The organism is Streptomyces sp. NPDC052052 (assembly GCF_040680455.1).
Classification (GTDB): Bacteria; Actinomycetota; Actinomycetes; order Streptomycetales; family Streptomycetaceae; genus Streptomyces.
Map to the genome: position 1 here is coordinate 1 of NZ_JBFAWU010000030.1, position 56,122 is coordinate 56,122.

Annotated in this window: 52 protein-coding genes and 1 pseudogene (1 of these 53 cut by a window edge); 29 read left to right on the forward strand and 24 right to left on the reverse strand. The window is 70.1% G+C overall.

Annotated features, from left to right (window positions below):
* Window positions 1–148: 148 nt before the first annotated feature.
* From AB0L71_RS29035 to AB0L71_RS29065, 7 genes are all read left to right on the forward strand, one after another.
* Window positions 149–1,321 carry a MalY/PatB family protein gene (locus AB0L71_RS29035; protein ID WP_365248437.1) on the forward strand — a complete coding sequence of 391 codons (1,173 nt, stop codon included), beginning with the start codon at window positions 149–151 and terminating at the stop codon, window positions 1,319–1,321.
* 146 nt (window positions 1,322–1,467) lie between these two features.
* Window positions 1,468–3,033, forward strand: a complete 1,566-nt coding sequence (locus AB0L71_RS29040) for an MFS transporter (RefSeq protein WP_365248439.1) — start codon at window positions 1,468–1,470, stop codon at window positions 3,031–3,033.
* Between the two features lie 59 nt (window positions 3,034–3,092).
* Complete coding sequence (locus tag AB0L71_RS29045) at window positions 3,093–3,506, forward strand: DUF3151 domain-containing protein (protein ID WP_365248441.1); 414 nt, start codon at window positions 3,093–3,095, stop codon at window positions 3,504–3,506.
* Window positions 3,507–3,683: 177 nt separating this feature from the next.
* Window positions 3,684–4,532, forward strand: a complete 849-nt coding sequence (locus tag AB0L71_RS29050) for a tryptophan 2,3-dioxygenase family protein (RefSeq protein WP_365248443.1) — start codon at window positions 3,684–3,686, stop codon at window positions 4,530–4,532.
* Window positions 4,525–5,715: a kynureninase gene (gene kynU, locus AB0L71_RS29055; protein ID WP_365248445.1), complete on the forward strand. Its 1,191-nt coding sequence runs from the start codon at window positions 4,525–4,527 to the stop codon at window positions 5,713–5,715. The genes AB0L71_RS29050 and kynU overlap by 8 nt, the downstream gene beginning before the upstream one ends.
* A gap of 166 nt (window positions 5,716–5,881) precedes the next feature.
* Complete coding sequence (locus AB0L71_RS29060; protein WP_365248447.1) at window positions 5,882–6,757, forward strand: prolyl oligopeptidase family serine peptidase; 876 nt, start codon at window positions 5,882–5,884, stop codon at window positions 6,755–6,757.
* A gap of 66 nt (window positions 6,758–6,823) precedes the next feature.
* A complete protein-coding gene (locus AB0L71_RS29065; protein ID WP_365248449.1) occupies window positions 6,824–8,062 on the forward strand; it encodes a cytochrome P450 in 1,239 nt (412 codons plus the stop codon).
* Between the two features lie 27 nt (window positions 8,063–8,089).
* On the opposite strand, the gene AB0L71_RS29070 is transcribed toward AB0L71_RS29065, so the two are convergent.
* From AB0L71_RS29070 to AB0L71_RS29080, 3 genes are all read right to left on the reverse strand, one after another.
* Complete coding sequence (locus tag AB0L71_RS29070) at window positions 8,090–8,419, reverse strand: hypothetical protein (protein ID WP_365248451.1); 330 nt, start codon at window positions 8,417–8,419, stop codon at window positions 8,090–8,092.
* A 76-nt stretch (window positions 8,420–8,495) separates the two neighbouring features.
* Window positions 8,496–10,403, reverse strand: a complete 1,908-nt coding sequence (locus AB0L71_RS29075) for a hypothetical protein (protein WP_365248453.1) — start codon at window positions 10,401–10,403, stop codon at window positions 8,496–8,498.
* Between the two features lie 39 nt (window positions 10,404–10,442).
* Window positions 10,443–11,297: a diacylglycerol kinase gene (locus AB0L71_RS29080; RefSeq protein WP_365248455.1), complete on the reverse strand. Its 855-nt coding sequence runs from the start codon at window positions 11,295–11,297 to the stop codon at window positions 10,443–10,445.
* Window positions 11,298–11,482: 185 nt separating this feature from the next.
* Between AB0L71_RS29080 and AB0L71_RS29085 the strand changes: the two genes are divergently transcribed.
* Entirely contained in the window at window positions 11,483–12,766 is a 1,284-nt protein-coding gene (locus AB0L71_RS29085; protein WP_365248457.1) for an adenylosuccinate synthase, read from the forward strand.
* An 88-nt stretch (window positions 12,767–12,854) separates the two neighbouring features.
* On the opposite strand, the gene AB0L71_RS29090 is transcribed toward AB0L71_RS29085, so the two are convergent.
* Window positions 12,855–14,333: a helix-turn-helix domain-containing protein gene (locus AB0L71_RS29090; protein ID WP_365248568.1), complete on the reverse strand. Its 1,479-nt coding sequence runs from the start codon at window positions 14,331–14,333 to the stop codon at window positions 12,855–12,857.
* A 349-nt stretch (window positions 14,334–14,682) separates the two neighbouring features.
* Here AB0L71_RS29090 and dnaN point away from each other — a divergent pair, with 349 nt between their 5' ends.
* A complete protein-coding gene (gene dnaN / locus AB0L71_RS29095; protein ID WP_365248459.1) occupies window positions 14,683–15,813 on the forward strand; it encodes a DNA polymerase III subunit beta in 1,131 nt (376 codons plus the stop codon).
* Between the two features lie 36 nt (window positions 15,814–15,849).
* On the opposite strand, the gene AB0L71_RS29100 is transcribed toward dnaN, so the two are convergent.
* From AB0L71_RS29100 to AB0L71_RS29110, 3 genes are all read right to left on the reverse strand, one after another.
* Complete coding sequence (locus tag AB0L71_RS29100) at window positions 15,850–16,086, reverse strand: DUF397 domain-containing protein (RefSeq protein WP_365248461.1); 237 nt, start codon at window positions 16,084–16,086, stop codon at window positions 15,850–15,852.
* Between the two features lie 80 nt (window positions 16,087–16,166).
* The gene (locus AB0L71_RS29105; RefSeq protein WP_365248463.1) at window positions 16,167–16,403 is read right to left on the reverse strand and encodes a DUF397 domain-containing protein; all 237 of its coding nucleotides are present in this window, start codon (window positions 16,401–16,403) and stop codon (window positions 16,167–16,169) included.
* Window positions 16,400–17,236, reverse strand: coding sequence for a helix-turn-helix transcriptional regulator (locus AB0L71_RS29110; protein WP_365248465.1), 837 nt, complete (start codon window positions 17,234–17,236; stop codon window positions 16,400–16,402). Before AB0L71_RS29110 ends, AB0L71_RS29105 begins: the two co-directional genes overlap by 4 nt.
* Before the next feature lie 175 nt (window positions 17,237–17,411).
* Here AB0L71_RS29110 and AB0L71_RS29115 point away from each other — a divergent pair, with 175 nt between their 5' ends.
* The gene (locus AB0L71_RS29115; RefSeq protein ID WP_365248570.1) at window positions 17,412–17,798 is read left to right on the forward strand and encodes a hypothetical protein; all 387 of its coding nucleotides are present in this window, start codon (window positions 17,412–17,414) and stop codon (window positions 17,796–17,798) included.
* An 18-nt stretch (window positions 17,799–17,816) separates the two neighbouring features.
* On the opposite strand, the gene AB0L71_RS29120 is transcribed toward AB0L71_RS29115, so the two are convergent.
* Window positions 17,817–19,745, reverse strand: coding sequence for a serine/threonine-protein kinase (locus AB0L71_RS29120; protein ID WP_365248467.1), 1,929 nt, complete (start codon window positions 19,743–19,745; stop codon window positions 17,817–17,819).
* A 258-nt stretch (window positions 19,746–20,003) separates the two neighbouring features.
* Between AB0L71_RS29120 and AB0L71_RS29125 the strand changes: the two genes are divergently transcribed.
* From AB0L71_RS29125 to AB0L71_RS29135, 3 genes are all read left to right on the forward strand, one after another.
* The gene (locus AB0L71_RS29125; RefSeq protein ID WP_365248469.1) at window positions 20,004–21,368 is read left to right on the forward strand and encodes an aspartate aminotransferase family protein; all 1,365 of its coding nucleotides are present in this window, start codon (window positions 20,004–20,006) and stop codon (window positions 21,366–21,368) included.
* 127 nt (window positions 21,369–21,495) lie between these two features.
* The gene (locus AB0L71_RS29130) at window positions 21,496–22,248 is read left to right on the forward strand and encodes a GntR family transcriptional regulator (RefSeq protein ID WP_365248572.1); all 753 of its coding nucleotides are present in this window, start codon (window positions 21,496–21,498) and stop codon (window positions 22,246–22,248) included.
* Between the two features lie 172 nt (window positions 22,249–22,420).
* Window positions 22,421–23,071: a hypothetical protein gene (locus AB0L71_RS29135; protein WP_365248574.1), complete on the forward strand. Its 651-nt coding sequence runs from the start codon at window positions 22,421–22,423 to the stop codon at window positions 23,069–23,071.
* A gap of 31 nt (window positions 23,072–23,102) precedes the next feature.
* On the opposite strand, the gene AB0L71_RS29140 is transcribed toward AB0L71_RS29135, so the two are convergent.
* Window positions 23,103–23,897, reverse strand: a complete 795-nt coding sequence (locus AB0L71_RS29140) for an SLATT domain-containing protein (RefSeq protein WP_365248471.1) — start codon at window positions 23,895–23,897, stop codon at window positions 23,103–23,105.
* 357 nt (window positions 23,898–24,254) lie between these two features.
* Here AB0L71_RS29140 and AB0L71_RS29145 point away from each other — a divergent pair, with 357 nt between their 5' ends.
* From AB0L71_RS29145 to AB0L71_RS29175, 7 genes are all read left to right on the forward strand, one after another.
* A complete protein-coding gene (locus AB0L71_RS29145) occupies window positions 24,255–24,590 on the forward strand; it encodes a YbaB/EbfC family nucleoid-associated protein (protein WP_365248473.1) in 336 nt (111 codons plus the stop codon).
* 94 nt (window positions 24,591–24,684) lie between these two features.
* Window positions 24,685–25,284 (forward strand): recombination mediator RecR, encoded by a 600-nt coding sequence (recR, locus tag AB0L71_RS29150; RefSeq protein WP_365248475.1) that lies wholly within the window; start codon window positions 24,685–24,687, stop codon window positions 25,282–25,284.
* A gap of 143 nt (window positions 25,285–25,427) precedes the next feature.
* A complete protein-coding gene (locus AB0L71_RS29155; protein WP_365248477.1) occupies window positions 25,428–26,087 on the forward strand; it encodes a DUF5063 domain-containing protein in 660 nt (219 codons plus the stop codon).
* A 351-nt stretch (window positions 26,088–26,438) separates the two neighbouring features.
* On the forward strand, window positions 26,439–27,710 hold the full coding sequence (locus AB0L71_RS29160; protein WP_365248479.1) for an aspartate kinase: 1,272 nt from the start codon (window positions 26,439–26,441) through the stop codon (window positions 27,708–27,710).
* Entirely contained in the window at window positions 27,707–28,771 is a 1,065-nt protein-coding gene (locus tag AB0L71_RS29165; RefSeq protein WP_365248481.1) for an aspartate-semialdehyde dehydrogenase, read from the forward strand. The genes AB0L71_RS29160 and AB0L71_RS29165 overlap by 4 nt, the downstream gene beginning before the upstream one ends.
* Window positions 28,772–29,163: 392 nt before the next feature.
* On the forward strand, window positions 29,164–29,721 hold the full coding sequence (locus AB0L71_RS29170; RefSeq protein ID WP_365248483.1) for a SigE family RNA polymerase sigma factor: 558 nt from the start codon (window positions 29,164–29,166) through the stop codon (window positions 29,719–29,721).
* Complete coding sequence (locus tag AB0L71_RS29175; protein WP_365248485.1) at window positions 29,718–30,899, forward strand: hypothetical protein; 1,182 nt, start codon at window positions 29,718–29,720, stop codon at window positions 30,897–30,899. Before AB0L71_RS29170 ends, AB0L71_RS29175 begins: the two co-directional genes overlap by 4 nt.
* A gap of 143 nt (window positions 30,900–31,042) precedes the next feature.
* On the opposite strand, the gene AB0L71_RS29180 is transcribed toward AB0L71_RS29175, so the two are convergent.
* Window positions 31,043–31,978 carry an SURF1 family protein gene (locus AB0L71_RS29180; protein ID WP_365248487.1) on the reverse strand — a complete coding sequence of 312 codons (936 nt, stop codon included), beginning with the start codon at window positions 31,976–31,978 and terminating at the stop codon, window positions 31,043–31,045.
* Window positions 31,979–32,065: 87 nt separating this feature from the next.
* Window positions 32,066–33,922: a prolyl oligopeptidase family serine peptidase gene (locus AB0L71_RS29185; RefSeq protein ID WP_365248576.1), complete on the reverse strand. Its 1,857-nt coding sequence runs from the start codon at window positions 33,920–33,922 to the stop codon at window positions 32,066–32,068.
* 175 nt (window positions 33,923–34,097) lie between these two features.
* Between AB0L71_RS29185 and AB0L71_RS29190 the strand changes: the two genes are divergently transcribed.
* On the forward strand, window positions 34,098–34,934 hold the full coding sequence (locus AB0L71_RS29190; protein ID WP_365248489.1) for a methyltransferase domain-containing protein: 837 nt from the start codon (window positions 34,098–34,100) through the stop codon (window positions 34,932–34,934).
* Window positions 34,935–35,138: 204 nt separating this feature from the next.
* On the opposite strand, the gene AB0L71_RS29195 is transcribed toward AB0L71_RS29190, so the two are convergent.
* Both AB0L71_RS29195 and AB0L71_RS29200 read right to left on the reverse strand, forming a co-directional pair.
* Complete coding sequence (locus AB0L71_RS29195) at window positions 35,139–35,936, reverse strand: SGNH/GDSL hydrolase family protein (RefSeq protein WP_365248491.1); 798 nt, start codon at window positions 35,934–35,936, stop codon at window positions 35,139–35,141.
* Between the two features lie 615 nt (window positions 35,937–36,551).
* A complete protein-coding gene (locus AB0L71_RS29200) occupies window positions 36,552–36,722 on the reverse strand; it encodes a hypothetical protein (protein ID WP_365248493.1) in 171 nt (56 codons plus the stop codon).
* A 237-nt stretch (window positions 36,723–36,959) separates the two neighbouring features.
* Between AB0L71_RS29200 and AB0L71_RS29205 the strand changes: the two genes are divergently transcribed.
* Entirely contained in the window at window positions 36,960–37,463 is a 504-nt protein-coding gene (locus AB0L71_RS29205; RefSeq protein ID WP_365248495.1) for an FBP domain-containing protein, read from the forward strand.
* 318 nt (window positions 37,464–37,781) lie between these two features.
* On the opposite strand, the gene AB0L71_RS29210 is transcribed toward AB0L71_RS29205, so the two are convergent.
* On the reverse strand, window positions 37,782–39,143 hold the full coding sequence (locus tag AB0L71_RS29210; RefSeq protein WP_365248497.1) for an MFS transporter: 1,362 nt from the start codon (window positions 39,141–39,143) through the stop codon (window positions 37,782–37,784).
* A 175-nt stretch (window positions 39,144–39,318) separates the two neighbouring features.
* Between AB0L71_RS29210 and AB0L71_RS29215 the strand changes: the two genes are divergently transcribed.
* The 3 genes from AB0L71_RS29215 (at window position 39,319) to AB0L71_RS29225 (ending at window position 42,857) form a co-directional block, all read left to right on the forward strand.
* Window positions 39,319–39,678 carry a metalloregulator ArsR/SmtB family transcription factor gene (locus AB0L71_RS29215; RefSeq protein ID WP_365248499.1) on the forward strand — a complete coding sequence of 120 codons (360 nt, stop codon included), beginning with the start codon at window positions 39,319–39,321 and terminating at the stop codon, window positions 39,676–39,678.
* A gap of 271 nt (window positions 39,679–39,949) precedes the next feature.
* Window positions 39,950–40,858 (forward strand): right-handed parallel beta-helix repeat-containing protein, encoded by a 909-nt coding sequence (locus tag AB0L71_RS29220; RefSeq protein WP_365248501.1) that lies wholly within the window; start codon window positions 39,950–39,952, stop codon window positions 40,856–40,858.
* A gap of 133 nt (window positions 40,859–40,991) precedes the next feature.
* Window positions 40,992–42,857 carry a hypothetical protein gene (locus AB0L71_RS29225; protein ID WP_365248503.1) on the forward strand — a complete coding sequence of 622 codons (1,866 nt, stop codon included), beginning with the start codon at window positions 40,992–40,994 and terminating at the stop codon, window positions 42,855–42,857.
* Between the two features lie 664 nt (window positions 42,858–43,521).
* Here the strand turns inward: AB0L71_RS29225 and AB0L71_RS29230 are convergent.
* Genes AB0L71_RS29230 through AB0L71_RS29240 form a run of 3 tightly spaced genes read right to left on the reverse strand, consistent with a single transcriptional unit; the run spans window position 43,522 to window position 45,417 of the window.
* Window positions 43,522–43,935, reverse strand: coding sequence for an arsenate reductase ArsC (locus tag AB0L71_RS29230; protein WP_365248505.1), 414 nt, complete (start codon window positions 43,933–43,935; stop codon window positions 43,522–43,524).
* On the reverse strand, window positions 43,928–45,037 hold the full coding sequence (gene arsB / locus AB0L71_RS29235) for an ACR3 family arsenite efflux transporter (protein ID WP_365248507.1): 1,110 nt from the start codon (window positions 45,035–45,037) through the stop codon (window positions 43,928–43,930). The genes AB0L71_RS29230 and arsB overlap by 8 nt, the downstream gene beginning before the upstream one ends.
* Window positions 45,034–45,417, reverse strand: coding sequence for a metalloregulator ArsR/SmtB family transcription factor (locus AB0L71_RS29240; RefSeq protein WP_365248509.1), 384 nt, complete (start codon window positions 45,415–45,417; stop codon window positions 45,034–45,036). Before AB0L71_RS29240 ends, arsB begins: the two co-directional genes overlap by 4 nt.
* Window positions 45,418–45,515: 98 nt before the next feature.
* On the opposite strand from AB0L71_RS29240, the gene arsM reads away from it, so the two are divergent.
* Window positions 45,516–46,340: an arsenite methyltransferase gene (gene arsM / locus AB0L71_RS29245; protein ID WP_365248511.1), complete on the forward strand. Its 825-nt coding sequence runs from the start codon at window positions 45,516–45,518 to the stop codon at window positions 46,338–46,340.
* A gap of 241 nt (window positions 46,341–46,581) precedes the next feature.
* The gene (locus AB0L71_RS29250) at window positions 46,582–47,301 is read left to right on the forward strand and encodes an alpha/beta hydrolase (RefSeq protein ID WP_365248513.1); all 720 of its coding nucleotides are present in this window, start codon (window positions 46,582–46,584) and stop codon (window positions 47,299–47,301) included.
* Between the two features lie 204 nt (window positions 47,302–47,505).
* On the opposite strand, the gene AB0L71_RS29255 is transcribed toward AB0L71_RS29250, so the two are convergent.
* Entirely contained in the window at window positions 47,506–48,438 is a 933-nt protein-coding gene (locus tag AB0L71_RS29255; RefSeq protein ID WP_365248515.1) for a hypothetical protein, read from the reverse strand.
* 490 nt (window positions 48,439–48,928) lie between these two features.
* Between AB0L71_RS29255 and AB0L71_RS29260 the strand changes: the two are divergent.
* Window positions 48,929–49,311, forward strand: a pseudogene (locus AB0L71_RS29260) (LacI family transcriptional regulator); the annotation flags it as partial.
* Between the two features lie 79 nt (window positions 49,312–49,390).
* Here the strand turns inward: AB0L71_RS29260 and AB0L71_RS29265 are convergent.
* The 3 genes from AB0L71_RS29265 to AB0L71_RS29275 form a co-directional block, all read right to left on the reverse strand.
* Window positions 49,391–49,558 carry a hypothetical protein gene (locus AB0L71_RS29265; RefSeq protein WP_365248517.1) on the reverse strand — a complete coding sequence of 56 codons (168 nt, stop codon included), beginning with the start codon at window positions 49,556–49,558 and terminating at the stop codon, window positions 49,391–49,393.
* A 282-nt stretch (window positions 49,559–49,840) separates the two neighbouring features.
* Window positions 49,841–50,236, reverse strand: a complete 396-nt coding sequence (locus tag AB0L71_RS29270) for a hypothetical protein (protein ID WP_365248519.1) — start codon at window positions 50,234–50,236, stop codon at window positions 49,841–49,843.
* Window positions 50,233–52,215: a hypothetical protein gene (locus AB0L71_RS29275; protein ID WP_365248521.1), complete on the reverse strand. Its 1,983-nt coding sequence runs from the start codon at window positions 52,213–52,215 to the stop codon at window positions 50,233–50,235. The genes AB0L71_RS29270 and AB0L71_RS29275 overlap by 4 nt, the downstream gene beginning before the upstream one ends.
* Before the next feature lie 461 nt (window positions 52,216–52,676).
* Here AB0L71_RS29275 and AB0L71_RS29280 point away from each other — a divergent pair, with 461 nt between their 5' ends.
* On the forward strand, window positions 52,677–53,642 hold the full coding sequence (locus AB0L71_RS29280) for a hypothetical protein (RefSeq protein WP_365248523.1): 966 nt from the start codon (window positions 52,677–52,679) through the stop codon (window positions 53,640–53,642).
* A gap of 121 nt (window positions 53,643–53,763) precedes the next feature.
* Here AB0L71_RS29280 and AB0L71_RS29285 read toward each other — a convergent pair whose 3' ends face one another.
* The 3 genes in view from AB0L71_RS29285 to AB0L71_RS29295 are tightly spaced (at most 41 nt apart) and all read right to left on the reverse strand, a layout consistent with a single transcriptional unit that may run on beyond the window.
* Window positions 53,764–54,615, reverse strand: coding sequence for a hypothetical protein (locus AB0L71_RS29285; protein ID WP_365248525.1), 852 nt, complete (start codon window positions 54,613–54,615; stop codon window positions 53,764–53,766).
* Complete coding sequence (locus AB0L71_RS29290) at window positions 54,612–55,484, reverse strand: hypothetical protein (RefSeq protein WP_365248527.1); 873 nt, start codon at window positions 55,482–55,484, stop codon at window positions 54,612–54,614. The genes AB0L71_RS29285 and AB0L71_RS29290 overlap by 4 nt, the downstream gene beginning before the upstream one ends.
* A gap of 41 nt (window positions 55,485–55,525) precedes the next feature.
* Window positions 55,526–56,122, reverse strand: partial view of an aspartyl/asparaginyl beta-hydroxylase domain-containing protein gene (locus tag AB0L71_RS29295; RefSeq protein WP_365248529.1) — the 3' portion only. 234 nt of this gene lie beyond the right edge of the window; only the last 597 of its 831 coding nucleotides appear in the window; its start codon lies beyond the right edge, outside the window — the gene reads right to left on this strand; its stop codon occupies window positions 55,526–55,528.

Sequence of the window (56,122 nt, forward strand, 5' to 3'; positions counted from 1 at the left end):
AGTCCGCGCAGATCGCGCTGAGTTTCCTGCGGTCGCACGGCGCGGAGCTGGAGCTGCCGGTCGCGGATCTGAAGGACCGCGGCGTGCCCCGGTACCCCCTGGGGTGCCGGGCCCACGGCATGTCCGAGAGAAGGCGAGAGGGATCGTTGTGAGTTCCAGTGCACGCTATGACTTCGACACCGTCGTCGACCGCCGGGGCACCTGGTGCGTCCAGTGGGACGGGGTCGCGGACCGGTTCGGGGTGGACGGGCTGCTGCCGTTCACCATTTCCGACATGGACTTCGAGACCGCGCCGGAGGTGCTGAGCGCCCTGCGGGCCCGGCTGGACCACGGGGTGCTGGGCTACACGACCTGGCAGCAGGACGACTTCCGCTCCGCGATAGCCCACTGGTACGAGACCCGGTACGGGACCCGGATCGACACCACGCAGCTGGTGTACGGACCGTCCGTACTCAACCAGCTCTCGCAGCTGCTCCAGATGTGGACGGCCGAGGGGGAGGGCGTGGTCGTCCACACCCCGACGTACGACGGTTTCCGCAAGGCGATCACGGGGCTCGGCCGCGAGCTGCGGGGTGTGCCGATGGGGGACATGGCGGCGCTGGAGAGCGCGCTCGCCCGCCCCGACAGCAAGATTCTGCTCGTCTGCTCGCCGCACAATCCGACCGGCCGGGTGTGGACGGAGGCCGAACTGGCCGAGATGGCGGAACTCGCCGCGCGGCACGGGGCCGCGGTGATCAGCGACGAGATCCACGCGGACTTCACGCACCAGGGGCACCACGTGCCGTGGACGCGGGTCGGCGGCGAGCGGCGCTGGGCGGTGATCACCTCGGGGTCGAAGTCGTTCAACTTCCCGGCGCTGACCGGTTCGTACGGGCTGATCGGGGACCCGGCCGACCGGGCGGAGTTCCAGCGCAGGATGGAGACGGCGGAGGGGCTCGCCTCCCCGGCGGTGCTGTCCCTGACCGCGCACATCGCCGCGTACCGGGAGGGCGCGGCGTGGCTGGACCAGGTCCGCGGGTATGTCGTGGAAAACCTGGAGCTGGTCGCCAGGCGGCTGGGCGAGGAGCTCCCGGAACTGGGGTGGGAGCCGCCGCAGGCCGGTTATCTGGCCTGGATCGATCTGCGCCCGGCGGGCGTCGACGACGACGAGGCCCTGCAGCGGGTGCTGATCGAGCGCGAGAAGGTCGCGGTGATGCCGGGGACGTTCTACGGGGCGGACGGCTTCGTCCGGCTGAACGTCGGCTGCCCGCGGTCCAAGGCCGAGGCGGGCGTGGAGGCACTGATCCGGGGGGTCCGGGCAGTGACGCGGGACAGGGCGTAGAGCCGGGGCGCAGGGGCGGGGCCCTGCGCCGGGGGACCACGGGTGGGTGCTGCGGCGGGCGCCGTGGGCCGAGGCGCCCGCCCGACCGGACGGCACGACAGGGCTCCCCGATGGCCGCCCCGGTGCGGAGCGCCGATGCTGCTCGTATGCCTGTGCCTGACGCCGCTCCGGGAGCCATCCGCGTCGCTTCCGCCACCGGACGCCGCGTCGTTCTCGCCACCGTTCTCGGCTCCAGCATGGCCATGCTCGACTCCACCGTCGTCAACATCGCCCTGCCCCGGATCGGCAGGGACCTGGGCACCGGCCTGGCCGCCCTCCAGTGGACCGTCAACGCCTACCTGGTGACCCTCGCCGGGCTGATCCTGCTCGGGGGCGCCCTCGGCGACCGGTACGGGCGGCGGCGGATCTTCACGATCGGGGTGGTCTGGTTCACGGCCGCGTCCGTGCTGTGCGGCATCGCGCCGAACGCGACTGTCCTGATCACCGCCCGCGCCCTCCAGGGCGTCGGCGGGGCACTCCTCACCCCCGGTTCGCTGGCCCTGATCCAGGCGAGCTTCCATCCGGACGACCGGGCCCGCGCGGTCGGGCTGTGGTCGGGGCTCGGCGGGGTCGGGGCCGCCATCGGGCCGTTCGTCGGCGGCTGGCTGGTCGACGGGCCCGGCTGGCGGTGGGTGTTCCTGCTCAACGTGCCGCTCGCCGCGGTCTGCCTGCCGGTGGCGCTGCGCCACGTACCGGAATCGCGTGACCCCCACGCACACGGGCGCTTCGACGCCCTGGGCGCCGCGCTCGCCGCGCTCGCCCTCGCCCTGGTGACCTACGCGCTGATCGAGGCGCCGGCCCAGGGGGCGTCCGCGGCGGTGATCGGGGCGGCCGTCGGCGGCATCGTCCTCGGGACGGTGTTCGTGCAGGTGGAGCGGCGGCGGGCGGAGCCGATGCTGCCGCCGTCGGTGTTCGCGTCCCGGCAGTTCACCGCCGTCAACATCATCACCCTCTGTGTGTACGCGGCGCTCGGCGGCTACTTCTTCCTCTCCGCGATCCAGCTCCAGGTCGTCGCCGGGTACTCGGCCCTCGGCGCGGGCACCGCGCTGCTGCCCTCGACCGTGCTGATGCTGCTGTTCTCCGCCTCGTCGGGTGAACTCGCCCAGCGCATCGGGCCCCGCATCCCGCTCACCGTCGGCCCTCTGATCGCCGCGGCCGGAATGCTGCTGATGCTGCGGGTCGGTCCGGGTGCGAACTCCGTCCCGCGCTACTTCACCGATGTGCTCCCCGCCGTCGGTGTGATCGGCGTCGGGCTGGTCACCCTGGTGGCACCGCTCACCGCGACCGTGCTGGCCTCCGTGGACACCGCTCGGGCCGGACTCGCCAGCGGGATCAACAACGCGGCCGCCCGCGCCGCCGGGCTGATCGCGGTGGCGGCCCTGCCGCTGCTCGCCGGAATGGGCCCGGAGGCGTACCGGAACCCCGGCGAGTTCGCCGAGACCTTCCGACGGGCGATGCCGATCTGTGCCGGGCTGCTCGTGCTCGGCTCGCTGATCGCCTGGGCAACCGTGCGGAAGCCTCCCGCCCGCGCGGACGAGGAGAGGCCGGCACGCCCCGCCTGCACCGTGCACTGCGGTGTCGCCGCCCCGCCCCTGGAGCCCCGGTGCGAGCAGGCGGGGAAGGCAGGGAAGGCGGGGGAGGCGGGCGCGGCAGGGGAGACGGACCGGCGCTGAGCGCCCGGCGAAGCGCCCGGGGTACCCCCGGCGTGCGCGGGCCGGGCACACTGGAACCCATGTCGATCCACGAGAACCTGCTCGGGGGACCTCCTCCGACCCATCTGCCCGACGACCCGGAGCCGCGCGAGCTGCTCGCGAACGGCACGGCCCCCGCCGACGTCGCCGCGAAGTACCCGGCCTCCTCCCTCGCCTGGGCGCAGCTCGCCGACGAGGCGTTCGAGGGCGGCCGCGTCGTCGAGTCTTACGCCTACGCCCGCACCGGCTACCACCGCGGCCTCGACGCGCTGCGCCGGGCCGGCTGGAAGGGCCACGGCCCCGTGCCGTTCGAGCACGAGCCGAACCGCGGCTTCCTGCGCGCCCTGCACGCCCTGGCGCGGGCCGCGCAGGCGATCGGTGAGCAGGAGGAGTACGAGCGCTGCTCGACGTTCCTGCGCGACTCCTCGCCGACCGCCGCCGAGACCCTCGGTTAGTGCCGCAAGAGGCGACGTTTGCCCCGTCGCGACGCTCGGACCCCGCAGATGCACCCGCGTCTGCGGGGTCTGCGCGGTACCACAGCCTCCGTTTAGGATGCGGGCAGGGGACCGGAGCTCCACCACCTCACGGAAGGGGCGGACCGCTACCCGGAAGCTTGTGTCGAGGAGACAGCAATGTCGACGATCCACCCCGACCCCGAAGCCACCGGTGCGGACTCTCCGCACCTCGACTTCGCGGGCACGACTCCGTACGAGGACTACGTCCAGGCGGATGTCCTGACCCATCTCCAGCACCTTCGCTCCGACGATCCGGGCGAGATGGTCTTCCTGGTCACCACCCAGGTCATGGAGCTGTGGTTCACCGTCATCGTCCACGAGTGGGAGACCGCCGCGCACGCCCTGCGCGAGGACCGGCTGTCCGTCGCACGCGACGCGCTCAAGCGCTCCGTGCGGGAACTGGAGGCACTCAACGCCTCCTGGACGCCGCTCGCCCAGCTCACGCCCGCCCAGTTCAACTCCTACCGCGGCGCCCTCGGTGAGGGCTCCGGCTTCCAGTCGGCGATGTACCGGCGGATGGAGTTTCTGCTCGGCGACAAGTCCGCCTCCATGCTGGTGCCGCACCGGGGCGCGCCCCGGGTCCACGCCGAGCTGGAGAAGGCACTCGGCGAACCGGGGCTGTACGACGAGACGCTCGCCCTGCTCGCCCGGCGCGGTCACGCCGTGCCCAAGGACGTGCTCAACCGGGACCTGACGCAGAAGTACGAGCCGTCTCCCGAGGTCGAGGCCGTCTGGGCGGAGATCTATGCCAACCCCGACCAGCACGACGATCTGGTCCGGCTCGGCGAGGCGCTGACCGACGTCGGCGAACTGGTGTGGCGCTGGCGCAACGACCATCTCGTCGCCACCCGGCGCGCGATGGGCTCGAAGACCGGTACCGGCGGCTCCGCCGGCGTCGCGTGGCTGGAGAAACGGGCCACGAAGAACGTCTTCCCCGAGCTGTGGACGGCGCGCAGTCATGTCTGAGACCTTCGCCGCGCGGGCCGCCGCTCTCGACAACGCCGACCAACTCGCCGACCTGCGCAAGCTGTTCACGCTCGACGACACCGTCTACCTCGACGGCAACTCGCTGGGTGCGCTGCCCGTTCACGTACCCGCCCGGATGCAGGAGGTGCTGTCCCGCGAGTGGGGCGAGCTGCGCATCCGGTCCTGGGGCGAGAGCGGATGGTGGACCGCGCCGGAGCGGATCGGCGACCGGATCGCCCCGATCGTCGGAGCCGCCGCCGGGCAGATCGTCGTCGGCGACTCGACCAGCGTGAACGTCTTCAAGGCGGTCGTCGCCGCGACCCGGCTGGCGCCGGAGGGCCGTGACGAGATCCTCGTCGACGCGACGACGTTCCCCACCGACGGGTACATCGCCGCGTCCGCCGCCCGGATGACCGGCCACCGGCTTGTCCCGGTCGCCCCCGCAGAGGTGCCGGACGCCCTCGGGCCCCGCACCGCGGCCGTCCTGCTCAACCATGTCGACTTCCGCACCGGAAGGCTCCACGACCTGCCCGGACTCACCGCCGCCGCGCACGCGGCGGGCGCCCTCGCCGTCTGGGACCTGTGCCACAGCGCGGGTGCCCTGCCCGTCGGCCTGGACGTGCACGGCGTGGACCTCGCGGTCGGCTGTACGTACAAGTACCTGAACGGCGGCCCCGGTTCACCCGCCTTCCTGTACGTCGCCGAGCGCCACCAGGCAGGCTTCGACTCACCGCTGCCGGGGTGGACGTCGCACGCCGACCCGTTCGCCATGACCTCCGGTTACGCCCCCGCGGACGGTGCGGTACGCGGCCGGGTCGGTACCCCCGACATCCTCTCCATGCTGGCGCTCGAAGCATCGCTGGACGTGTGGAACGGGGTGTCCGTCGAGGCGGTGCGCGCCAAGTCCCTGGCGCTGACGGACTTCTTCCTGGAGTGCGTCGCCGCCTATCTGCCCGAGGGCCGCGTCACCTCCCTCACCCCGGCCGCGCACGCCGAGCGCGGCAGCCAGGTCGCGCTGCGGTGCGAGGACGCGGAACCGGTGATGAACGCGCTCATCGCGCGGGGCGTCGTCGGGGATCTGCGGCGGCCGGACGTGCTGCGGTTCGGCTTCACACCGCTGTACGTGGGGTTCGCGGACGTGGAGCGGGCGGCGCGGGTGCTGGACGAGGTGGTGAGGGGCTGAGGCCCTTCGCTCGGATCAGGCAGTCCCGGAGGTCCGGAATCCGGAATCCTCTGCCATGATCCGTCCATGATCCATCGGCGGGGACGGGGCCTTGTGTACTGGTACCGTCCCCGCAGATCAGGCCAGTTGGGTCTGTCGGACTCGGATACGGACGGGTTGGAGCAGCATGTCGGATTCTTCCGCGCGTGATCGGGACGCCGCCGAGACCGAGTCGGCTTTCTCCCATCCACCGGTCGCCCCCGACGCGACTGCCGTCTACGGCAGCCACCCGGACCAGCTGATCGACTTCTACGCCCCGCGCGACGGCCGGACCGGTGTGCCGGTCGTGGTCGTTCTGCACGGCGGTGCGTGGCGGGCACCGTACGACCGCCGGCATGTGTCGCCGTTCGCGGACTTCCTGGCCCGGCGCGGGTTCGCCGTCGCCAGTGTCGAGTACCGGCGCGGCAGCGAGATCCCGCAGCAGCGCGGTTCCGGCCCGGTCGCGGGCCGTTGGCCGGAGACCTTCGACGACGTCGCCGCGGCGATGGACGCACTCCCGGCCCTGCTGGCCCGGGAACTCCCGCAGGCCGACGTCCGGCGGACCGTCGTCACCGGGCACTCCGCCGGCGGGCAGCTCGCCCTGTGGGCCGCCGCCCGGCACGTACTGCCTCAGGGCTCGCCGTGGCGGCTGCCCGCACCGCCGCCGCTGCGGGGCGTCGTGGCGCTCGCGCCGATCGCGGACTTCGCCACCGCCGTCGAGCTGGACGTGTGCTCGGGGGCGGTCGGTCAGTTCCTCGGTCGCGCGGAGGACTTCGAGGAGCGGGCCCCGCACGCCGACCCGGCCGTGCTGCTGCCCACCGGGATCGCGACGACCGTGGTGCAGGGCATCACCGACCGCGATGTGCCGAAGGCCGTCGCGGAGGCGTTCGTCGACGCGGCGGCGAAGGCGGGGGAGACGGTGGGGCTGACCCTGCTGCCCGACGTCGGCCACTTCCCGCTGATCGACCCGGCGAGCGACGCGTGCGCGGTGGTGGCGGAGGAACTCGCCCAGCTGGCCTGGTGACTGCCCGCCGGCCCGGTGGCCAGGGCCCCGGGGCGGCCGGCCGACGGGTCCGGGTAACGTCCGCATATGCAGCTGTCCTCACGTTCTGCGGCCGACGCCCCCTTCGCGTCTTTCGATCCCTGGTCCCCGGCCTTCGTCGCCGACCCGTACCCGGCCTACGCCGCACTGCGCGAGGCCGGCCGGGTGCACTACTTCGAGCCCACCAACCAGTGGCTCGTCCCGCACCACGCCGATGTGTCCGCGCTGCTGCGCGACCGCCGCCTGGGCCGTACGTATCTGCACCGCTTCTCCCACGAGGAGTTCGGACGTACGCCGCCCCCGGCCGAGCACGAGCCCTTCCACACCCTCAACGGGCAGGGGCTCCTCGACCTGGAGGCCCCCGACCACACCCGGATCCGGCGCCTGGTCTCCAAGGCCTTCACCCCGCGTACGGTCGAGCAGCTCGTCCCGACCGTCCGGCGACTGGCCGCCGAACTGGTCGACGCGTTCGTCGAGGCGGGCGGCGGCGATCTGCTCGGCGCCGTGGCCGAGCCGCTGCCGGTGACCGTCATCGCCGAGATGCTCGGCATCCCGGAGGCCGACCGGGCACCCCTGCGGCCCTGGTCGGCGGCGATCTGCGGGATGTTCGAACTGAACCCGTCCGACGAAACGGCCCGCGCCGCCGTCCGTGCCTCGCTCGACTTCTCCGCCTATCTGCGCGAACTGATCGAGGAACGGCGCAGGCGCCCCGGCACGGATCTGATCTCCGCCCTCATCGCCGCCCACGACGAGGGCGAGCGGCTGAGCGAGCAGGAGATGATCTCCACCTGTGTGCTGCTGCTCAACGCGGGCCACGAGGCGACCGTCAACACCACCGTGAACGGCTGGTGGACGCTGCTGCGCCACCCCGAGCAGCTGGCCGCCCTGCGCGCCGACCACGGGCTGCTGCCGACGGCGATCGAGGAGCTGATGCGGTACGACACCCCGTTGCAGATGTTCGAGCGCTGGGTCCTCGACGACATCGAGATCGACGGCACCGTCATCCCGCGCGGCTCCGAGGTGGCCCTGCTCTTCGGCTCCGCCAACCGCGACCCGGCCCGCTTCGAGGCCCCCGACACCCTCGACCTGGCCCGCCGGGAGAACCCGCACATCACCTTCGGCGCGGGCATCCACTTCTGCCTGGGAGCCCCCCTCGCCCGGGTCGAACTGGCCGCCTCCTTCGGCGAGCTGCTGCGCCGCGCCCCGCGGATGCGGCTGGTGTCCGAGCCGGAGTGGAACCCGGGCTACGTGATCAGGGGGCTGAAGGAACTGCGCGTCGAGCTGTGACGGGCCGGGCCGGTGTGCTGTGCGGCGTCAGCACACCGGCCCGCAGGTACTCGGTGGCCCCGCCAGCACGTCGAAGGCGACTCCGAAGCCGACAAGAGCCGTGAGGAGCACCGCCGCCCCGAGCGCCTGCCGCCACTTCCCCCACAGGAGGGCGAAGAGCGTGACCCCGGCCGTGATGCCGCCGAGCATCATGACCGGCAGCCCGAGCCACAGCACGTTCCACTCCGCCTCGCCCTCGAAGCCCCCGAAGATGCCGCGCCGGCCGTAGGGGGCCCAGGCGAGCATCCCGGCCGCCCCGCCGATCAGGGCGATCAGGCAGCCGGCGACTCCGCGGATGGCTTCGCGTCGGTGTTCCATGATCCAGAGGACGTGCGTGCACCCCGGGGAGGTTGCACGGCGTGGCAGCCCCCGACGATCCCTGGTCCCCAACCCGTCACACCGGGCCGGGGACCAGGTGAGCCAGGGCGTCGAGAGCGCCGGGGTCGGAGGCGTCGATGTCTTCGTACAGACCCTTCGGCCAGTACGGGCGCCCCTCGATCCAGGCGACGACCAACGGCTGCCCGTCGCACCATCCGTGCAGCTCCGCGATGCCGGTCGGCGCGGGCAGCCCGGCCCACGGGGCCTTGTCCGGCCCCGGCGGCAGGAGCCGCATCAGACCCTCCGGCGTGGGGTCGTCGTCGGTCCCGTCGTCGCCTGCCCCTCCGGCCGCTCCCTCGGTCGGGAAGAGCACGAGCACGGGCCCGTCGGTGGCGCTCGACTCGTCGTACAGCAGGGCGTACCGCCGGGTCCGGGTTTCGGGGGCGACCACCGCACGGGCCATCCGGCGTGCGAGCGGGATGCCGGAGCCGATCGTCCGCCAGGCGAACCAGAGCCCCAGGACCCCGCTCGCCACGGCGAGCCCCCGTGGCAGGTCCGGGACCATGCCGGCGCCCAGGGCCCAGCACAGGACGGCGATGGCGCCCGCGTACCCCAGGAACCACAGGGTCGCCGCGGTTCCGGCGACACGCCGCAGCATGGGCACCCGCCACCAGATCACCTGCTGCCCCAGCCGCACCTCGCCCACCGCCCGCGGCGCCACCAGGTCCGGGCCGCGCAGCCCGGCCTGCCGTTCCGCCACGGCGGCGAACGCGGCGTAGCCGGCGGGCACGGGCTGCGCGGACTCCGTGCCGGGCCGGTCGTCCCGTCCGGCGTCCGGCTCCTTGTCCACCCAGGGCCGGTCGGGCAGCGCGTATGCCGGCGGTCCCTGACCCCGCGGCCCGCGCCTCCGTACGACGACCAGCCGGACCACACCGCCGACGACGCCGACCGCGACGAGCGCCAGCCCGCTGAACCCGACGCCGTCCGTCACGGCGAACGCCGGGGTGCCGCGCAGCTCCGCGTCGTACAGATCGCCCTTGAACGGCGGGTACGAGACGACATAGCCGCTCTCGTAACCCTCGACGGGGCCCCGGTACGGTGCGCAGTGGAACGGCCCCGTACGTGTCCCGCCTCCGTAGGGATCGGTCCACCGGACGACGCAGCGGCCGTCGCCCCGCTCACCGATGATCGTCAGGTCGACCAGCGGGTCGTGGTCGGACGCCACCGACCAGCCGGTGGCGAGCGCCACCAGGAGGCAGCCGACGACGCACACCCAGCGGAAGATCCCCCGCCACCAGGGGCGCCGCCTCCGCGCCTGCCCCACCGGGGCCGCGACCTCCGGCGATCCGACCCGGGCCGCACCCTCCGGCACGATCTGTGGCCCGCGCGGGGCCGGGCGCGTGAGCAGGCCGCTGACCTGCGGACGGGCCGCGATCGAGCGCGCCCGACGGCCGCGTACCGGCCTGGCCCAGATGAGTTCCGTACCGCCGGGTGGTGCCAGCACACCCCCCCTACGGGCATCACCGCACCACCACAGCACCCCGCCGGGACCGTTCAGCAGGGAGAAGCGCCACTGAGTGGTGTACGGCGCCAGCGCCAGCAGCTCACCCGGTTCCGGTCCGCCCAGCACCACGACGGCTCCGCCGCTGCCCCGCTGCTGGGCGACCGAGGTGTGGGCCGTCCACGGTCCGGCGCCGAGCACCCGGCGCATCCGCCCCGCCCGGTGCCTCACCACGGCCCCGCCCACCAGCAGCGCGATGCTCAGCCCGGCGAGCGTCGGAACCACGGACCACCCGGTGACGAACACCCCGGGGAACACCACCGAGCACAACGCTGCCGCGCCGCCGCCGAACCAGCGCCAGGCCGAAGCCCGGTACCGCTCCAGTGCGTCCGCCGTCCCCGGCAGGTCCAGCGCGGCCGGGGCCGCCCGGCCCGCATCCGCGCCCACCACAGGTCTGTCGGCATCGCCCGAACTGTTCGCCATCCCCAGCCCCCGCCCCTCCGCCCGGCTCGGCCCCGGAGACTACCCCTCGCCCGTCGGCAGCATCAGCCCCCAGACACCCGCTCGCACCGTCCATGTCCTGGTCCGGACCGGGCCGGCGACCTGGATGTCCGCGCGGTAGCGGAAGTCCGGGCCGGAGACCGTGACGGTGTTCGCCTCCGCAGTGACCGGTTCGGACGCCGACGGGCGGATCACCAGCGTCGCGCGGCCCCCGTCGCCCTGCGAGGCCACCGTCACCGACTCCACCGGACGGTCCAGGCCGTTCAGCAGGACCCCGTCCGCCTCGACGCGCAGCCGGTACGTGGGCGGCGCGGCGGGGGGCGCCGACGGGGCCGGGTGCACCAGGGAACGGGCCAGGGTGCGGCAGGTGTCCCAGACCGCCGTGACCCCGGTACGGGGGGCCACCGCGTCCCGCGGCACGCCCGGCGCCGGAATGTGCAGCGTGCCCAGGACCACGCCGTCGCTGTCGTCGACCAGCAGGTCGAGCTTGTGCACGGCCCCGTCCAGCGCGGTGCGCGCCGCCGCCACCGGGCCCGGTGGCACGCCGAGCGTGCGCGCGAGGTCCAGCGTGCCCGCGGCGCCGACCGGGATCAGCGAGAGGGCGGTCGCGGCCGGATCCCGATCCCGGTGCAGCAGGGCCACCGCCCGCCGCAGCGCGCGGTCGTCCCCGACCACCACCGGTCGCCGACTGCCCCGCCGGGACAGCGCCCGATCGAACTCCTCGGGGCCGTCCGGCAGGCAGATCTTGGCGTGCGAACCCGCGCTGAGCACGTCTTTTGCGATACGGACGGACTCGCCGTCGGTCCGGCGGGCTACCGGGTCGATGACCACCAGCAACTGGTGCGCACCGTCGCCGGGGGGCTGGGCAGCCGACACCTCGGTCCTTCCTCGGGTAGCATCTTGGTGCAACAGCCCCTTGCGCTATTGCGCCAGGGGCTTCGTCTATACCGGGGCACCCGGTTCGATGGTTCAGGCCCTGTCGTACACCGTCGTACGACATGTACGACGGTTACGTACGCCCCTGACCTTGGACATGCCCCGCCCGGAAGGGGTGTACGCCTGTGCCCGCACTTGTGCTGCTCGGTGCTCAGTGGGGTGACGAGGGCAAGGGAAAGGCCACCGACCTCCTCGGTGGATCCGTGGACTATGTGGTGCGCTACCAAGGCGGCAACAACGCCGGCCACACGGTGGTCGTCGGTGACCAGAAGTACGCACTTCATCTCCTCCCTTCCGGAATCCTGTCGCCGGAGTGCACCCCGGTCATCGGCAACGGTGTCGTCGTCGACCCGGCCGTTCTGCTTGCCGAGCTGAGCGGGCTGAACGAACGCGGCGTGGACACGTCCAAGCTGCTGATCAGCGGTAACGCCCATTTGATCACTCCGTACAACGTCACCGTCGACAAGGTGACCGAACGCTTCCTCGGCAAGCGCAAGATCGGTACGACCGGCCGGGGCATCGGCCCGACCTACGCCGACAAGATCAACCGCGTGGGCATCCGCGTCCAGGACCTCTACGACGAGTCGATCCTGGAGCAGAAGGTCGAGGCGGCCCTGGAGCAGAAGAACCAGCTCCTGGCCAAGGTCTTCAACCGCCGCGCCATCGAGTCCGGCAAGATCGTCGAGGAGATGCTCCAGTACGCGGAGCAGATCAAGCCGTTCGTCGCCGACACGACGCTGATCCTGAACGACGCCATCGACGCGGGCAAGGTCGTCCTCTTCGAGGGCGGTCAGGGCACGCTGCTCGACGTCGACCACGGCACGTACCCCTTCGTCACCTCGTCGAACCCGACCGCGGGCGGCGCCTGCACCGGTTCCGGCGTGGGCCCGACGAAGATCAACCGGGTCATCGGCATCCTCAAGGCGTACACCACCCGCGTCGGCGCCGGCCCGTTCCCGACGGAGCTGCTCGACGAGGACGGCGAGGCGCTGCGCCGGATCGGCGGTGAGCGCGGTGTCACCACCGGCCGTGACCGTCGCTGCGGCTGGTTCGACGCGGTGATCGCCCGGTACGCGACCCGGGTCAACGGTCTCACCGACTTCTTCCTCACCAAGCTGGACGTGCTGACCGGCTGGGAGCAGATCCCGGTGTGTGTCGCGTACGAGATCGACGGCAAGCGCGTCGAGGAGCTCCCGTACAGCCAGACCGACTTCCACCACGCGAAGCCGGTCTACGAGATGCTGCCGGGCTGGTCCGAGGACATCACGAAGGCCAAGACCTTCGCCGATCTGCCGAAGAACGCGCAGGCGTACGTGAAGGCGCTGGAGGAGATGTCCGGCGCCCCGATCTCCGCCATCGGCGTCGGCCCCGGCCGCACCGAGACCATCGAGATCAACTCCTTCCTGTAGGAGCGGCGAGCACGCGAAGAGGGCCGGGACGGCGCGTTCCGGCCCTCTTCGCGTGCTCGGCACCGGCCGGGCACGTCCCCGTTCCGGTTCACCCGGCGGCGTCGGATCCCGCGAGGTCCAGGGACCGGAACGCCAGCCACAGGTCGTAACGGGCGCTCGGCGTCCGGAGCAGGGAACGCTGAAGGGCCGATTCGAGGCGGGTGAGACGCTTGCGGGCCCCCGGCACCGAGATGCCCAGCGCCGCGGCCGTCGGGCCCAGCTGGGCCTGGCAGTCCAGCCAGGTACGGAGGGTGGTCAGCGGGTCGGCGGCGGTCCGGGAGGAGCCGGGTTCGGTGAGCGGGCGCAGTTGCTGGGCGGCCCACTCCTGGACGGCGGGTCCACGCAGGATGTCGTCGAGTCGGTGGGGCGGTGCGGGCGCCACCGCGTCCGGGCCGGTCGGCCGGTGCACGGTGGGTGTGGCGCGGATGCGCAGGGCCAGGTCGAGGGCGGCCTGGTCGGCGACCTGGTTCAGGTCGAGACCGAGCACCTCGCCGATCAGCCGGAGCCGCGCGGCCAGTGTGTTCCGGTGGATCTTCAGGTGCTGGGTAGCGTGCGAGGAGAACGCGAGCCAGGAGGCGAGGGTCGCCGCGAGTTCCTGACTGCCCGGATCGTGGCTGCGCCGCGGCAGATGGGTGAGCAACGGGTTCAGCAGCGCGTCCGCCCACTGCGCCCCGGCCCGCCCGACGGCCAGCGCGGCCTCCGGCGCCGAACCGAAGCGGGCATGCCGGCCGGGCAGGCCACGGGCCACGGCCAGGGCGTGGAACGCCTGGCGGTACCCGGTCGCGGTGTCGGACAGCGGTACGTCCTGGCTCGCACCCACGACGCACTCGTCGACCCGGTCGGCGACCCGGAGGCCGAGCCGCGGTTCGGCCGTGTCCGGCTCGGCCGGGACGATGAGGATCAGGTGGTGCGCGTACACCGGACACCGGATGATCCAGGACCGGCCGCCCGAGAGGTCGGTGCAGATCCGCGCCACCTCGTCCCGGCGGCCGGTCGGGCACTCCACGACGCACACCCGCACGGGGTCCGGCAGCGTGGGCTTCAGCGCACCCGCCACCTGGTGGGCGATGGACAGCTGACCGGTCATCAGTAGATGCAGCACCGCTTCCCGGCTGCGGGACTCCGCCAGGTCCACCCGGCGGCGCTTGCGCTCCACGGTCTCCGCGGTCCAGCACAGGGCGAGTGGCATCGAGGCGTCGGCGAGGAGCGTGGCGAGTCCGTCGGGCAGCGGACGCGGGGCGACGACGGCCAGGACCGGGGAGGAGGCCTCCGCGGGGCCGTCCAGCGGGAACAGCAGGGCGGTGTGCGGCCCCTGGTCGAACGAGAGGGACCGTGCCCCGCGCGAGGCGAGTTCCTTGGCCCCTTCGGCGGCTAGCGCGGCGGCCTCCACGCCCATGCGATCCGGGGCCCTTGTCACGCCGTGCAGCACGGTGCCGTCCCCGTCGACCAGCCCGGCCCAGCCCTCCGCCCGGCCGGACACCCAGCGCAGCAGCTCCTGCGAGCCGCCGGACCGGGCCAGCCGGTACATCTGCCACACGTCTGCGGCCCGTTCCCGCACGTGCACGTAGCCTCCGTTCGTCCTTCTGTGTCCTGCCGGAACCGGAATGGAGCGTATCGGCCTGGCTGTGCGGACTGATACCTCTGACGGCCCACACGGTGCGAACTGAATCTTCCGGTCGTCTACCCGGAGTCCTACAGTCCGAACACGGGTGCGAGACCCCTCGGCGGAGGGGCACGGGGCGACGGCAGCGGCCTACGGGGGTGGCCGCTGCCGTCGCGCGCAACTCCCTTTGTTTCTCCCGTTGTCAGTGGTGGCCCCTAGGGTCGGCTCACGGTCACGACGGTGATCGCAGAGACGAGCGGGAGGGGCCGTCGTCATGGAGTTCCGCATCGAGCGCAGTGCCTGGACCGATGCCGTGGCCTGGGCGGCCCGGGTGCTGCCCACACGTTCGCTCGTTCCCGTGCTGGGCGGGCTGCTTTTGGAGGCGGCCGACGGCCGGCTGCGCGTCTCGGGCCTCGACGACGAGGCGTCCGCCCGCATCGAGGTGGAGGCGGAGACCATACGGGCCGGGAAGGCGCTGGTCGTGGGCCGCCGACTGCTCGATGTCTGCCGGGTGCTGCCCGAGGGCGTGGTGGAGTGCGGGGTCGAGGGTTCGAGGTTCTCGCTGACGAGCGGCAGCGCCCGGTTCGGGCTCTCGGTCCTGCCGTTCGACGACTATCCGGCGCTCCCGGCACTGCCGGAGGTGCTGGGGGCGGTGGAAGCGGAGGAGTTCGCCGCGGCCGTCGCCCATGTGACGGTGGCGGCGGGCCGGGACGACACGCTGCCGGCCCTGACGGGCATCCGGCTGGCGCTCGACGGCGACACGATGACGCTGGCGGCCACGGACCGCTACCGGTTCGCGGTCCGCACGCTTCCGTGGAAACCGGGGAAGGGCGACATATCTGCCGATGTCGTCGTCTCCGCCCGCAGACTGGCCGAGACCGCCCGCTCCTTCGGCCGGGGCGGAATGGTCCGACTCGCCCTGGACGACAGTTCAGCCGGTTTCGAACTGGCCGGTATGCGTACCACGGTGCGGCTGCTCGACAGCCGACTGCCGCGCCACGACAAGCTGTTCGCCATGGCGGACCCTGTCCGCGCGGTGGTGGAGCGGGCTCCCCTGGTCGAGGCCGTCAAGCGGGTCGCGGTGGTCGCGGAGGGCGGCAGCCCGCTCCGACTGACGTTCTCCGAAGCCTCATTGCTGCTTCGGGCGGGTTACGGGGACGATGTGGCCTCCCAGCGTCTTCCCGCCGCTCTCGGGGGAGTCGATGAGCTGACCGTCGCCTTCAACCCCGCGTATCTGATGGATGCGCTGGCCTCGTTCGACGCACCCGTGGTCCGGTTCGATCTGCTGGGCCCCGGGCAGCGTGCGATGGTCACCGGGTGGGGGTCCGAGGAGGACGCGACACGGGATGCGGCGCACCCTGCTCATCAGCATCTGCTGATGTCGGTCAAGCCGTCGGCCCGGTGACGCCTCGGGGCCGAGGTGGGACCGGCCCCGTCAGCGTCAGTTCGCCCAGCTGAGGAACGTCGACCATGCGTCCGGCGCGACGGCGAAGGTGGGCCCTGCGGGCACCTTGGAGTCCCGGACGTGGACGGCGTGGGGGCAGGCGGCCACCTCGACGCACTGGCCGCCGCTGTCGCTGCTGTACGAGGACGTGTGCCAGTTGAACGCCACCTCGACGCAGTTGCCGCCGCCGCTGTCGCTGTGGCTGGACTTGAACCAACGCAGGGTGTTGTTCATACCTTGTCTCCTGCCAACCGCTCGATGAGGCCCAGCGATTCACGAGGGCCCAGGGCCTGTGCCCGGTATGAAGAGACGAATCAGTTCGCCCAGGCGAGGAACGTCGACCACGCGTCGGGTGCGACGGCGAAGGTGGGCCCTGCGGGCACCTTGGAGTCCCGGACGTGGACGGCGTGGGGGCAGGCGGCCACCTCGACGCACTCACCGCCATTGGCGTTGCTGTATGACGACGCGCGCCAGTTGAAGGCCACCTCGATGCAGTCACCGCCATTGGCATTGCTGAAGCTGGACTTGAACCAATGCAGGGTGTTGCTCATGCCTCGTCTCCTGCCAACTGCTCGATGAGGCCCAGCGATTCACGAGGATCCAGGGCCTGTGCCCGGATCTTCGCACACCGCTGAGCGTATGTACTCACCTTTGCCGGGTCGCTCAGCAACCAACTCTCCTCCTGTACCTCCAGGTAGACGAGGTGCTGATGGTCCGAGGTCTCCACCACGCTCAGACTGCCGTGCCCTCCGGCATGCTCTCCGCTGGAACCGGAGTCCAGAGACAGTACCTGCACGGTGACATTGCGGCGACGCGCACACTCTGCGAGATGTCGCATTTGGTCCCGCATGATCGCCTTACTGCCGATGACCCGCCTCAGTACAGACTCTTCCAGGACCAGCTCGACCAGGGCAGACGGTTCCCGGTGGAGGAGCACGTTGCGCGCGATCCGGGCCTCGACCAGCTCCTCCACCCGCTCGTGAGGCAGCGGTGGGTAGCCGCCGCCAATCAGGGCTCGTGCATACGACTCGGTCTGGAAGAGACCATGGATGAAGTTCATCGAGAACAGCTGGAGTCCCAGTGCTGCCTGCTCCAGCAGCACGTAGTTCTTGAACTCATCCGGATACTTCTCCATCCGGATGTACTTTCTTGCGGTCTCGAAGATGCCCGCCCCATCCCCGAGCACGTGCTCCAAGCCTGCCAGCATGTCATCGCTCGCAGGCTGCGCACAGGTCTCCATCGCGCTGACCGCAGCCGCCGAATAGCCGATTTCGGCGCCAAGCTGCTCCTGCGTCAGCTTCCTCCTGATCCGCATCGAACGGGCGACATCGGCCACCAACTGTGCTGTCGGGCTAGCCATTTCCTTGTTTTCCGATCGTGCCATTGCGATCCCTTTTCGACTCAACCGGACTCAACCGGTCACTACGCGAACTCATCGAACTCAACTGAGATGCAGGGGAGTTAGCGCAGGTCAACGAGTGTGCGACGCCCCTCTTCAGTCACAGAAAACGCTAGCCAATCGGGGCAAGACTGGCCCTGTGAATGCACCGAAGAGTGAGCTGAACCTTGAGTGGATTCCGGCTTCCGGATTCCACCTCCGGAAAGCAGGCGTCCAATTCGACGCCGTGCGTGTGGACGGCGATGAAGGGAGGCGGCTCGCCCACTTCATGGAGGCGATCACCGGTGGTGAACCGGGCCCCGTCGTCACCGAGGCGAACGGACGGCGGGCGGTGTATTTCCTCGTCCCGGCCGGCAGTACCGCGCACAAGGCCTGGCCGGCCGGAGCCACTGCGCTGAACGCCACGGTGGGCCGGATCAGTTACGTGCCGATTCCCGCCCTGTGCGGCCGTACCTGGCCGCTCGCGTGGTACTTCCCGCCCGCCGCGCCCGACAGGTTCGTGCACACCCTGATGCTGCTCAACGCGGCTTGCGCGCTGCTGTGTTGAGTGCGCGGCCCGGTCTGATCAGTCGGCCCTGGTGTAGGTGAGCTGCTCGCCGCTGGCCGTGTTCCGGCGTCGCAGGGAGCCGTCCGGGAGCAGGGTCAGCGTGGTGGCCTTGCCCGCGGTGCAGGACGACATGGGTTCGCCGACGACGACCGTGGAGGGGCCGATCTCCACCGGGCCGTCCGGGGACGGCTCCTCGGTCAGGTCCGCCTGGAAGACGCAGTGGTACGAGCCTCCGCCGTCGAGCGGGCCGTCCGCGGTGAGCGTGAGGACGGTCTCGCCGACCGCGCCCTGCTGGATGACCAGCTCCCGGGTGGAGTGGCCGGTCGAATTGTCGATGGAACCCGACCAACTGCCGAGGAAGCCGGCCGGCACCGCGCCGCTGCTGCTGCTCTCCTTGTCGGAGGGGGAGACGTCCGGATCCGGGGACGGAGCATCGTCGCCGGCGGGGGAGCGCGACGGGGAAGGGGGAGCGGAGGCGGTGGGGGAGGGTTTGGACGTCGGTCCTCCGTTGTGCATGAGCGCGTAGACGGAACCGCCCGCGCCGGCCGCCACGAGCATGACGAGGGCGACGAGGGCGATCGTCGGACCCCGGCCCCGACGGGTGGGTTCGGCCTCGGACTGCGGCGCGGCGGGGTGGAGGGGGCCGTACGGAGGCGTGGATCCGAAACCGGGCTGCTGCTGGTACTGCGACTGCTGCGGGTACTGCGGGTGCTGTGGGTACTGCTGATACTGCGGGTATCCGTACGCGGAGTGGCCGACCTGCGGGGCGCCGAAGGAGCCGCCCGGATACGGCGGGGCGGGCGGCTGCGGGTACCCGTACCCGGGAGCGGGCGGAACGGGCGCGGTGGGCGCCGCCGGGGTGCCGGCCACCGTGGGAAGCATGGGGACGACGCCGGGGGGCGCGGGGGCGGGACGGTCGACGGGTGCCGAGGGTCTCGCAGGCACCGCACCCGCCGCGGGCACTGCACCCGCCGCAGGCGCTGGTGTGGCCCGGTCCGCGGCGGGTGCCTGCCCGGCGGCCTCCGTCGGGTCCTCGGAGTCCAGCAGTTCCACGGCATGACGGCCGAGCTGGGCGATGAGCGCGCCCGGGAGCCAGGGCTCCGACGCGTCGCCCTCGACGAGCCGCTCCAGGATCGCGTCCGTCGTCGGACGGGCCGCCGGATCCTTGCGCAGACAGTCCCCGATCAGTTCGACGAGGTCCACCGGGACGCCGGTCAGGTCCGGGGGCTCCTGAGCGATCCGGAACATCAGCGCGTGCACACCGCTGTCGGACGCCCCGAACGGAAGCCGTCCGGTCGACGCGTACGCCAGCACCGAGCCGAGGCAGAAGACGTCGCACGCCGGGGTCACCCGCTCACCGCGGACCTGCTCGGGCGCCATGAAGCCGGGCGAACCGACCAGGGCGCCGGTGCGGGTGAGGCTGCTCTCGGTGGCGGGGTCGAGTGCCCGTGCGATACCGAAGTCGATGACGCGCGGCCCGTCGATCGTCAGCAGGACGTTGGAGGGCTTGAGATCGCGGTGGATGAGCCCGGCGGCATGGATGGCCTGGAGGGCGTGGGTGAGACCGGCGCCCAGGATGTGGACGGAACGCTCGGGCAGGGGGCCGTACCCGCCGGAAGCCGCCCCCGTGGGGCCGGAGACCGTGGACCGGAGGGAGGGCCCGGCGACGTACCCGGTCGCGACCCAGGGCACGGCGGCCTCGGTGTCGGCGTCCAGCACGGGTGCGGTCCAGACGGAGCCGACCCGGCGGGCGGCGTGCACCTCCTGGCGGAAGCGGGCGCGGAATTCCTGCTGCGCGGCGAGCTCGCGGCGCACCAGCTTGATCGCGACGGTGCGACCGCGGTCGGAGCGGGCCAGATAGACCTGGCCCATGCCACCCGAGCCGAGCCGGCCCAACAGGCGGTAGCCACCGATGCGTTGTGGGTCGGCGGACCCGAGCCTCTCCATGGTGCGTGTCCTCCCCCCGTACGGCGTCACGCCGGACGCGTCGAGAATAGCGGCGTGCGTCACACCCCGGCAGGCCTGGTTTCCGGCCGTTCGTACCCGGTGCGTGGCCGGTGCCGCCCCGCACTTTCCCCCTCCGCCGGGCGCCTCCCACGAACGGACCGGTCCCGCCGCATCGACCCGACACCCTGCCCAGCAGAGCGCCGCACGCCATACAAGGTGGTCATGTCCCGCGCTCCCGACACCGCCTACGCTCAGCGCATGACCCCTCAAGCCCCTCATGTCGACCCCGCTGCCGGTGCGGCCGTGAAGGCCGCCGACCGCGCGCACGTGTTCCACTCCTGGTCCGCCCAGGGCCTGATCGACCCGCTCGCGGTCGCCGGTGCCGAGGGCGCGTACTTCTGGGACTACGACGGCAACCGCTACCTGGACTTCACCAGCGGTCTCGTCTTCACCAACATCGGCTATCAGCACCCCGTCGTCGTCGCCGCGATCCAGGAGCAGGCGGGCAAGCTCGCCACCTTCGCCCCCGCGTTCGCGATCGAGGCGCGCTCGGAGGCCGCACGCCTCATCGCCGAGCACACCCCCGGCGACCTGGACAAGATCTTCTTCACCAACGGCGGTGCCGAGGCGGTCGAGAACGCCGTCAGGATGGCCCGGCTGCACACCGGCCGTACGAAGGTGCTCTCCGCCTACCGCTCGTACCACGGCGCCACCACCACCGCGATCAACCTGACCGGTGACCCGCGCCGTTGGCCGTCCGACAACGGCTCCGCCGGGGTCGTCCGCTTCTGGGCGCCGTTCCTCTACCGTTCGCCGTTCCACGCCGAGACCGAGGCCGAGGAGTGCGCCCGCGCACTCCAGCACCTGGAGGACACCCTCGTCTTCGAGGGCCCCGCCACCGTAGCCGCGATCGTCCTGGAGACGATCCCGGGCACGGCGGGCATCATGACGCCGCCGCCGGGCTACCTCGCGGGCGTACGCGAGATCTGCGACCGGTACGGCATCGTCTTCGTCCTCGACGAGGTCATGGCCGGCTTCGGACGCACCGGCAAGTGGTTCGCCGCCGACCACTTCGACGTGGTGCCGGACCTCATGACGTTCGCCAAGGGGGTCAACTCCGGCTACGTACCGCTGGGCGGTGTCGCCATCTCCGCCGAGATCGCCGCCACCTTCGAGACCCGCCCCTACCCGGGCGGACTGACCTACTCCGGCCACCCGCTGGCCTGTGCGGCCGCGGTCGCCACCATCCGGGTCATGGAGGACGAGAAGGTCGTCGAGAACGCCGCCCGGATCGGCGAGACGGTCCTCGGCCCCGGCCTGCGGGAACTGGCGGAGCTTCACCCCTCGGTCGGCGAGGTCCGCGGACTCGGCGCGTTCTGGGCGCTGGACCTGGTCCGCAACAAGGAGACCCGCGAGCCGCTGGTCCCGTACAACGCGGCGGGCGAGGCCAACGCACCGATGGCCGCCTTCGGCGCGGCGGCGAAGAAGAACGGTCTGTGGCCCTTCATCAACATGAACCGCACCCACGCCGTTCCGGCCTGCACCCTCACCGAGGCCGAGGCCAAGGAGGGACTCGCCGCCCTCGACGCGGCACTGTCGGTCGCGGACGAACACACCGTGTAGGGACATACCGGCAGGCTGCGGGGCCCTGGTGGCCCCGCAGCACCCGGCATCTGCCCCCACTGTTCGGAACCGTGTGCACCGCCCCTGGCTTAAGGTGACCCGGACCGAGGAATGCGGAGGGGGCATGATGCGCGCGAACGGGGCTGTGACCCGCAGTACGCTGCGGCAGCAGATCGCGGACGCGTTGCGGGACGAGGTGCTCGCCGGGCGACTCCAACCGGGGCGTGAGTTCACCGTCAAACAGATCGCCGAACAGTACGGAGTCTCGGCGACACCGGTGCGTGAGGCGCTCTTCGATCTCTCCGCGCAGGGTCTGCTCGAATCGGACCAGCACCGCGGATTCCGGGTGCACGAGTACACCGTCGTCGACTACCGGGCGATGGTCGAGGCCCGCACCCTGGTGATGGACGGAGTCATCCGTCGCTTCTTCCCGACACCGAAGCTGTCGGACGCTCAGATAGCCTCGTACCAGGACTGCCTCGCCCCGGTGCGCCGCAGGGCGCAGGAGGCGGCACGGGCCGCACAGGGCGGTGACCTCGACATCCTCATCGGCTACGACCTGCGGTTCTGGCGTGAACTGGGCACGCTGATGGGCAATGTGTACATCAACGACTTCCTGCACCGGCTGCGCGTCCAGGTCTGGGTGTTCTCGGTGCCGTATCTGCGCCATGTCGCGGGCGCCCGGGAATGGCTCTGGCACGGCCATCCGGAACTGGTCGCGGCGATCACGCGCGGCGACCACGATGCGGTGCGCGTGGTGGTCGACGGCTTCAACACACACGCACTGAAATGGGCCGACTGGCTCGTCCCGGAACATCCCGGCCAAACGGACCAGGACCCGCGCCCCACCGGTCAGGAGCCGGAACCGGAAGCGCCGTAGCAGCCGCTCCCGGGGCGGTGCGACCGGATGCCTCGAACGCGCTTGGCCGATCCGGGCCCTGACTCGCCCTCATACGTGACCGGCGGTCGACTGTGCGCGACGGGCGCACCGCATTACGCTGTCCCGACCGTTGTGCATATGGTGATGTGTCCCCGTGGGAGAGCGAGACTTCGTGGCCTGTGACCTGTGGCTGGTCCCCCTCGTCGATGTGCTGTGCCAGAGCCCCGACAACCCGTTCGCCGAAGAGATAGCCGCCTTCGACAAGGCACTGGGCGAGGCCGGGCTGCCGCCCGTGCCCGTGTACGCCTACATGCCGGGCCTGACCGGCGACGTGGCCCCGGTCGCGGGCTTCGACTACGACGCACTGCACTTCCTGCGCCGCGCCTACCTGCTCCAGCTCAGCGGCCTCGCCGTCACGCCCGTCGACGAACTGGGCGGGGACTACGAGCAGTTGCTGGAGATGTTCGAGGCGACGGCCCGTCAGTCCCACCTGGTCTGGCACTACGACCACGCGGGGGCCTACGTTCCGCTGGACTTCGCCGCACCGCTCTCCACCGACGAACTCATGGAGGGCGGCGGTCCGCTCGGCTCCGCGCACGGGCTGCTGAGGGAGCTGGAGTTCGTCGCCCCGTCCCTCGGCATCGACCCGGCGAACCCGCCGGCCGCCCCGGCGCCGCCCACCGCGCCGACCTCCCTGGAGGAGCCGGCCGGACCGTTCTCGTACGACGACAACCCCTTCGCCCGTGAGCGGCACGTCTGGCTGGGCCTGCACGCGGCGGCCACGCGCAGCCTCGCCCAGGGCTCCATGATCGTCTTCAGCTGAGGCGGGTGCCCCCGGTGTCACCGCGGTGCGTTCACCGGGGGGAATCCGGGGGCCGCTGCCGCGGCATGTTCGGCCGGGCCATCGTCTGCATCGGGAACCGGCCCGGCGGCCCTCCCTGATCCGTACGGCCGCCGTTCCCGCTGCCCGAGGTCAGTGCCTGCATTCCCATCGGCGCGGGCCCGGCCCGGAACTCCACCATCCAGTCCGCGGTCTCGGTCCGTACGAGCTCCGTGATGTCCTCCGAGAACCGCCGCAGCACCCCCAGGCACCGCTCGGCGGCCTCGCTGGCCGTCCCCTCGGTCGGGCCGAGCACCTCGCGCACGCACTCCGACGCCCAGTCGAACTGCAGCACCCGCAGGCGCCGCTGTACGGCCTGGGCGGTGGCGAGGTTTCTTATCCAGCCCGAGGTCAGGCCGAAGTACCGGTCGCACGCCATGCAGGCGGCACCCAGCAGCAGCGACAGATAGCCCCAGCCCGCCGCGCCGTTCAGCACCCCGGTGAGGTCGAGCAGCGGCAGCGCGGCGCCCGCCACCGCCCCCAGGGCCGTACCGGTCCGCAGCGTCCTGGCACCCCGCCGCTTCCACAGCCGGTCGCGCAGATACCAGTCGGCGGTGTGCAGCGCCTCGGCCTCGACCCAGCGGTACAGCTCGTCCAGGCGTTCGGCGGGTTCGCCCCAGTCGCCGAGCGGGAACGGCGTGCCGGTCAGATCCCTGCCCCGCGCTTCCCGGCCGCGTGCACCGGAGCCCGAACCGGAGGGATCGGCCGAGCCGGCCGGGCCGGACTCGTTGCGGGGCATCCCTTCGGGCTGCATCTCCGGCTGACTCACCGGGGTACTCCTCTGCATTCTGCGTAGCGACGCCTGACGGGTGGCGTGGGTTTTCGACGCTGGGCTGATCACTGCTCTCCGGCTGGCCGACTGTCCCGCGTACGTAACTTTGCGTGACGCGCGGGGGCCTGTGTGCCCCGATGCGCATGCTCTTCCTACCGCCGAATGGTGGGCCGTGGGGTCGAAATCGCGGTATCGCCGGGTGTGCGGGGCCTGTGATCAGGTATAGGAGTCCAGCCGACGCCGTCTGAAACTCACTCGAAAGGGTTGCTCGCCAGTGGGTGGGGCGAGCTGTGCGGTGACCACGTAGGCTCGGCGTAACGAAACATTTTGTCGTCGAATTTGCCAGGAGCGACCGTGATTCCCGGTGGTGGTCAGCCCAATATGCAGCAGCTGCTGCAGCAGGCCCAGAAGATGCAGCAGGATCTCGCCGCGGCCCAGGAGGAGTTGTCCAGGACCGAGGTCGAGGGTCAGGCGGGTGGCGGTCTCGTGAAGGCGACCGTGACCGGCTCCGGAGAGCTCCGTGCTCTGGTGATCGACCCCAAGGCCGTCGACCCGGAGGACACCGAGACGCTCGCGGACCTCGTCGTCGCCGCGGTCCAGGCGGCGAACGAGAACGCGCAGCAGCTCCAGCAGCAGAAGCTGGGCCCGCTGGCCCAGGGGCTGGGCGGCATGCCTGGTCTCCCCTTCTGATCCTGCGGAATTCTCTCCGGATCCACCGGATCCCTTCTGATCCGCGATCCGGACTCGTAGGTTGTAGGCACAGCTCATCCAGGAAGGCGTTCCGTTGTACGAAGGCGTGGTTCAGGACCTCATCGACGAGCTGGGCAGGCTGCCCGGCGTCGGTCCCAAGAGCGCGCAGCGGATCGCCTTCCACATCCTGCAGGCCGAACCGACCGATGTGCGCCGCCTCGCCCATGCCCTCATGGAGGTCAAGGACAAGGTCAGGTTCTGTACGGTCTGCGGCAATGTCGCCCAGCAGGAGCAGTGCACCATCTGCCGGGACGCGCGCCGCGACCGGACGGTGATCTGTGTGGTCGAGGAGCCGAAGGACGTCGTGGCGATCGAGCGGACCCGCGAGTTTCGCGGTCGGTACCACGTGCTCGGCGGCGCGATCAGTCCGATCGAGGGGGTCGGCCCCGACGATCTGCGCATCCGTGAGCTGCTCGCCCGTCTCGCCGACGGTTCGGTCACGGAACTGATCCTGGCGACCGACCCCAACCTGGAGGGCGAGGCCACCGCGACGTACCTGGCGCGGATGGTCAAGCCGATGGGCCTGCGGGTCACCAGGCTGGCCAGCGGCCTGCCGGTGGGCGGGGACCTGGAGTACGCGGACGAGGTCACCCTGGGCCGCGCCTTCGAGGGGAGGCGCCTGCTCGATGTCTGATGCCCACGCCCGGACGGTCCCGACGCGCGAGGCCGGCACGGACCCGACGCCCGGTGTCCCGGTCCCGGCTCACGACGGCTTTACGTTCAGCGACGCTATGTTCTACTCACCGTTCGCGACCGTGCCCACGGGAGGTCCCCTCGATGTCTGACGCCACGCTGAACGCTGTCACGCACGACCCGGACGACTTCGCGGTCCAGATCGCCGACCAGATCAAGACGTTCATCGTCGCGGTCACCGAGGTGTCCAAGGTCGAGGAGCCCGAGGAGGCCGTTCCCGTCCTGCTGCTGCAGATCTCCCAGCTGCTGCTGGCGGGCGGCCGGCTCGGCGCCTACGAGGACATCGTCCCGGAGGAGCGCTACGAGCCGGATCTGGGTGCCGAGCCGGACGCCGACGGTCTGCGCGAGCGGTTCGCCGCCCTGCTGGCGCCGATCGACGTCTACTCCGAGGTCTTCGACCCGTACGAGCCCCGCAAGGCCCCGGTCCCGGCCCGTATCTCGGACGACCTGGCCGACCTGGTCACCGACCTGCGCCACGGCCTGGCCCACTACGAGGAGGGCCGCGCGACCGAGGCCCTGTGGTGGTGGCAGTTCTCCTACTTCTCGAACTGGGGCTCCACCGCGTCCGCCGCGCTGCGGGCCCTCCAGTCCCTGATCGCCCACATCCGGCTCAACCAGCCGCTCCAGGAGCTGGACGGCCTGGACACGGACTCGGAGACCGTCGACGACGACCTGGCCGAGGAGGCGGGCCGGGTGATGGCCGAGGAGATCGCCGCTCCGCTGGGGCTGCGGCCGGTGCAGTAGAGCCCGGGAGCCCGGCAGGGCCAGGAGGGCGGGGAGCACGCCGGAGCGGCTTACGCATGGTGGCGGCCCCCGAAGGGCGGGCCGTGGGTTTTCGGTCCACGCTGGAGGTGGGTGGCCCATGCGCCATGGACCGGCTCGCCGCGTGTGCGGGCCGTGTGGGCCGGGCCACATACGGGAGTTACGGGAGTAAGGGATCGATCGGCGGGCAGCAGCCCCGTACGAGCAGTTCGGAACGACGCGCCGGGGATCACTTGTTGAGCGGGACATCTCACCATGTGGTATCGGCGGGGCGTTTCCGGGCTGCTCGTTAAACTGAGCCGACCGCAGTAATGGACTGAGCGAGGAGCGCACGTGGGCCTTGTCGTGCAGAAGTACGGAGGCTCCTCCGTAGCCGATGCCGAGGGCATCAAGCGCGTCGCCAAGCGAATCGTCGATGCCAAGAAGAGCGGCAACCAGGTGGTTGTCGTGGTGTCGGCGATGGGCGACACGACGGACGAGTTGATCGATCTCGCCGAGCAGGTATCCCCGATACCTGCGGGGCGTGAGTTCGACATGCTGCTGACCGCTGGAGAGCGGATCTCCATGGCCCTGCTGGCCATGGCGATCAAAAACCTGGGCCATGAGGCCCAGTCCTTCACCGGCAGCCAGGCGGGCGTCATCACCGACTCGGTCCACAACAAGGCACGCATCATCGATGTGACGCCGGGCCGTATCCGTACGGCGCTGGACGAGGGGAACATCGCGATCGTCGCGGGGTTCCAGGGGGTGTCCCAGGACAAGAAGGACATCACCACCCTCGGCCGCGGAGGGTCCGACACCACCGCCGTCGCGCTCGCGGCCGCGCTGGACGCCGAGGTCTGTGAGATCTACACCGATGTGGACGGTGTCTTCACCGCCGACCCGAGGGTCGTGAAGAAGGCCCGGAAGATCGACTGGATCTCCTTCGAGGACATGCTGGAGCTGGCTGCGTCCGGCTCCAAGGTGCTGCTGCACCGGTGCGTGGAGTACGCGCGCCGCTACAACATCCCGATCCACGTCCGCTCGTCCTTCTCGGGACTCCGCGGAACCTGGGTCAGCAACCAGCCGCAAGGGGACCAGAAGGTGGAGCACGCAATCATCTCCGGAGTCGCCCACGACGTCTCCGAAGCCAAGATCACCGTTGTCGGCGTGCCCGACAAGCCGGGCGAGGCCGCCGCGATCTTCCGCACCATCGCGAACGCGGAAGTCAACATCGACATGGTGGTGCAGAACGTCTCCGCCGCGGCGACCGGTCTGACCGACATCTCGTTCACGCTGCCGAAGGCCGAGGGCCGCAAGGCCATCGACGCCCTGGAGCGCAACCGCGGCACCATCGGGTTCGAGTCGCTGCGCTACGACGACCAGATCGCGAAGATCTCCCTGGTCGGCGCCGGCATGAAGACCAACCCGGGCGTCACGGCGGGCTTCTTCGAGGCGCTGTCGGACGCCGGTGTGAACATCGAGCTCATCTCGACCTCCGAGATCCGCATCTCGGTGGTCACCCGGGCAGACGACGTCAACGAGGCCGTGCGCGCCGTGCACACCGCCTTCGGTCTCGACAGCGACACCGACGAGGCCGTCGTCTACGGAGGCACCGGCCGATGACCACCCGCCGCCCTTCGCTCGCGGTCGTCGGTGCGACCGGGGCGATCGGCGGTGTCATGCTCCAGATCCTTTCGCAGCACGCGGATATCTGGGGCGAGGTGAAACTGGTCGCCTCGCCGCGTTCGGCCGGTCGCAAGCTGGTCGTGCGCGGCGAGGAGAGCGAGGTCCTCGAACTGACCGAGGACGTCTTCGACAACGTGGACGTGGCCCTGTTCCTGGTGCCCGAGGCCGTCTCCGCCCAGTGGGCGCCGATCGCCGCCGCCAAGGGCACGGTCGTGGTCGACGACTCCGCCGCGTTCCGGCTGGACCCGGACGTACCGCTGGTCGTTCCCGAGATCAACCCGCACGCCGCACGGATCAGGCCGCGCGGCATCGTCGCGAGCCCGAACTGCACCACGCTCTCGCTGATCGTCGCGGTCGGCGCACTGCACGCCGAATTCGGGGTACGGGAACTCGTGGTCTCCTCGTACCAGGCGGTGAGCGGTGCGGGCCGGGACGGCGTCGCGGCGCTGCGCGAGCAGCTGTCGCTGGTGGCCGGCACGGAACTCGGCACGAAGCCCGGGGACGTACGCCGGGCCGTGGGGGAGACGGAAGACGGCCCCTTTGCCGCGCCGGTCGCCCTCAACGTGGTGCCCTGGGCCGGTACCGAGGCCGGGGACGGTTGGTCCTCGGAGGAACTGGCGATCCGTGAGGAGTGCCGCAAGGTCCTGGACCTGCCGAGCCTGCGGGTGGCGGCGACCTGTGTGTACGTACCCGTGGTCGCGACGCATTCGATGTCCGTGCACGCGCGGTTCGAGAACGAGATCGCGGTCGACCGGGCCCACGAGATCCTGGCGACGGCACCGGGTGTGGTGCTGTACGACAACCCGGCCGCGGGGGACTTCCCGACACCGTCCGACGTCGTCGGCACCGACCCGACCTGGGTCGGCCGGGTGCGCAGGTCACTGGACGATCCCCGGGGGCTGGAGCTGTTCGTCTGCGGTGACAACCTCCGCAAGGGAGCGGCGTTGAACGTCGCGCAGATCGCCGAGTCGGTGGCCGCCGAACTCTCCTCGTCCTGATCGAACCCGTTTCGCACTCTCTGTGAAACCTCTGTGAGTAAGTTGAAGGTCTGAACCTCTTGAGCTGGGGCGTCGGTGCAGCCGACGATGACCTTCCGGCCGACTGCAACCAGCGGCCGGACAGCATGCGTCTATGCGGTCACTTCGTGCGCGGAGGGGCGCACAGGAACGAGGCGCACATTCGGGGCATTCGGGGAAGAGCGGGTACGTATGAGGGCATTTCGCGCCACGTCGAACGTGGTGCTGCGCGCGTACAACCCTGACGGGGGGAAGCGTGTCCAACTGGCGTGGCAGAGGTTCTCGATATCACAGTGGTGGGCCCCCTGGGCGGCGCTTCGGTGCGTCCGCGCGGACGGCTCCGTGCGCCCGGCGGTAGGCCGGTGATCGCACCCATGCCCGCTGCGCGTCCCGCACGGCTGCGGTCGCAGCGCGACCGCGCCGAGGAGAGCGTGGCTGCCGGAACCACGGTCGACCACCTCACCGAGACCTACCGGGCTCACTACCGTTCGCTGCTCGGCCTCGCGGCGCTGCTCCTGGACGACACCGCCTCCTGCGAGGACGTGGTGCAGGAGGCGTTCATCCGCGTGCACTCGGCGCGCAACCGGGTGCGGGATCCCGAGAAGACACTCGCGTATCTGCGCCAGACCGTCGTGAACCTGTCGCGCTCCGCGCTGCGCCGCCGCATTCTCGGGCTGAAGCTGTTGCCCAAGCCCATGCCGGACATGGCGAGCGCGGAGGAGGGCGCGTACGACCAGCTGGAGCGGGACGCGCTGATCAAAGCGATGCGAGGGCTCCAACGGCGCCAGCGGGAGGTTCTGGTGCTGCGCTACTTCGCGGACATGACGGAGGCTCAGGCAGCCGAAGCGCTGGGCATATCCCTGGGTTCGGTGAAGGCCTACGGCTCCCGCGGGATCGCGGCGCTGCGCGCCGTGATGGAGGCTCAGGCATGAATCGGCGCTTCCGCAGGAACGAGCACGCCCACGAACGTGAGCATCGAGACGACCGGGCTGGAAACGGAATGGTGAACGACGGGCCGGAGAACGCCTCGCAGGCGGACGCGTACGCGGATCTCGGCCGCGGCCCCGGTTCGGGGAACGACGACGGCTCGGAGGACCTGGCCGAGCTGGACGAGGCCGCGCTGCGCCGCATGCTGCACGGGGCCGTCCGGGACCTCGAACCCGGAGAGGGCGTTCTCGACCATCTGCACCGTGCGGTGCCCGCCCGGCGTGCCCGGCGGCGGCAGGCCATCGTCGGCATGGCGGCGGCGGGGCTGCTCATCGGCACTGCGGTGCCCGCTCTCGTCCATGTCGCGAAGTCCGACGGCTCGAACGCCGCAAGCCCCGCGATCGCCGGCCATGAGGAGCAGGCACAGGGTGGCAGCGGCGCCGAGAGCGACGCGGGGGCCAACGGGAAGAGTGACGGCAGCACCTACGGGCAGGACAACAGCGGCCGGAACCAGTCGGACCACACCGACAGCGCGTCCGACGGCGGTGACCAGGGCGCGGACGGCGACCTGGCCGGCGGGACGGCCGACCCGGCGTCCTCGGCGGCCTCCGTGGCGGCCTGCGATGCGCGGCAGCTCGGTGTTGCCCTGGCGCAGACGGGTGCGGCGGGGGCCGACGGGAAGGTGTACGGCACCTTCCGGATCTCCAATGTGTCCGACCAGACCTGTTCGGTGAGCGGCAGCGGCACCGTGGGCGTCCAGGCGATGGGCGCGGCCGACCCGGCCAGGATCACTGTCGTGCAGCACACCGCGGGTGACGTGGCAGCCGGACTGCCCGACCCTTCGCAGGAGCAGGGGACGGTGCTGCTGAAGCCCTCCATGTCCTACGAAGTGAGATTCGCCTGGGTGCCGAAGGACGCATGTCCGGCCTCCGGATCCTCGCCGAGCCCGACGCCGAGCGGCGAAACGGAAGGGTCGGACGGCGCCGCCAGTGCGGGTACGGGTGCCGCCGACGGGTCTGCGGGCGTCTCCGCGCAGTTCGGCAGCGAGGACGGCGGGACGCTGGACGGCAGCGTTGCGGTGACGCACACACCGGAGGCGGGGGCGCCGGTCGCCGAGGCGAAGATCGCCAACGCCTGTGCGGGCACGGTCTACCGGACCGGGGTGCTGATCCCCGCGAAGTGACCCGGGGACGGCGGGGCGCGCCGTACGACGCACCGGCGGGGGGCCACGGACCGGCCTGACGGGCCCCCTCGCGGTCGGGCCCCCTCAGCCACCTCGGATACGGGCTGTCTCACCCACGGGCCGTGCCAGGCCGACGGGCCGACTCAGACGCTGTCGGCGGTCACGCCGGAGCCGGGACGACCGGCATGCGCGTTCTCGTCCGCGCCCGCACCCGCACCGGTGTCCGCGCCCGCACCCGCACCGGTGTCCGCGTTCTCGTCCGTGCTGGTGTCCGCACGTGCGCCGGTGCCCGCACCCGCACCCGCACCGGTGTCCGTGTCCGCGGCGAGGCCCAGCGCCAGGTCGCGCGCTGCTTCGGCCTCGCGCCGGATCAGCCGGAACCACATGAAGAGCACGAACCCGGCGAAGACGAACCACTCGCCGGTGTAGCCGAGGTTCTGGAAGGCCTTCAGGTCGAGCCCGGTGCCCTGCGCCGCGGCAGCCGGTACGGGGCGCAGCGTGCTGTCGGAGCCGGTGTCCTCAAGCGTCACCCATGCGTCGTAGACGTCGTACGGGACGAGGTTGACCAGGGTGGCGGCACTGATCATGCCGAGCTGGCCCTCCGGCAGCCCGCCCGCCGCGTGGACGCCCGTGGTCTCGGCGTTCTCGGAGGCCTGAAGGGCGCCGGTCACCGTGACCTCGCCGGTCGGTGCGGCGGGCACGGTGGTGCTGCCGGGTTTGCCCGGCAGCCAGCCGCGCACCACCGGCAGGGCCTTGCCGCTGTCCGTACGGAGCATGTTCAGGACGTAGAAGCCGGTCTTGTCGTCCAGTTTCCGGTCGGGCACCAGAAGCTGATCGGCGTAACGGCCGGTGGCCGTGGCGGGACGGCCGGAGGTCTCCGTGTCGACGGGCAGGAGGTCGTCGAGCGGCTTGGCGGTTTGCGTGCCCGGATCGGGCCGATTCTCGGCGGCCTCGTGCGTCTGCACGCGGTCCTCGAAGCGGCCGAGCTGCCAGGTGCCCATGAAAATGCAGAACGGGATGGCCAGCACGACGAACAGGTTGATCCCCCACCATCGCGGGGTCAGCAGGAACCGGTACACACCTCCACGGTACGGTCCCCCGCTCCGGTGGCCCGGAGCGGGGGGCGATTCGTCGGCCGGAACCGCCCGCCGGGCAGCGCTTCGGGCTCAGTCGCCGGAGGGACCGGACGCGCCGGAGGGACTGGACGCGCCGGACGGGGCAGCGGGGGCGGCGACCGTGGCCAGGTGGCGCTGAGCGAAGTCGAGCTCCAGCCGGAACTGCTTGATCCGCTCCTCCACGACGAGTGAACCGTGTCCCGCGTCATATCGGTACACCTCGTGCACCGCGGCACGGCTCTTCAGCCGGTCCACGTAGTTCTCGACCTGCCGGATCGGGCAGCGGGGGTCGTTGACGCCCGCCGAGATGTGGACCGGCGCCCGGACGGCGTCGACGTACGTCAGCGGGGAGGAGGCCTCGAACCGCTCGGGAACCTCCTCCGGCGTGCCGCCCAGCAGTGTGCGGTCCAGCGCCTTCAGGTCCTCCATCTCGTCGTGATACGCGGTGACGTAGTCGGCGACCGGGACCGCCGCCAGGCCCACGGCCCAGTCGTCCGGCTGCGTACCGAGACCGAGCAGGGTCAGGTAGCCGCCCCAGGAGCCACCGGCCAGGACCAGCTTCGCCGGGTCGGCGAGCCCGGACGTCACCGCCCACTCCCGCACCGCGGCGATGTCCTCCAGCTCGATCAGGCCGACCCGGTGCTTGAGCGCGTCCGTCCAGGCGCGGCCGTATCCGGTGGAGCCGCGGTAGTTGACCCGGACGACCGCGTAACCGTGGTCGACCCAGGCGGCGGGGCCGGAGGCGAAGGCATCGCTGTCGTGCCAGGTCGGGCCGCCATGGATCTCGAAGACGGTGGGGAACGGCCCCTCGGCCGGGGCGGCGGGGCGCTGGACGAGGGCGTGGACACGGCCGCCGGGCCCGTCCACCCACACGTCCTCCACCGGCACGGACGCCGGGGCCTTCCTACCGGGCGGATCGAGCACCACCGCGCCCGAGGTCGACCGGATGACGGGCGGATGCTCGGCCGACGACCACAGGTATTCCACCGTGCCGTCCGGCCGGGCCGTGGCACCCGAGACCGAACCGGCAGGGGTCTCCACCCGGAGCGGAGCACCACCCGATCCCGGTTCGAACCGCCACAGGTCGCTACGGGCCTCGAAGCCGTGCGCGATCAGCAGCGCGGAGGCGTCCGGATACCACTCGGCGCCCACATCACCGGGCAGGTCGATCGCGAGGTCCGTCTCCGTGCCCGTCATCGGATCCCAGATCATCGGCTCCCAGCGGCCCCGCCGCTGATGCCCGACCAGCAGCCGGGTGTCCCCGGCGACGGGGGCGAAGCCCAGCACGGACAGGCCCAGCTCCTTCGTGCCGCCCTCGGTGTCGTCCAGTTCGGCGACCGTCGACCCGTCGGGTCGCACCACGCGCACTGCGGAGTGCATCGCGTCGCCGTGTTCGGTGTGCTCCAGGGCGATCAGCGTCCCGTCGTACGACAGGTCGCCCACGCCCGCGGACTCGCGGTGGCGGTAGATCTCGACGGGCGCGGCCCCGGGGCGCACGACATGGATCGTCGTGCCGTCCTCGTCGGTCGAACGGCCGACCACGGCCGTGCCGTCCCGCCCGATCGCGAGACCGGCCGGGTACGAGGCGTCCAGACCGGGTGCCGCCGGCTCGTCCACCGCGTCCCCGGCCCCGCCGCCGTGGAACGGCCTGCGCATCCACACACCGAACTCGTCCCCATCGGTGTCGTTGAACCACCAGATCGACTCGCCGTCCGGGGTCAGCACGCCGTCCGTCGTCCCGTTCGGACGGTCGGTCACCTGGCGCTGCTCGCCGGTCGCGCGGTCCCATGCGTACAGCTCGTACGTCCCCGTGGCGTTGGAGACGAACAGGGCGCGGTCCGGCGCATCCTCCGCCCAGTCGGGCAACGACACCCGAGGGGCCCGAAAACGCTGCTCCCACTCGGGCATGGAAGCGGTCGGCGGAACGGACGGGGGCGCCGGCACCGGAGCGGTCGCCGAAGCGGGTGCGGTCGCCGGTGCGGAGGAGGCCGCCGAGCCAGTGATCTCAGTCATGTCCTCCATTCTGCGTCGCGCCGCCGAAAACCGTTCGCCTCGTCCGCAGCCTGTGGATAACCTCCCGGGCATGTACGCACCGACCCCTGACGACTGGTACGAGGCCAACCGTGCGCGCTGGGACGAGCGGGTCCCCATCCACGCCGGGAGCGACTACTACGACCTGGCTGCCTTCCGCGCGGGCAAGGATGCCCTGCGCGACTTCGAACTCGCCGAGGTCGGCGACGTCACGGGCCGGTCGCTGCTGCATCTGCAGTGTCACATCGGGGTCGACACCCTCTCCTGGGCCAGACACGGCGCCGCACACGTGGTCGGTCTGGACTTCTCCGAACCGGCCGTGGAGACCGCGCGCGGCCTGGCCCGCGAGCTGAAATTCACCCAGGACCGGGCGGCGTTCGTCGTCGCCGATGTCCATGACGCCGCACAGGTTGTACCGGACGCGTCGTACGACATCGTCTACACCGGCATCGGCGCGCTCAACTGGCTGCCCGACCTACGGCGTTGGGCCGAGATCGCGGCCTCCCTCGTGGCGCCCGGCGGCTTCCTCTACCTCGCCGAGCTCCATCCCCTCACGGACTGCCTCGACGACTCGGCCGGCGCGCAGGTCGTACACGACTACTTCAGCCGTGACGCGTGGGTGGACGAGACGCCGGGCACGTACGCGGACCTCGACGCACCGACCGTCCACAACCGCAGCGTCGAATGGCAGCATCCGGTCGGCGAGGTGGTGTCGGCGCTGGCTGCCGCCGGGCTGCGGATCGAGTTCCTGCACGAGCACGACGTCTCGGTCGTCGCCCGCTTCTCGTCGCTGGAGCGGCACGGCGACGGCTACTACCGCTTTCCCTCCGACCGCCCGCGCATCCCGCTGATGTACTCGGTCAAGGCCTCGCGGCCGGCCGACTCCTGACCGAAGGTGCGCCCAGTCCCCGATGCCGGTGGCGGGGTCCGGGCCTCCTCCGTGACCACGACTCGCGCGGCCCCACCTGGGGCGCGGACATCGGCCCGGGAGCTGCGACGTCAGCCCCTTGCCCGGACCGTAAGCAAAGCGCGACGGGCGGCCGGAAGAACTCCCGGCGGCCCGCCGCGCCTTGGCGCCTCCGTCGTCCGCGTCCTACACGGCCGAGCGGAAGGCCGGAAGGTAACCGCCCGAGTATCCGGCGGCCTTGGGGTGGTACGAGTTGTAGACCGGCAGCGTCACGCTGTGGAGCCACGCGTCGCCGGAGCACAGCTCATGTCCGGTGAACTTGCCCGCCACGCTGGAGAACGTGAACCCGGCGCTGGTCGCCTGCTTGGAGATGACGCTGTTCAGGGTGTCGGACGCGTTGTTGATCGCCGCCCGCTCATTCTCCGTGAGCCCGGCTATGCAGGTGCCGTCCAGCTGGTAGAAGCGGGGGTAGCCCAGCACCACGACCTTGGCCTGCGGGGCCTTGGACTTGATCGAGGAGTAGAGCGAAGTCAAGCGGGACGGAAGGGAGTTCTTCACCTGGGACACCGCGCTGCTCACGCTGCTCAGACAGGTGGACTCGCCGGACAGCACGCAGTCCTGCATGACATCGGCGAAACCGACGTCGTTGCCGCCCGCGGTGACGCTGACGAGGGTGGTGGTCGAGCTCAGCGCGCTCAACTGGCCGCTGATGACCGTGCTCGTCGTGGCGCCGGAACAGGCGACGAAGGAGAAGGAGGACGGTGAGTTCGCGGCCGCCCACAGGTAGGGGTAGGACTTGGTGCTGCGGCGGCAGTCCCCGCTTTCGGAGGTGTAACTTCCGGCGCCGACGCCGGATGAGTACGAGTCACCGAGAGCGACGTACTTGACGGTGGTGGCTGCCGAGGCCGGCTGGACGATGCCGAAGGCAGCAACGGCGGCGAGGGCCAGAGTGGATGCGGACGCCCAGAATCTCCGTACTGACATGGGTGCCAGTCCTCCGAAGGGTGGGGGATGGATGGGGGGTTGATGGAGCGCCACGTTTTTAGCAGTGTTTGGTACTCGCCGGTAATACCTGAACAAGAAGTGGTCTGATTTGCCCTAATGATCATGGTGGCTCCACAGCTCCGCGCGTAGATAAACCCCTCGGAGGGCCCTGATTTCCATCCGGAACCATGGGTTCGCGTGACGGCGCACCGCCACCGCGTGCGGCCGTCGGCATGAAGTGAGTTGGGGGCGGACGGCGTCGACCCCACCGGCCCCGTCCACCGCTTTCGCGGGATGAACGGGAACGATGGGGTCGAGAAGATCACTAAGGGTGATGATGCCGGCAGGGCCGTGGGGTCGACGAGATCAACGGGACCTGGTGGCCGGTGCGGCCGGGTGGGCGCGCGCTCGGCGCGGTCGAAGGAGGGGGAGCGTCCTCAAGTGTCCGCGGGCCTGAATGTCGTCCGTCTCCGCCGGTCTGCGAGGAGCCTGCGCCTGCCGACGTCGTCCGTCTGCCGCTCCGGCGCAGGGCACAAAAAACCGCCCCCGTGGTGGCGATCCCCGGTGTCGGGGTGCCGCCACGGGGGCGGGGTGGTTCTCGTAGAGCCGCGAGGGTCAGTTGTGACCGAACCTCCGCTGCTTCCGATGGGAGACCTGCTCCGAGATCGCGCGCACCGGGTCCTGGTGGGTCGTCTGCTGCGTCTGTTCCTTCGTCTCCGGAGCAGCGCTGCGTTCGTGGCCGCCGGTGCGGGCACCTCGGTTCTGTCGACTCTGCTTCTTGCCCACGATCGTGCCTCCTGTGACGGATCTCGGACGATGGGTCACTGTCAGATTCGCATAGGAGTACGAAAGGTGCATTTCGGGATGTAGGTGCCGAGTGCGCTTGTACTGCCGCTGGGTAACGGCCGGTCGCCGTCGGCCGACCGGGGGCGCGGCCCGGATCGCGCACATGGATGTCGCGGTGCGGATCGTGCACATTAATGAGGTGTGGGGCCGACCGACCCGGACGTAGGGTTGGCGCCCGTGGAACCGCTCAGTGAGAAACAGATCCGCTCCTCTTTCGTGAACTGCACCAAGGGGGAGGCGGCGCGGCTCAAACTGCCGCTCGACTTCGCCGAACTGCCCTGGGAGGACCTGGACTTCCTGGGCTGGGTGGATCCGGGAGCCCCGCTGCGGGCACATCTCGTGATGCCGGCGGCGCAGGGACCACTGGGGATCTCTCTGCGCGTACCTGCGGTGAAGCGCACCAGCGCCGTGAAGTCCAGCATGTGTCAGATCTGCCTGACCGGCCACGCCTCCTCCGGGGTCACGCTCCTGGCCGCCCCTCTGGCGGGCGCCCGGGGCCGCGAGGGCGACACGGTCGGTGTCTATGTCTGCGCGGACCTCGCCTGCCCCCTGTATGTACGCGGCAAGCGGCAGCCGAAGCTGCGTTCCGGACGGTACGAGGAGTCCCTGACGCTGGACGAGCGTCTGGCGCGCATGTCGGGCAACCTGGAGGGCTTCGCGGCCAAGGTCATCGGGGTGTGAGTCGCACTCCGGGGGTGCGCCGGTGTGGCGGGTGCCGCATGGCGTTCCCGGTGTTCCCGGCGTTCACTCTCCCGGAGAGAGGTGCACGAGTCCCTGAGTGGCTTTCCGTGTGCGATCGACTACGGTGGGTGCATGGTCGGTGGGGCGTGCGGCGACGGAGCGGCAGCGCGTGACCAGCCCCGACAGCGCTGTGCCGCTGCCCTTCGGTTCGCTCGTGGTGGCCGCCGTACCGACTGCTCACCCCGCCCGTTCGCAGGGCTCCCCTTCGCCCTCGGACGGGCGGTCCTTTCGCGCCCCTCACTCATGGGGTGACGGGCGTCAGTGGACGGCGTGCAGTGCGTCTGCCGCGAGCTTGTGGCTGTGCCGCCGTCCGGCCCCCGACGCCCTGGCGCCGACAAGATGCGGGTGGTCGGGCGCGAGATCGCTGTGCTCGTGCTCGACCACCGTGCCGGCGTCGGCGGTCGCGGTGGTGGCGCGTGCGGGCCACAGCCGCACCGCGCCCACCGCCGCGGCCAGGGCGATGGTGCCCAGCGCGACCACGGCCCAGCCGAGCCCGGCCGCACCGCCCAACCAGCCCGCCAGGGGATACGTCAGCAGCCAGCACGAGTGCGACAGCGAGAACTGCGCGGCGAATGCGGCCGTACGCTCCCCGGGCGGAGCCGAACGCCGGATCAGCCGCCCGGTCGGCGTGAGCACCATCGAGCACGCGGCACCGAACGCCGTCCAGGCCACCAGCAGCGCGGGCCAACGCCAGTTCTCTCCCTGCCCGGTCGTGATGACACCGACCCCGGCGAACACGACCACGAGCAGCAGCGCCCCGCCCAGCATCACGGACCGGTCCGGGACCCGGTCCAGGGCGCGCGGCAGGAGCAGCGCGACCGTCATCGATCCGGCGCCGTAGACGCCGAGCGCGAGCGACACCGCCCCGGGCGACAGGCCGAACACGCCTCGTGCGTACACCACGGAGTTCACGGTCACCATGGCGCTCGCGGCGGCGACTGCCAGGTTCAGGGCCAACAGGGAGCGCAGCTGTGGCACGTGGAAGAAGAGCCGGCTGCCCGCGGTGGCCTTCGCGTAGACGCCCCCGGGGCGGCCGGCCGGCGCCGGGGCGGGCTTGGGCAGAGCGGCGGAGACGACCAGTGCGGCCGAGCCCACGAAGCCCAGCATGGTGCCGGTGAACAGCCAGTTGTACGTCATCACGGTGAGCATCAGACCCGCGAGCGCCGGACTGAACAGGCTCTCCAGGTCGTAGGCGAGCCGCGACAGCGACAGCGCCTGTGTGTAGTCACGCTCCTTGGGCAGCACGGCAGGGATGACGGCCTGGAAGGCCGGGGTGAACGCCGCCGACGCCGACTGGAGCAGGAAGACCAGGACGTAGACCTGCCAGACCTGTCCGACGAAGGGCAGACACAGCGCGACTCCCGCACGGATCAGGTCGGCCCCCACCATCAGGCTGCGGCGCGGCAGCCGGTCGGCGAACGCGCCGATCACCGGGGCGATGAGAACGTACGCCACCATCTTGATCGCCAGCGCGGTGCCGAGCACCTCGCCGGCGTCGCCGCCCGCGAGGTCGTAGGCGAGCAGGCTCAGCGCTACGGTCGCCAGGCCGGTGCCGGTCAGGGCGACGACCTGGGCAGTGAACAGGTGCCGGTAGGTGCGGTTGCGCAGGACGGTCAGCATGAGGCGGGTTCCCTGGCGGCAAGGGCGAGGCGTCACGGCGGTCGTCGGGGCGATCGTTCATCGCGATCGTCGGGGCGATCATTCGGCCCGATACCTCATCACTGTACCCATCATGTGCGCACCTGTGCACATGAATGGTGGGACGGTGTCACCAGCCCCGCTCTAGGCTGGTCGCATGCCCGAACGCGAGCCCATCCCAGCTGCGCCCCATACGCATCTGCGGGAACCCGACACCCCCCGCCTCGCCGAGGCGGCCCGGGTGTTCGCGCTGCTCTCGGATACGACGCGGCTGCACGTGCTGTGGCTGCTCGCGCTCGACGAGTCGGACGTCGGCTCGCTGGCCGAGCGGTGTGCGGCGTCCCGTACTGCCGTCAGCCAGCACCTGGCGAAGCTGCGTCTGGCGGGACTCGTGGAGACACGTCGCGAGGGCCGCTACGTCTACTACCGCCTGGCCGACGGGCATTTGCGGCGCCTGGTCATGGAGGCGCTCAGTCATGCCGACCACCGGGTGAGTGGCCAGGCGCCGCACGACTGACGGGGCGACGCGCGCCACCTCGGCCCGGTTCCCGGCGAGTGGTGCGGGCGTTGGAGGACCGGGGGTCGACTCATTGGTACGGGTGCTGATGGGTCGGCACGCCCTGTTCGGTCGAAAGGTGCACCATACAGGGCCAAAAGGCGCGATTCTCAATGAAATATGTGATGCCGCGTGGTACCTCTGGCACTTCTCGCCTGCCCCCGACTGCGGCGCCGCATCGCGCCATCCTGTTGGCCGGACGCTCGCGGCAGGCGGCTTCAGAAGGAGTGACATGCTCACGCGTAAGTCCCTTGTCCGGACTGCCCAGGTGCTCTGCATGGGCACCGCCACCGCGCTCGTCCCCATCGCGCTGGCCACCCCTGCTTCGGCCGCGCCGCTGCCCGTGATGTGCAGCGAGGCCGCCTTGCACGGCGCCATCGACGCCGCCAACAACAGCCCCGGGTCCGACACACTCAACCTGGCTCCCCGCTGCACCTACCTGCTGTACACCGAACTGCCCCCCATCACTTCGCCGATCGTCATCAATGGCAACGGCGACACGATCGCCAGTGTGCCGGGAACCTTCCGCATCCTCACCGTCGACGGCGGCAGCCTGACCCTGGCGGCGGCCACCCTCACCAACGGCGACGCCACGGGCAGTTCGATCCGGCAGGGGGAGGGCGGTGCCATCGTCGTCACCGACCATGGCTCCCTGAGCCTCGCCAGGACCCTGATCGCGAAAAACCGCGCCGACTTCGGCGGCGGCGTCAGCGTGTTCGGTGACTCCCAGGCGCAGGTGACCAGGAGTGTCTTCACCGGCAACACGGCCGGAGTGAACGGCGGTGCCCTCACCAGCGACGGCAACACGACCGTCAGATCCAGCCACTTCAGCGAGAACACGGCCGGCAACGTGGGCGGTGCCATCGCCAATACCGGAATGCTGACGGTCAACGGCAGCACCCTCCTCAACAACACCGCGCCGAACGGCGGCGGCGGTCTCGCCAACGAGGTGACCGCCGCCCCGGGCGGAACCTCCACCGTGAGCGGCAGTGTCATCAGCGGCAACTCGGCCGACGGTGTGGACCCCGGCGGCATCTACAACGACGCCGGCACCGTGACCCTGCGCGCCAGCGTGGTCATCCGCAACACCCCGAACAACTGCCTCAACAGCCCGAGTCCGGTCCCCGACTGCCGTAACTGACCCTTGGCGTCCGCCGCCGACTATCGTTGTGCGGTTCGGTGTGCAGCTGCTTGCAACCGGAGCCCAGGACGGCTCTCGACGGACAGACCTTGTGCGCTGCAGCCGCGCCAACGGGTTGTCGCATAATCCTCGCGTGTCCGATACCCCTGTCCCGATACCGCCGGGATCCGCACCCCCGGGTGTGCCTGCCTGGCTGTCCGTCGATACCGAGCCCTGGGCGAGGCTGCGCTCTCCATCCTGGGCGCGGCCCATGTGGTCGGTCCTGGCCTTGATCGCCACCGTGGTGTGGGCGATCGCGGTGGAGCCGGTTCCGCCGTGCAGCGAGGCGGCTCCGTGCGGTCCGGAGTGGGGCAGCCTGGTGCAGGCGGGCCTGGCCCTGGGACTGCTGTACTGGTTCGCCAGGCTGCCGGAGCTCGCCCTGATCGCCGCACCCGCCCTGGCGGTCATCGTGGCGTGGGGGGAACTGCCGGGCGCCGCCTGGGGTCCCAAGGCCGCCAACTCTGCCGTGATCGCAGCCCTGGCGTTCGGCTGGGCCGCGGCCCGGGCCCGGCTGTGCATACGGCGCCGGCGTCGGCAACTCGCCGAGCAGGCCGCCGGTACACGACACCTCCTGCCGGAGCCCGTCGGTCCGCTGGTACGGGGGACGATCCCGATCGCCGCGGGGCTGATCCTGGTCGCTCTGGCCGCAGGCATGGTCGCGCTCGGGGTGCGCGGCATCCACGCGGACGGGCGGCATGCGGACCGGGCCGAGCACATCACCGGGCGGGTGATCGGCCGGGGCGAGGAGTCGGTACGCCTCCGTACCGACGAGGCGCGCAGACTCACCGTCGACGCGTTCTACCCGGAGGACTACGCCATCGGCAGCACGGTGACCGTGCTGGAGGACGGATCGTGGCGGCGCCTGGCCGCCGAGCCGTACGACGCCTTCGACTGGCAGCTGCTGGCCCTGGCTGCCACCCTGCCCGGGCTTTCCCTGCTGGCGGTGGGCGTCCTGGCCCGTCGGCGTGCCGCTGCGCTGCGCAGTGCCCCGGTACCGGTCCTGCGCGTGCTGGAACGCCTCGATCGCGACGGCGTAACCGTGGTGTACGCCGCCGACGACGACGAGGGGCGCACGCCGTTGTTCGAGTGCTACTGCCTGTCCACATTGCCGGACCGGGACGAGCCCGACGGGGCGGATGACGTGGCGTCCGACGGCGATTCGGATGGCTCCGACGCCTACGACGACGAGGGATTCCCTGTCCTCGACGGGCAGTTGCGGGAAGCCGTCATGTTCGGCGCCCCGTACGAAGAGGGCGAACTGGTCTTCGCCACCACCGGCGAGAACGGGGATCCGGTGGTGATACGTACGGCCGGCGCGGTTCATCTGCGGGGGACGGACAAGGACCCGAGCCCGGCATCCCCGGGAGCAGTGAACCTGCGGGACCAGGAGCGCGGGGAACGGGCCGCTGCGGCCTTGAAGCCCACAGAGCAGCCGATGCGCTGGGGCCCTGGTGTCGCGGCTCGGGTAGCCGCCGCGGCGATTGCCGTCGGCGTCGTGGCCGGGGTCTGGGGTCTCACCCGGTCACTGATCACGGATGGATTCGGCTGGGACGTCATCCCGGTGCTCGGATTGCTCATGATGGTCGACCTGGTGGCCAAGCTGCTCAACTGGCGGGTCACGGCGGACAGCACGGGGCTGTGGCTGACCGGCGCCTGGAAGGTGCGGCACGCGCCCTGGGAGCGGGTGCGCGCGGCCGAGTACACGGAGGACGGCAGTGTCGAGGTCCGCCTCTCCGGTGGGGAGATCTGCCAACTGACCGGGCTGGGCTGGCCGTCGGCCGAGCGGCGCCTGCGCATCCGGCCGACGTACGTCCGCATGGTCGAGGAGGTCACCGCTCTGCGCGACCATCCGGAACTGCGGCCCACCGGGATGGCCAGGCCCCGCGAACACGGTCGGCCGCTGGGTCCCCTCCTGCTCCTGCTGGCCGGTCTCGGTGCTGTGGCTGCGCTCGTCGCGTGAGCGTGTTCTGACGCCGGTCGCGTCGCGCACAGCCCAGTGGCAAGTCGCGGGGCGACCACTGCAGGGTGTTCCCGCTGTTTGCCGCTCGACCGGGCATGGCGAGGGCACGTGTGCTCCTCCGCCGCACCTTCGGCTGTCAGGAGGCACACCCCTTGCAAGGAGCCTTCATGGGGAACTCCCCGGGCTGTGAGCGGCTCGGGCTGCCACGTAGTCTCGTTCCGTCAACACGGCAAGGACGGGGGCGTTCACTCGATGGCGAAGCCGGTACGTGCGGCAGTGGGGGAATTCTGGCTCACCTGTCAGGTCTGCCAAGGAGACCTGTTCCGAGAGCGGAAAGTCCTGCTCAACAGTGCCGGCATGGAGTTCATGAAGTTGGCCTGGGCCGACGAGAGCGCCACCGGGCTGATCTGTTGGGAGTGCGGCTATGTCCACCTCTTCGTCAACAGAGACATCGAGCTGTACAGGGCCGACAAGTAACAGAGAGAGAAGTTGACTTGGGTGGCAGTGGGGCATCGCGGCCAGGCCAACTCGTCCAGCTTTCCTCGGCGCTCACGGCGCCATCCCACCACGGCCGGCCCACCCTGCACGAATGAATCGTGATCGCCCGGACAGGCCCTGGGCGGCGGCCCTTCCCCAGCCGCCGCTCTCCCCACTCTCGAGTTCGCTACCGAGGCGCAATCTCAGAGATCAAGGCTTCGATCCGCTGCTTGATCGCGTCGCGGATCGGGCGGACGGCCTCGACGCCCTTGCCCGCGGGGTCTTCGAGCTGCCAGTCGAGGTACGTCTTGCCGGGGAAGACCGGGCATGCGTCGCCGCAGCCCATGGTGATGACGTAGTCGGATGCCTGGACGGCCTTGGCGGTGAGGACCTTGGGTGTCGCGCCGGTGATGTCGATGCCGAATTCCCGCATAGCCTCGATGGCGGCCGGGTTGACCTGGCCGGCGGGCAGGGAGCCTGCGGAGCGGACCTCGATGCGGTCGCCGGCGAGGTGGGTGAGGAAACCGGCGGCCATCTGCGAGCGTCCGGCGTTGTGGACGCAGACGAACAGGACCGAGGGCTTGGCGTCGTCGTCAGACACGGGCGGAGCCTTCCGGTTCGGCCGCTGGTGAGAGCGCTGGAGCAGGGGAGTCGGGGAAGCGGCGGCGCACGGCGAGCGCCACGTACACCAGGCCGATGAGGACGGGCACCTCGATGAGCGGTCCGACGACTCCGGCCAGGGCCTGGCCGCTGGTGGCGCCGAAGGTGGCGATGGCGACCGCGATGGCCAGCTCGAAGTTGTTGCCCGCGGCCGTGAACGCCAGTGTCGTCGCCCTCGGATAGTCGAGCCCAACTGCCCTGCCCAGGGCCATGGATCCGGCCCACATCACGGCGAAGTAGACCAGCAACGGCAGAGCGATGCGGGCCACGTCGAGGGGCTTGGAGGTGATGGCATCGCCCTGGAGCGCGAAGAGCACGACGATGGTGAACAACAGCCCGTACAGGGCGAACGGTCCGATGCGCGGGATCAGCTCGGTCTCGTACCAGGTACGGCCCTTGGCCTTCTCGCCGAGGCGGCGGGTCAGGAACCCGGCGAGCAGCGGGATGCCGAGGAAGATCAGAACGCTGCGGGCGATCTCCCACACCGACACGTTCAGCGCGGTCTGCTCCAGCCCCAGCCAGCCGGGCAGCACGGACAGGTAGAACCAGCCGAGGAGGCTGAACGCCAGGACCTGGAATACGGAGTTGAGGGCGACCAGGACGGCGGCGGCCTCGCGGTCACCGCAGGCGAGGTCGTTCCAGATGATGACCATGGCGATGCAGCGGGCGAGCCCGACGATGATCAGGCCGGTGCGGTACTCCGGCAGGTCCGGCAGGAGGATCCAGGCGAGGGTGAACATCAGCGCCGGGCCGAGCACCCAGTTCAGCAGCAGGGACGGCAGTAGCAGGCGGCGGTCGCGGGTGACGGTGTCCAGCCGGTCGTAACGGACCTTGGCCAGCACCGGGTACATCATCACCAGCAGGCCGAGCGCGATCGGCAGGGAGACCCCTGTGACGGTGACCTCGGCCAGCATGTCGCCGAGGCTGGGCACGAGACGGCCCAGGCCGAGTCCAGCGGCCATCGCGGCCAGGATCCACACCGCCAGGTAGCGGTCCACGAAGGAGAGCCGTCCGGCCACCGGTGCGGTGGTGCCCTCGCTCACGAGGACGCCTCCGTGGACGCGGGCCGTCCGGGGCGGGTCAGGACGCCGGCGAGCTTGTCGGTCATCTCCGGCAGCAGCCAGTAGTAGACCCATGTCCCGCGCCGCTCGCAGTCGATCAGGCCCGCCTGCCGCAGCAGCTTGAGGTGATGGGAGATCGTCGGCTGTGAGAGGTCGAACGCGGGCGTCAGGTCACACACGCAGATCTCGCCGCCCTCACGCGAGGCGATCATCGACAGCAGCCGCAGGCGGACCGGGTCGCCGAGCGCCTTGAAGACCTTGGCCAGCTCGACGGCCTGGTCCTCGCCCAGTGGGGCGGTGAGCAGGGTCGGGCAGCAACCACGCTCGTCCTGGCCGAGTGCCACCCACTCTTGTTTTGACATGTGTCTATGTTGACGCACTTCGATCCAGGGTGCAAGGTTGCATCGAGCGACATCGAAACAGGCCGATCAATCCGCTCTTCCCGTCCTGGAGGCATGCCATGAGCGACCAGCCCATTGACCTGCGTGAGACCGTCCGCGAGCGCTACGCGGCCGCCGCCGTCCAGGTTGCCGAGGGCGGCACCGCCTGTTGTGGCCCGCAGGCCATCGAGATCGACGACAACTTCGGCTCCACTCTGTACGCCCCCGACGAGCGCGACGCCCTGCCCGCCGAGGCCGTTGCCGCCTCCCTCGGCTGCGGCAATCCCACCGCCGTCGCCGACCTGCACGAGGGCGAGCGCGTCCTGGACCTCGGCTCCGGTGGCGGCATCGACGTCCTGCTCTCCGCCCGCCGGGTCGGCCCCACCGGCAAGGCGTACGGCCTGGACATGACCGAGGAGATGCTCGCCCTCGCCCTGGCCAACCAGAAGAAGGCCGGTGCCACGAACGTCGAGTTCCTCAAGGGCACCATCGAAGCCATCCCGCTGCCGGCGAACACCATCGACGTCGTCATCTCCAACTGCGTGATCAACCTGTCGACGGACAAGCCGTCCGTGTTCGCCGAGATGTTCCGCGTCCTGGCTCCCGGCGGCCGTATCGGCATCTCGGACGTCGTCGCCGATGACGAACTCAGTCCGGCCCAGCGGGCGGAGCGTGGCGACTACGTCGGCTGTATCGCCGGAGCGCTGTCCTTCGCCGAGTACCGCGAGGGTCTGGCGGCGGCAGGCTTCACGGACATCGCGCTCACCCCGACCCACGCCGTCGCCGACGGCATGCACTCAGCGATCGTCCGCGCCATCAAGCCCTCGACGACTCCTCGCACCCTTGTCCAGGTGTCCGCCACCGAGGCGAACGGTGGCTCCTGCTGCGGCGGTGGCGGCTGCTGAAGCTCATACGACCTCGGCCTGTGGTGGGGTGAGTGGCTCCGTGGCATCCGGCCGCAGAGCCTCCGCAAAAACCCGTTGGCGGACCACGGCGACCGCTGCTACCTTTCCGGCGGCCGTGCGAAAGAACGAGGAGGTGGTACCCGTGAACGCAGTATCGACATGGGTGCTCCCCTCCGGGGTCACGGTCGGGCGATAGGTCGTCCGGGAGTGCCGTTCAAGAGCACTCCCGAAAGGCACGACCATGCAATTCACTTCTGAACATCGCCTCGACGACGGCGTCCTCGCACGCGAATTCACCCTCGGCCAGATCCCCGGCACCCTGTGGACACCTGGATCCGTGCCGGCTCCGCTGATCCTGATGGCCCACAACAACGGCCTGCCCAAGGCGGAACCCCGGCTGGTGGCCCGGGCCCGGCAGTCCGCGGCGTACGGCTACGCGGTGGCCGCCATCGACGCCCCCGGGTGCGGTGAACGGCCCCGTTCCGCCACCGACGAGCAGGCTCGCGCCGACCTCCGCCGGGCGATGCGGGCCGGCGAGCCGGTCGATGAGATCTTCGAGTCCTTCATCGGCCCGCTGGTCGAAAAGGCGGTCCCGGAATGGCGGACCACCCTGGATGCCCTCCTCTCGCTGCCCGAGATCAGCGGCCCGGTCGGGTACTCGGGGTGGAACGCCGTCGGTATCCGGCTGGCAGCGGTCGAGCCGCGCATCGCGGCCGCCGGTTTCTTCGCCGGGGGTTACGTGCCCCACGCCCAGCGCGAGGAGGCCCGGCAGATCACCATTCCGCTGCTGTTCCTCCTGCAGTGGGACGACGAAGGGAACCCCCGGCAGCGGGCCTTGGACCTGTTCGACGCCTTCGGCAGCAAGGAGAAGACGCTGCACGCCAATCTGGGTGGGCACGTCGGCACCCCGTGGTTCGAGGTGGAGGACGGAAACCGGTTCTTCGACCGACACCTGAGGTGAGGCCGGGCCGTCAGGCCGGCAGCAGACGGTAAGCGGCGTCGGCCGTGATGCCGTCATCGAGGACGGCATCACGGCCCTGGCGCGATGGTCCACGGGCGTCCGCCCTTGTTCTCTCCTGCGCGTGGGCATTGTCACGCAGTGGGACATTCACCCGCTGAGACGGTCCACTGACGCGGGCCCGGCTCCTGCCGGACCCGCGGTGGATCAGGACTTCACGAGAGTGATCTCGCTGCTCAGATCCCCAGTGCGCTGGGTCACCGGATAGTCCCTGTCATTCGTTTCCCCCCGAGCCCGGAGCACCGCAGGACCGGACTTGAAGGTGGCATCGGGTTCGAGGTTGCTGGGGAACGAGACCGTCCACGGCACCGGGGCTCCTGGTGTGCAGTCGACGAAGAAGGCGTCCTCGCCGGCGACACCGGACGCTGTCGCGTTCTTCTGGATCTGATAGGCGCTGACTCTGAGCGCGAACCGGGCGGGCTTGTTACAGGTGACATCGCCACCCACAGTGATGGTGCCGGTTTTGTCGACCGATCCGGTGGTGTCGAGGTTCATGCCGATGGCCAGCTCTACCGGCGGCTCGGGCATGATCGCGTGAACTTCACCGCGCAAGGGCACCGTGGATCCGTCGCAGTACTGCTCGAAGGTGGCGTCAAGTTCCTTCACGTAACCGTAGGGCCCGAACGCGATGTTCTCGATGGTGAAGGAGCCAGAGGTGGTGTTACATGCCTTCTCCGTCCCGTTGTCGATCCCGCCGAATTCCAACCCGGGGTCTCCAGGCTGGATATCGGGCCACTTCTTGGCCCCCGTGTAGGTGGTTCCAGCGGTCAACTTCTGACCTTCCGGAGCGGAGATGAGGAGACGCCAGAGCGTCCCCTCGGTCGCGTCTACCGCAACGATGAAGCCGTTCTCGTCAGTGCCGCCTCCGGCGTCGAACAGCTGAACTGTATCGGCCGTGTACTCGTACGACTGGCCACCCGAAATAGGCTCGCCCGGCTCGCCGTTGAAGTTGAGCGAGCCCGACACCGCGCTGTGGGCCTGTGCGGTGCCCGTCAGTGGTGTAGCTGCGATCGCCAGGGCTGCTGCCGCGACGATGCCTGCGGTGCGGGCCAGGATGCGTCTCCGTATACCGCTGCTCATGAAGCTCCTCCAAGAGTGTTTCCCGGCACGCGAAGTGACCGCGACGGCGTAGGCCGCTCAGGGTCAAGTGCGCGCGAAATTGGACTTCTGGGAGGCTGGGGGACCTCCGAGAGGGGCGCTGAGAACCTAACAAGCGCCACTGACACCTCTTGAAGTTCACTCACCCCACTCGTGTGGCTGGCAGCGAATCTGCCGGCTCAGCCTTCCCAGGTTCGAATCCTGGCGTCGCCACGCTCGTGAGCATCGGCCCTTGACCAGTGGTTTTGGTCAGGGGCCGTTCTCGTTCTCGGCTCAGGTCAGTACCCGCCGTTCCCTGGTGCTCCCCGCCCGTGCCGGCACGGTTGTGGCGCGTGTCCTGACCTCGATTACTGGCTACCAGGCCATCAAGAACCGTGCTGGGGTGCGTACGTGCCCGAGCGGTCCCAGATTTTCCTCAGATTGCCCGTGTGCCGGTTTCAGGACATGACGGCATGGTGGATGCGTCCTCCGCTCGGTGGAGGACAGCAGCGGCAACACGATCCGCTTCACCACGAAGCACGAGGCCGCGAAGGCGGCGAATGATCTCGAAGTCGAGGTGTGGAAGGGAACGTCACGCGACCCGAACGCCGGAAAGGAGACGTTCGGCAGCTACGTGAACCGTTGGTACGAAGCGCAGGACCTTGCGGCATCCACGATGCAGAACTACTAGCGGCACATTGAGGAGACCTTCTCCCGGAGTTCGAGGAGAAGGTCGTCGCCGACATCCAGCGCACCGACATCGACTCATGGGAGAGGAAGGAAAGGGCGATCTACGCGGCATCCAGTGTCAAGAGCTGGCGCGGCACGCTACCCCTGATCCTCAGCGACGCGGTGGATGGGCTGGCCTGCGCCGACTCGACGTCCTTGAGCAATTTCCTGGGGTGACGTTCGCCATCTTCCGCGAGACGCCGCATCTTCTCGATCAGGTCTGCCATCACGGCACTCCAGGTGGGCATGATGCATGCACGGGCTGCCCCACCGAGTAGTTCTTGCAGGCCTCGCGCACCATGGGCCGGATCTCGGGGTTCCAGGCCTGTCCCAGGCGCACCTCGATGTCGATCAGTGCTCCCGCCCCTTCTGGATCGCGACGGAGGGATTCCATGATCCACTCCCCGCTCGCTCCCGAGAGCCCCTGGAAACCACTCAGGGGCCTGACCCGCTCTCGCGGATCAGGCCCCTGACCTGGTGTTTCTCTGTCGGGGTGGCGGGATTTGAACCCACGACCTCTTCGTCCCGAATGAGGTTCGGGCAAGATCTTCACCGAGCGGTTTGCTGTTTTGCCTGGTCAAAGCGTTGGGGTGAGGTGGTCTCGGGTGGTCTCGAAGGGGCTCGGGCAGCAAGTTGGCTCCCAGCCGGCTCCCAGTTACGCTGCCTCGACGGGCCTTCAGCCACGCAGCGCGGCTACCGCGACTGCCAGCGTTTGCAGGATGTTCACCACGGATGCCACTGCGCCGACGGCCAGGCCGAGGTCTTCAAGGTTCTCCGTCAGACGGCGCTGGTCAGGGTTCGGGCTCGCCAGTTCTTCGCCGATGCGGGCGGCGGTGCGGCGGGCGAGATCGGGGTTGCTCAGATCCGTCGCGTACTCCTCCAAGGCGGCCGTCAACTCGTCGAGCCTCGCCTGTGCTTCGGCCAGGTGGTGGGCAGTCTCCGGAGCGGTGCCTCTGATGTGGACCTGCCGCTGGTCTCCGCCGACCCGTCCCGTGTTGACCTGGTTGCCGCTGCCAGTGATGTGCATGCCGCCGCTCGCCTCACGTCGCCCTCGCCAGGTGCCCATCGTCATCCTTTCGCCGTCGCGTCGTCGGCCGGGTTCGCCTGCGTCTGATTGCCTTGCACGGTGCCGGTGTTCACCTGGTTGTGGTCGCCGTTGATGAAGACCTTGGTCACGAACTGCTCCGCCTGCCGCCTGAAGTCGCCGGTGAACACCCCGTGGTCGTCAAGGAATGCGCTGACCGTGCTGAACATGCGGGACTGGAGGATGGAGATGTGCCGACGGGCGTCCTCGATCTGGTGCATGTCCTCCGGCTCAACGAGCGCGCAGTGCTCGCGCAGGCTGACCGGACTGTCGTCATCGCGGGCCGCCTCGTCCAGAGCCATTGCCACTTGTTGGCGCATGGCACGACCGAGTACGCCGGGTATGAGGCTGCTCAGTGCGCGGATGAGGATCCCGTACGACCTGTGCGCCAGGGCAACCGCGTCACCGAGGGCGTGGATCGGTGCGAGCAGGATCTTGCGGACCAACGCCCAGCCCGTGGCGGGTACAGCGCGGACTTCCTTTTTGAGCGGGGCGAGGACTTGAGGGCGGGTGACGAAGTGCAGGGACTTGCCTTCCAACGCCGCGTGGGCGAATACCGTGACGACGATCTGACCTTCCCAATCGACGACTTGGGCGGCCAGGTAGCGGCGGGCGAGATGCCCTGAAGGGGCCTGTCTTCCTTCGGTGATCATCTCCTGCGCTTCCGGCCAGGGCGCCCATTGAGTCTTTCCTGGGCTGACCACTCCTGAGCCCTTCTTCGGGCGGTCGGGTACGCGCGGCAGGCTCTTCCATCGGGACTGTGGCACGGCGAGAGTCTCGAAGACGTCGCAGGTGGGCAGGGCGTGTGTCTCGACGAGGACACCGCAGAGCCGTTCCAGCTCGTCACGCACCTTGTCGAGCAACTCATCGGCTTCGAACTTGCGGATGCCGTCTTGGTTCCCGTCTCCCACATTTTCAGTGTCTGTCTTGCTGCCGGGCCCAGTGCTGTCGCTGTCGCCCTCGGTAGCCTCGCCGTCAGATGCTCGACGGGCGGGCGCGAGCTGAATGCGTGGTCCGCCTGAGCCCCAGGCGTCGAGGCCAGCACCTACGAAGCGGTGCGCCCCGTTCTTTTCCTTCAGGTACGGCGTGCTTTGCCAGCGCTCGGCCTTCTCGCATTGGGCGATCCTTGCTCTTGCACGCGGGGCGAGCCGAGGGCGTCGTGCGATCCTCTCGCGTGACGGTTTCAAGGACGCCATGTAGCCCAGGACGACCCAGCCGTCCACGGTATATACGGCTGTGATCAGCAGGGTCAGCCATACTCCGGCCGAAACCGCCTCCTGGGCTACGGACTTGATTAGGAACGACTGAGACTTCAGCTGTGTCCAGGCCAAGAAGACACCCGCTGCCAGGACGACCATCGGAACCAAGGAACTGACACCCCAGCGGAGCAAAGAGCTGAAGCGGCCGGCGGCGACGAACTGGTACAGGAGCGCCGTCGCCACCAGTGCACCCATTCCCCACGGGTGACGAAACGCGATCAGCGCGACGACTCCCGCAAGGAGGAGGCCGCGTATCCGTCGCTGGCGATGCGCTGCGACGCTGTGGGTGAGGACCGGGGCCAGACCGAATCCGAATGATGGGGTTGGTCGCGTGCGTGTGTTCAGTACGTTGTCCACCGCCCACTTGGCGAGTTTCTCGCCGGCGATGTCAGGCAGCTGCCGAATCTCCCGCTGCTGCCGCCCCAAAGTGCGGTCCTGCCAGCGCCCCATCAGATCCCGGGCCTGTCCGATTCGGTCCACGCGTGCATGCACGATGCCCGCCAGTTGGCGAGTCACCTCGTTGGCGCTGGGTGCGTCGTTGCGCTCGGCATAGGTAGTGCGCCACGGCCAGTGACTACCCGTATAGCTCAGATTATCTGGGCCTGCTTGTAGAGGGACGCCTGGAAACGGGTCCGTGGGACCGGACTTATTTACACCATTGTTGGATGAATCGTCCAGTGGCGTGACCCTCCATGGCAGCAGGGACATACGCCACCTCCCCCCGGAAGCCCCACCCTTGAGCAGGCATCCTGCCCACGTGGCACATGGATAACCAGGGTTCACCGAGAGGTCAAAACCTGTTCGGCCGCGCCATGGCGGGATGTGTCCAGCGGACTGACTCCTGGTCTCCCAGGTGAGGGCCACATTCAACCGTGATCGCGACGTTTCCGGCATTCAGCGATGTTGGCTTGATCTATGCGTAGGCGGGGCTCTTGACGGAGATCTCAGGACTGCTTCCTCGCGCAACCGATCGGGCGATCCGCAGGCGTGGGATTCTTTCCATGGCGGCTGATCGGGCTGCTCTCGGTTGCAGCTACCCAGCGGGGACCTGCTTGGTCGTGTACGTGTACTCCGTCCGGCCAGATTCGCGAGCATCGGCATTCCGGAGCGAAGGGGGCATTTCGTCATTTTGTACCCTTGAGTTGCCTTGCGGTGGCATCCTCAGTCCCATGTTCCGAGCCATCCGTACCCGACTCGCTCTGCGTCAGCGAGGTAAGGCAAATGCGGCAATACGCAAGCTGTGTGAAGACGTTGAGTACTTGGGTATCGGCCCGGTCCCCGGGCCGGTCCGGGTGGCATTGCGTGCCCATTACGAAACTAAATGGCAGACGTGGGCGGTTTTGATTTTAATTGGCTATTTTGTATTGAAGGTTGTGGCAAGAGCGCTCTGGGTGCTGGTCGTGACGTACACGCCTGCCTGGGTTCAAGAGGCCATTTATGGGCCACCGCCCAAAGCGTCCCTGAGCAGCCGGGAAGGCTGGGTGTCCTTTGGGCATGGGGTGCTGCTGGTGGGTGCCAGCTTTCTGGCCGCGCGGCGTGTGGCTGTGTGGGCGGCAGACGCGTTCGAGCTTCGCAGTATGACCTTCGAACGGGTTCAGCGGTGGGCTGACCTCATCAGTGAGTGCGCTGAGACTGTCCGCGCGCCACATATGCGGCCGGACCTGCAGGCCGTGTCTCTGCGATTCGCGGTCATGCGGATCAGGGGTGCCCGGTCGATGCGCGGCACGGTGCCGGCACTGTCACGGCGCCGCCCCGGGTTGCGGGCTCATGCGAATGGGGTTGTTGCAGCTCTGCGAGCCGCTCACGCCGACTTCGACCTTGACCGGAAGGAAGCGGCTCGGAAGCTTGCAGCCCTCACGCTCAAGGTCAGCGACCGTTATGCCCAAGGGCACGTTGGGGCTCTCCTCGACAGCGCGGAGCTGGTCGAACCCGCGCGTCGGCGCGAGGCATTCAACCTGGCGGTCATGGCTGGAGTCATGGTGGCAGTAGCTTTGGGCGTCCATCTGTGGCGTGTGCCCATGCCTCTGGCCGTGGGGGTCGTTGTCATGGTTGGTGCGTGGTTGTACCGCAGCACGGTCAGCGCGGGGCTGGCAGTGTTGACGACGCTGCTGCCAGTGATCTTCCCAGGTAAATAGGGACCAAATGGTCTTCGGGTACTCATCAGGACCTGAGTCGCGTGGAGCAAGAACGGCTCTGGTCCAGGGCCGCCGAAAAGCGCACCCACCTCGCAGTCACAGGACGGCATGGACCGGGAGGTCAGCCGCCGAAGGCGGCATCGAACGCGGTCTGGCCCGCCTGCACGAGCATGGCTAGCCCGGGAGTTGCCGTGCTGATGGCCGTGAGCGTCGTCTGTAGCTGCTCGTAGGCGGCGCGGATGCGGCCGGGCTCGGGCTGGTCGGCGGTGGCGGCATCCTCCAGTACCTCCGCGTCTGTGGTGATCTGGTTCTGCTGGTTGTCTGCGGCACCCAGGGTTGGCGCGAACTGCCTGACCATCTGGGCGAACTCCGCGAGCTTGGAGGCGTCCAGGCCGACGTGGTTGTTCTGGAGGACGTGCTGCTGAGAGCCGGCGACGAAGCCCTGCGAGTTGGTGATGTTGTAGGTGTCGCCGCCGTTGGGCTGACGGCTCAGATAGTCGTTCACGCTTCCTCCGGCGAGTACGCAACGGGTGCCGACTGCGGTGATCCGGACCATGGCACTGTTGTCGATGGGGTGGATCTGCACGAGGTCGTTGTCGGCCAGGTAGTCCAGTGCGCTGAGGACCTCGTCCTCAGCCAGGGGCTCCCCGGCGAAGCTGCACTGAGGATCGTCGGTGTAGGACAGGACCGCGACGGCGGAGTCTCGTCCGCCGGTTCGCAGCACCCACTTCAGCAGCACATCGCAAGCGTGCCGGAAACGGGCGACCGTGTCAGCACGCAGGTCGAGCAGTCGCCGGGCCTCCAGCACCCCGTCCTCCGTGGGGTATACCTCCGAGTCTGTGCCGCCGAAGGTCTCCGCGACCTGCACGAGCCCGAGCCTCTTCAGCCGCAGGGCTATATCGGCGGCCTCGCCCGCAGGAAGCCCCTCGCGGGCCCGGTCGGAGGCCGGGCCCGCGAGGTGGAGCGCCTTCACATCAGCTCCAGGTAGGTGCGATACGCGGCGATCGGGCTCTTCAGCCCGCTCAGCGCCTCGGGGCAGGCCCGCTCGACCAGGGCGAGCGTCCGTTCGACGGCCGCGTCCACATCGGCGGCGAGGGGGACGGCCGGTCCGCTGATCGCCGCCTCCAGGTCGCCGAGGCAGGCCCGGCCGATCGGGGTGACGGCGATCTCCTCGCGCAGCTGGTACCAGCCCCAGAACCGCGAGGCGGGCACCAGAGCTGCCTTGATCAGGTCCTTCGTCGCGGTGTGGAGGCGATGCCACTCGGAGTACGCGACGAACCGCTGGCCCCGCTTGATGCGCTTGTGCAGCAGCACGGCCAGCACCAGGTGCTCGATGAGCAGCTCGGTGCACGTCCGGGGCCGGGCGAGGAATTCGGCCGCGAACCGCTCGGCGACCACCGTTCCCTCGGACGGAGCGATCGCCGGCTTGCGGTCGAGGAGTAACGCGGTGGCGACCGTCGCCCGCAGACGCGGGACGCGGGACGCGGGCGCCAGGTAGAGGTCGATCTGGTGCAGGCGCCCCTCGTCCGGGACAAGGAAGACTAAGCCGACGCCGCCGAGGTCGGCGACGATCGTGTCGCGCCAGCCGGGCAGCAGGGCGCCGGCCTCGATGGACATCAGGTCGTCCACGGCCTCGACGAACGCGGGCAGCTCGGCGTCCTGGACGCCGACGACGAAGTCGACGTCTGAGAGGCGGTCGGCCGTGCCGTGGGCCAGCGACCCACGCACCATCAGGTGCGTGACGGCCGGCGAGGTGGCCAGGATGTCGGCGAGCCGGGACAGGAGCGGGAGCTGGGACGGGCGGTTGGCGAAGGTGAGTTCGGCCAGGTGCAGGGTGGGCACGTGCGTCCTCCGATCGGATTTCGGCGTGGGGGCCGTGGCGGTCAGGCCGTAAGCGCGAGGAGACGGCGCTTGGCCGTTGTCCAGCGCGTGGCGGCCTCCTCGTCGCCGAGCGAGGTGTGCAGCTCGGCGATCAGGTCGTAGACCGCGCCCTCGGGCAGGGCGTAGGTGTAGAAGAGCCGCAGGAGCATCCGCTCGGCCGCTTCGGTGTAGCCGAGGCCAGCCATGCCACGGGCGGCCTGGAGCCGCTCGGCGAGTACTGCCGCGTCGGCCAAGGGCAGCGGTTCGGCGGAGTCGGGGTGAAGCGTGGGCTGGCGGGCGAGGCGCTGATAGGCCTCGTCGGCGTACACGTCGGCGATCAGATGGACCCGGTCCGGCCCGAGCAGGTTGCACACCCCGTGGGCGTAGGTCGGCGTCAGCCGCCAGATCCGCCCGCCAGTCATGTGTACCTTGGCGCCACCGGTGACGAGGAACGCCGAGGTGTTGGTGTGCAGGGGGATGTGCAGCCGGTGCCTCTCGATCTGGTCGAGCTCGTCGTAGTCGCGGTGCTCCCACAGGAAGGCGTTGGCCTCCAGCCGGGCGAGCCGCACCCACATGTAGTTGAGGCCCAGTTCGGTCAGCAGGGCGGCGGTGGCCGGCAT

What these genes read in the sequence shown, in the direction of transcription:
- AB0L71_RS29270 (WP_365248519.1), bottom strand. Translation starts at nt 50,236, where the DNA reads ATGACGATGGGCACCTGGCGAGGGCGACGTGAGGCGAGCGGCGGCATG.
- AB0L71_RS29275 (WP_365248521.1), bottom strand. Translation starts at nt 52,215, where the DNA reads ATGTCCCTGCTGCCATGGAGGGTCACGCCACTGGACGATTCATCCAAC.
- AB0L71_RS29240 (WP_365248509.1), bottom strand. Translation starts at nt 45,417, where the DNA reads ATGTCAAAACAAGAGTGGGTGGCACTCGGCCAGGACGAGCGTGGTTGC.
- AB0L71_RS29070 (WP_365248451.1), bottom strand. Translation starts at nt 8,419, where the DNA reads ATGGAACACCGACGCGAAGCCATCCGCGGAGTCGCCGGCTGCCTGATC.
- AB0L71_RS29220 (WP_365248501.1), top strand. Translation starts at nt 39,950, where the DNA reads ATGCTCACGCGTAAGTCCCTTGTCCGGACTGCCCAGGTGCTCTGCATG.
- AB0L71_RS29250 (WP_365248513.1), top strand. Translation starts at nt 46,582, where the DNA reads ATGCAATTCACTTCTGAACATCGCCTCGACGACGGCGTCCTCGCACGC.
- AB0L71_RS29170 (WP_365248483.1), top strand. Translation starts at nt 29,164, where the DNA reads ATGCCCGCTGCGCGTCCCGCACGGCTGCGGTCGCAGCGCGACCGCGCC.
- AB0L71_RS29100 (WP_365248461.1), bottom strand. Translation starts at nt 16,086, where the DNA reads ATGAACAACACCCTGCGTTGGTTCAAGTCCAGCCACAGCGACAGCGGC.
- AB0L71_RS29105 (WP_365248463.1), bottom strand. Translation starts at nt 16,403, where the DNA reads ATGAGCAACACCCTGCATTGGTTCAAGTCCAGCTTCAGCAATGCCAAT.
- AB0L71_RS29090 (WP_365248568.1), bottom strand. Translation starts at nt 14,333, where the DNA reads ATGTACCGGCTGGCCCGGTCCGGCGGCTCGCAGGAGCTGCTGCGCTGG.
- AB0L71_RS29125 (WP_365248469.1), top strand. Translation starts at nt 20,004, where the DNA reads ATGACCCCTCAAGCCCCTCATGTCGACCCCGCTGCCGGTGCGGCCGTG.
- AB0L71_RS29060 (WP_365248447.1), top strand. Translation starts at nt 5,882, where the DNA reads ATGTCGGATTCTTCCGCGCGTGATCGGGACGCCGCCGAGACCGAGTCG.
- AB0L71_RS29195 (WP_365248491.1), bottom strand. Translation starts at nt 35,936, where the DNA reads ATGTCAGTACGGAGATTCTGGGCGTCCGCATCCACTCTGGCCCTCGCC.
- AB0L71_RS29040 (WP_365248439.1), top strand. Translation starts at nt 1,468, where the DNA reads ATGCCTGTGCCTGACGCCGCTCCGGGAGCCATCCGCGTCGCTTCCGCC.
- AB0L71_RS29110 (WP_365248465.1), bottom strand. Translation starts at nt 17,236, where the DNA reads ATGGCACGATCGGAAAACAAGGAAATGGCTAGCCCGACAGCACAGTTG.
- AB0L71_RS29130 (WP_365248572.1), top strand. Translation starts at nt 21,496, where the DNA reads ATGCGCGCGAACGGGGCTGTGACCCGCAGTACGCTGCGGCAGCAGATC.
- AB0L71_RS29165 (WP_365248481.1), top strand. Translation starts at nt 27,707, where the DNA reads ATGACCACCCGCCGCCCTTCGCTCGCGGTCGTCGGTGCGACCGGGGCG.
- AB0L71_RS29045 (WP_365248441.1), top strand. Translation starts at nt 3,093, where the DNA reads ATGTCGATCCACGAGAACCTGCTCGGGGGACCTCCTCCGACCCATCTG.
- AB0L71_RS29065 (WP_365248449.1), top strand. Translation starts at nt 6,824, where the DNA reads ATGCAGCTGTCCTCACGTTCTGCGGCCGACGCCCCCTTCGCGTCTTTC.
- AB0L71_RS29255 (WP_365248515.1), bottom strand. Translation starts at nt 48,438, where the DNA reads ATGAGCAGCGGTATACGGAGACGCATCCTGGCCCGCACCGCAGGCATC.
- arsM (WP_365248511.1), top strand. Translation starts at nt 45,516, where the DNA reads ATGAGCGACCAGCCCATTGACCTGCGTGAGACCGTCCGCGAGCGCTAC.
- AB0L71_RS29210 (WP_365248497.1), bottom strand. Translation starts at nt 39,143, where the DNA reads ATGCTGACCGTCCTGCGCAACCGCACCTACCGGCACCTGTTCACTGCC.
- AB0L71_RS29280 (WP_365248523.1), top strand. Translation starts at nt 52,677, where the DNA reads ATGTTCCGAGCCATCCGTACCCGACTCGCTCTGCGTCAGCGAGGTAAG.
- AB0L71_RS29215 (WP_365248499.1), top strand. Translation starts at nt 39,319, where the DNA reads ATGCCCGAACGCGAGCCCATCCCAGCTGCGCCCCATACGCATCTGCGG.
- AB0L71_RS29265 (WP_365248517.1), bottom strand. Translation starts at nt 49,558, where the DNA reads ATGGAATCCCTCCGTCGCGATCCAGAAGGGGCGGGAGCACTGATCGAC.
- AB0L71_RS29185 (WP_365248576.1), bottom strand. Translation starts at nt 33,922, where the DNA reads ATGCCCGAGTGGGAGCAGCGTTTTCGGGCCCCTCGGGTGTCGTTGCCC.
- kynU (WP_365248445.1), top strand. Translation starts at nt 4,525, where the DNA reads ATGTCTGAGACCTTCGCCGCGCGGGCCGCCGCTCTCGACAACGCCGAC.
- AB0L71_RS29120 (WP_365248467.1), bottom strand. Translation starts at nt 19,745, where the DNA reads ATGGAGAGGCTCGGGTCCGCCGACCCACAACGCATCGGTGGCTACCGC.
- AB0L71_RS29155 (WP_365248477.1), top strand. Translation starts at nt 25,428, where the DNA reads ATGTCTGACGCCACGCTGAACGCTGTCACGCACGACCCGGACGACTTC.
- AB0L71_RS29050 (WP_365248443.1), top strand. Translation starts at nt 3,684, where the DNA reads ATGTCGACGATCCACCCCGACCCCGAAGCCACCGGTGCGGACTCTCCG.
- AB0L71_RS29190 (WP_365248489.1), top strand. Translation starts at nt 34,098, where the DNA reads ATGTACGCACCGACCCCTGACGACTGGTACGAGGCCAACCGTGCGCGC.
- AB0L71_RS29075 (WP_365248453.1), bottom strand. Translation starts at nt 10,403, where the DNA reads ATGGCGAACAGTTCGGGCGATGCCGACAGACCTGTGGTGGGCGCGGAT.
- dnaN (WP_365248459.1), top strand. Translation starts at nt 14,683, where the DNA reads ATGGAGTTCCGCATCGAGCGCAGTGCCTGGACCGATGCCGTGGCCTGG.
- AB0L71_RS29175 (WP_365248485.1), top strand. Translation starts at nt 29,718, where the DNA reads ATGAATCGGCGCTTCCGCAGGAACGAGCACGCCCACGAACGTGAGCAT.